Source organism: Nostoc sp., from assembly GCF_036917575.1.
Lineage (GTDB): Bacteria > Cyanobacteriota > Cyanobacteriia > Cyanobacteriales > Nostocaceae > Nostoc.
Map to the genome: position 1 here is coordinate 1 of NZ_JBALDC010000093.1, position 57,671 is coordinate 57,671.

A 57,671-nucleotide genomic window follows, 5' to 3' on the forward strand; every position below is an offset into this window, starting at 1 on the left:
GGCTTTTTGATTAACGGCATAGCAGCAAATGACTCTTCAGGCAGCTCAGTCAGCAATGCGGGGGACATCAACAACGATGGCATTGACGACCTGATTATTGGCGCACCAGGTGCCAAGCTCAACGGCATGTATCGTGCTGGGCAAAGCTATGTGGTGTTTGGGGGAAGGAATCTGGGCAGTGGCGGCACCCTCAACCTCTCTTCCCTAGATGGCACTAATGGCTTTTTGATTAACGGCATAGCAGCAAATGACTCTTCAGGCAGCTCAGTCAGCAATGCGGGGGACATCAACAACGATGGCATTGACGACCTGATCGTTGGGGCATTTAATCCCTACCCCTACGACAGAAATTATCCTTGGCAAAGCTATGTGGTGTTTGGGGAAAAGAATCTGGGCAGTGGCGGCACCCTCAACCTCTCTTCTCTGGATGGCACTAATGGCTTTTTGATTAACGGCATTGCTAGATTTGACGACTCGGAGGGCATCTCAATCAGGAATGCAGGGGACATCAACAACGATGGCATTGACGACCTGATTATTGGCGCACCGGGTGCCAAACCCAACGGCATCCGTAATGCTGGGCAAAGCTATGTGGTGTTTGGGGGAAGGAATCTGGGCAGTGGCGGCATCTTCAACCTCGCTTTCTTGAATGGCACTAATGGCTTTATAATTAACGGCATTGCAGCAAATGACTTGTCAGGCAAGTCAGTCAGCAATGCGGGGGACATCAACAACGATGGCATTGACGACCTGATTATTGGGGCAACTGGTGCCGACGCCAACGGCAAATTTGATGCTGGGCAAAGCTATGTGGTGTTTGGGGGGACAAATATTGCGACTAGCAACACCTCTCCCAACCTGACTGGAACTGCCGATGCAGATAACTTATTTGGCACACCTAGCAATAACATCATTAATGGGTTGACTGGTGACGACACTATAAAAGGCAATGGCGGTCAAGATAAATTTTTGTTTCGCCTTGGCGATGGCGATGATACTATCGCCGATTTTGGTGGCATTGGTAAAGGCACAACCCCAACATCGGCGGTGATTGCCAATGTTGACACCTTACAATTTAAAGGTTCGGGTTTAACTGCCCAAAATCTGCAACTAACTCAAAATGGTAACAATTTAGAAGTGACTTTTGAAAAAGTGGCTTTTACCAAAGTCACTTTGCAAAACTTTAAACTAGAAAACCTGGATAACCTCCCAGCAAGCGGTTCACGACCTGCACTTAGCAATATAGAGTTTGATGGGCAAACTAGCCCCTTCGACAGCTTTGATGTCTTCGATGCTAACTCCACTCAAACTTCGCTATTCAACAAGAACACGGTGACTTTCCTCAATGACCTCAACAATAACATCACAGGTTTTGACAACTCTGCTGATGTGATTAATGGTCAGGGAGGTGACGACATCATCAACGGCAAAAGTGGCAATGACTTGCTCAGAGGTGGTGCAGGCAATGATACCCTTATCGGTGGTGCAGGCAATGATACCCTTGTCGGTAGTGCAGGTGCTGACCCTTTCTTCAACCTCTCTGACTTGAATGGCACGAATGGCTTTATAATTAACGGCATTGCAGAAAGTGACACTTCAGGCTATTTAGTCAGCAATGCGGGGGACATCAACAACGATGGCATTGACGACCTGATTATTGGGGCATCTAATGACCACCCCTACGACAAAGATTCTACTTGGCAAAGCTATGTGGTGTTTGGGGGGACGAATCTGGGCAGTGGCGGCACCTTCAACCTCTCTGATTTGGATGGCACTAATGGCTTTTTAATTAACGGCATTGCAGAAGGTGACTCTTTAGGCAACTCAATCAGCAATGCGGGGGATATTAACAACGATGGCATCGACGACCTAATTATTTGGGGACCAAATGCCAACCCGTATAATAATAACTCTTATCTTGGGCAAAGCTATGTGGTATTTGGGCAAACGAATCTAGGTAGTGACGGCACTCTCAACCTCTCTTCTTTGAATGGTACTAATGGCTTTTTCATTAACGGCATTACAGGAATTGACTACTCAGACGAGTCAGTCAGCAATGCGGGGGACATTAACAACGATGGTATTGACGACCTGATTATTGGAGCAATTATTACCTCACCCAACGGCAAAGATGAAGCTGGGCAAAGCTATGTAGTGTTTGGGGGAACCGATGTGGGCAGTGGCGGTACCCTCAACGTCTCTTCCCTAGATGGCACTAACGGCTTCGCCATTAACGGCATTGTAGAAGATGGCCACTTAGGCTACTCAGTAAGCAATGCAGGGGACATTAACAACGATGGCATTGATGACCTGATTATTGGGGCACGAAAATTTTACCCCGAAAGTTATAATGATGATCCTGGCCAAAGCTATGTAGTGTTTGGGGGAACCGATGTGGGCAGTGGCGGCACCCTCGACCTCTCTGATTTGAATGGTAACAATGGCTTTATAATTAACGGCATTGCAGAAGATAGCAACTCAGGCTCCTTTGTCAGCGATGCAGGGGACATCAATAACGATGGCATTGACGACCTAATTATTTCGTCAAAATATGCTTTCCGCAACGGCAAAGATTTTGTTGGGCAAAGCTATATAGTATTTGGGGGAACGAATCTGGGTAGTGGCGGCACTCTCAACCTCTCTGATTTGAATGGCACTAACGGCTTTTTAATTAACATCATTGCAAAAGGTGACTCCTCAAGCTACTCAGTCAGCAAAGCGGGGGACATCAACAGTGATGGCATCGACGACCTGATTATTGGGGAATATAATGCCACAGCCAACGGCAAACAAACTGCTGGGCAAAGCTATGTAGTGTTTGGGGGAACGAATGTAGGCAGTAGCGGCACCCTTAACCTGTCTGACCTGAATGGCACTAATGGCTTTATAATCAACGGCATAGCAGCAAATGACTTATCAGGGAAGTCAGTCAGCAATGCGGGGGACATTAACGGTGATGGCATTGACGACGTGATTATTGGGGCATATCTTGCCGATCCCAACGGCAAAAATGCTGCCGGGCAAAGCTATGTGGTGTTTGGGAGGACGAATATAAACAGTGACGACACCCTTAACTCGACCGTAACTCCTGGTAATAATGCCCTGACGGGCAACAGCCGTCAAGATACATTTGTGTTTCGCCCTGGTGATGGCAATGACACCATCACCGATTTTAGTGGCATTGGTAAAGGCACAACCCCAACGTCGGCGGTGATTGCCTCCTTAGACACTTTACAATTTATCGGTTCGGGTTTAACTGCCGAAAATCTGCAATTAACTCAAAATGCTAATAATTTAGAAGTTACCTTTGAAAATGTGGCCTCTACCAAAGTCACTCTGGAAAACTTCAAATTAGAAAGCCTCGATAATCTGCCTGCTTCTGGAGCAACACCTGCGATTGGCAATATTCTATTTGATGGGCAAACCAACATCGCCGACAGCTTTGATGTCTTCGATGCCAACTCTACTCAAACTAGCCTGTTCAACAAAAACACAGTTACATTCCTCAATGACCTGAATAATAGCATCACAGGTTTTGAAAACTCCAACGATGTGATTAATGCTCAAGGGGGTAATGACATTATATATGGCTTGAGCGGCAACGATCTATTGCGAGGCGGCGATGGTAATGATACTCTCGTCGGCGGTACTGGCGATGATACTCTCGTCGGCGGTGCTGGCGCTGACTGTTTCGTTTACAACAACGATGCAGCCTTTGGCCTGACTGCTGTTGGTGTAGATGCGATTGCTGATTTCAAAAATTCCCAAGGTGATAAGATTGTCCTAGATAAAACTACCTTTAGTGGCATCGCTTCAACTGCTGGAATAGGTTTTAGTAACAAAAGTGATTTTCAAATCATTTCTAATGGGGAAACCAGCACAGCAAAAATTATTTACGACGCTGTGAACGGACAGTTATTTTACAACCCAGATGGCAGTGCAGCTGGTTTTGGTAGTGGCGGTCTATTTGCAACTCTGACTGGCGCGCCAACTCTGAGTGCATCAGATTTTGTTGTGCAAGTTTAAATGTTATTTTCAGGTAAACATAACGTGAGTTCGACAAGCCCTTTTTTCACCTCTCCCCCAACTCCTCTTTGTGTCGGAGAGGGGAGACAAGGGGGAATTATTGAATAAATCTCTTCTTAGTCTTCCCTCTCTTCCTTGTCTACCGTGTCTCTTTTCAATGCCTAATGCCCAATGTTTAAAATTCGCGTTGTGAAAAGATCAAAATAGCGATCGCTAACAACATAGTACTATAAACTAAGCCGTAACCAGCATTCATAATCAGTGCAGTGTTGTCAGGTAGTGCTTGCAAACCATAAACGGCATCATTTTTCAAATCTAATCGAGATAAATCTGGCAAGAAAAGAAACAAAGCTTGAGTTAGACGTTCCATACCAGGGTTACGGCTCAGACGACCAAGTTGTACTAAATCTTGAGTAATATTTCCGATTAAATATACTGCAAAGGTTAAAACAGTCGCTAGCAAAGAAGCAGTAAAAACACCAAAGGTAATAGCTACGGCAGTAATTAATGATAACTGTAAAAATAAGAAAATTGCAGCAATTAGAATGCTTACCGTAGAATGAGGAATATTACCAAATTGCAGAAATAGCAGATAAATTACTGTCATCATGGCGACAAGCACAGCTAAGACTGCGGATAAACCCAAGTATTTGCCGACGATAATTTCGCTGCGACTAACAGGTTTAGCAATTAATACTAAAATAGTGCGTTTTTCAATTTCTTTATTAATTAATCCTGTACCAATAAATATCGTAATAATTAACCCGATGGCATTCATTGCTGCCATCCCAAAGTCTAAAAACATTTTATCTTCAGTCGTAGCTGCAAATTCAGGAAGTACGCGGAAAGCAGTAGCAAGTACTAGCGCATAAAAACCAATAATATATAGGATGCGATCGCGTACCACTTCCTGAAACACATTCTTTGCCAATATAAAAATTCTGTTAATAGTCATTTGTCATTTATCATTTGTCATTTGTCATTCTGAAAGAGGAGGCAGAAGTTCTTGAATTTTGAATTTTGAATTGATTTCTCCCCCTGCTCCCTCCTCACTGCTGCGGAGGCGGTGAACCAGAAATTAATTTACTGGCGCGATCGCATTCAATTTCTGCAACTGTAATCTTATTCTCGGAATTATTGACTGCTGCAACTGGTTCAATGCGACAAGATTTTTTTAAGTAATAGCCTCGTGGGTTAGAACTTGGGCCGATCCAAATACTTAATAAATCTAATATATATCCAGACTTTGTATTAGCTACACGCGGTTCAACGCGCCATAGTGCCTTTTCTTCATATTTACTCAAGTTTTTTTGAATTATTTCCCTACCCATATTTCCTACCCGTTCTCTGGCATCTAGCAACCATTTTTCTACTTCTGACCAAGGTCTTTTGGCTATTTGTTCTACTACTATTGGTTGAAGTTTTTCCAGAATTACAACGCCGTTTTTAGGAACTTTTACTAATTCTTCTGTTCTCGGAACAAAGGTACTATGTTTAAAAGTATCTGCCTGTAAACTGGGATATTGTCGTAACCAATTATCCATTACAAAGTGAAACTGAATCCAGCAACTTAGCAGCATACTACTAGCGACTAAAATTATAATTCTTTGGCGGTCTTCTGGTTTAGGAATGCGAGCTTTTGCATCGGTATCATTTCCTTCAATAAACTCTGGTATTGCCGTAATTAGTGCTGATATTGTCGGCCAAAAAACGATTGTTCTGGGTGTAATTACATCTCGTTGATCTCCAAATGCAAAAACACTCACTAAAAATCCGGTGATTACTGCCCCGACTGGCATAAAAGTACCAGGAACCCTCAAAGGGTCTTCAGTTGTATACCAAGCTGTACCAGCAATTAAAAACAACCAACCGAAAAAGGCAATTATATCTTTAATATAACCTGTGGCACAATATGAAAGTACCCAAGAAAAAACACTCAAATAAATGAATGTCTGCCAAGAATAAGCTTTGGGTGGAACTAATATTTTTCTAATTCCTGCATAAAGCCCTTCAACAAATTTAAAACCCCCAAAGACATCTTTTAGTAGCGTATTCATATTCCTCCGTAAACCTAATTAATCAATAATTTTGCTTTCTAATCAACACGTAAACTCTTGTTATTTTGAACGAAATAATATAATAATGGTTATTGCAGTATAGCTCAGAGAATTTGCTATTAATATAGTAGTAACTAAATTAGTATTTTGGAAATTAAGGCTAGTAAAACGCCGTCGTTGCAACCGTTGAGATGTCTGAGGATCTTCTTCTTGTTTAGCAAATGATTCATTTAATGAAAATAGTAAAACCCTTAAGATGAAAAATTTCATCAAAAACGTCGTAAAAAAAATTATACAAGCAGCTAAAATAATTAAAGTTTGTGTATTTGCTAATTTAAAATTATTAAAAAGAATATAGTTAATTAATTCTGATTTCACCTGTATCGGCAATAGTGGTTCTGATGCAAAAAATATGGACCAACCAATTACACTCGAAAATAGATTGATAGAAATTGCATAAAAAATGCTGGTTTTTTTGTCAAATTTTAGTCGATAATGCAAAACATAAGCTTCGATGGGGATGGCAATCAGTACAAATAAAAAGTCAAACAAAAATCCACCAATGGGAAAAATCGTGGGAAGCATCCAATTGTCAGGCATAAATGGTTGAAGGTAAGGGTTAACTGTAGTGAGTATAACTGGCATAGTAAGGGTGATGGGGGAAATTATCCCATTGTTCTTGTCATTTACTATGTGGGTGTGCCACTATTCCTTTGTTGATATTGTTAATAGATCGAACTGATCCTTGTACAGAGGCGTTAAAGGGGCAGTTTTTCTACCTGAGAGTACAAGAGGTTAGGTAAGATTAAAGACTGCCATAGTTATAGCTTTTCAAGAGATGACAAGGAACGGTATTGGTATTCGGACAGTACAAGCGCGTCAAGAGCGGCTTATTGGTCAAATTCACGTCTACGATGGTCTGGGTAAAGGAAAATCTCAAGCGGCTTTGGGGGTGGTTTTGCGCTCCATAGGCTTGGGAATAAATACGTCTGGCAATTCTAATCGTGTTTTACTGCTGCGGTTTTTAAAAGGGCCAGAACGTAATTATGATGAAGATGGCGCGATCGCAGCTTTACAACGCGGGTTTCCCCATTTAATTGACCAGGTTCGCACCGGGAGAGCGGAATTTTTTGGGCATGAAGAAATTACCACCTTTGACCGAGATGAAGCAATGCGGGGTTGGGATGTCGCTAAAGGTGCGATCGCTAGTGGTTTATATTCAGTCGTCGTCTTGGATGAAATTAACCCCGTTCTGGATTTAGGTTTGCTACCAGTGGATCAAGTAGTAAAGACATTAAAATCCAAACCCCAAGAGTTGGAAATCATTGCTACCGGACGCGCCGCACCCCAAATGTTGCTCGATATTGCAGATTTACACTCAGAAATGAAACCTCATCACCACCCAACAGCCAAAGCCCTCTTCCTGGAAGGAATTGAAATTTATACCGGTGCTGGTAAAGGCAAGTCTACCAGTGCTTTGGGCAAAGCCTTACAGGCGATTGGTAGGGGGATTAATCATCCAGGATCTACTCGTGTGTTGATTATGCAATGGCTTAAAGGTGGTACTGGCTACACAGAAGATGCAGCAATCGCCGCTTTGCAACAGTCATATCCAGAAGTGGTGGATCATCAGCGTTGCGGTGGAGATGCGATCGTCTGGCGAAATTCCCGACAAGAATTAGACTACGTAGAAGCCGAACGAGGTTGGGAAATTGCAAAAGTTGCGATCGCCTCTGGATTGTATAAAACTATTATTCTCGATGAACTCAACCCCACTGTTGACTTAGAACTACTTGCCGTTGAACCCATTGTCCAAGCTTTACTCCGCAAACCCCGCGATACCGAAATCATTATCACTGGGCGTTGCCAAAATCCACCTGCGTACTTTGATTTGGCTAGCGTCCACTCTGAGGTTTATTGCCACAAACACTATGCTAATCAAGGTGTAGAACTTAAACGAGGTGTAGATTTTTAGGCGTTGCTGATTAGTTGATATGCTAGATTTTCTGGGAAAATAACAAATTTGTTTACCAAAATGGTAAACTTATATTAGTCTAGTAACGCATGGAAATCACCTTCGGTAACAGCAAACTGCAAAAGCTATGCGAACAACAAAACTTAGCGCAAAAAAAATTGGGTGTAAACTGTGCCAAGAAATTGACAGCCCGATTGGCTGACCTTGCAGCTGTTAGCTGTCTCAAGGAATTGTTTGCAGGTCATCCCCATCCCTTAAAAGGAGATTGTGCAGGTGAATTTGCAGTAAACCTAGAAGGTGGTAAACGACTTGTATTTAAACCAGACAACGATCCCATCCCCCTTACCGAGGATGGAAGCATTGAGCGGTCAAAAGTTACTGCTGTTTGTATTGTTTCCATTGAAGATTACCATGATTGAGACAACCCGTACTTTTACTCCAGATTGGGTATCTCCTCCCGGTGATACCATCGCTGATATATTAGAAGAGCGTGATTGGACACAAGTACAGTTAGCAGAGCGGTTAGGCTACACTACCAAACATATCAGCCTACTCATCAACGGCAAAGCACCTATAAACGAAGAAACAGCCCTGAAGCTAGAACGAGTTTTAGGGAGTACAACAGCATTTTGGCTCAATCGTGAAGCCCAATATCGTGCTGGTTTAGCACGGATAGAAGAAGAAAACCGCTTAAAGGGATGGACATCTTGGTTAGAGCAATTACCAGTCAAAGACTTGATGAACCAAGGTGTAATTCCTAAGTGCCGTTTAATTGCCAAGAATAAGCCTGGTTTGGTAAAAAAGTTACTGCAATTTTTCGGTGTTGCCTCGCCAGAAGATTGGCAGAATTATTATGCAGGCATGGAAGTTGCTTTTCGTCGTACACGCGAAGATCAAAGTGATATTGGTGCTATTTCCACTTGGTTAAGGTTGGGGGAAATAACAGCAGAACAATTAGACTGTCCCAAGTACAGTAAACCAAAATTTGAAAAGGCGGTGCGGCAAATTCGTACTTTGACGGTGTTACCGCCAGAAGAGTTTGAACCAAAGATGCAAAAGTTGTGTTGGGAAGCAGGAGTTGTACTTGTTTTAGTACCATCAATCAAGAGAGCGCACGTCAGTGGTATTGCACGGTGGTTAAACCCGCATAAAGCACTGATTCAACTTTCGCTTTACGGTAAAACTAATGATCGCTTCTGGTTTAATTTTTTCCATGAAGCGGCACATATTTTACTACATGAAAAGGAAAATATTTTTCTTGATGAATGGAATAGTCAGGAAAGTTTGAAATCTGAGCAAGAATGCGAAGCAGATCAATGGTCGCGAGAATTTTTGATCCCACCTGAGCATGAAGGGGAATTAGCCAAGCTTAAGTATGAAACTGATGTGATTGATTTTGCACAACGGATCGATATTCATCCTGCTATCGTTGTAGGTCGGCTGCAACACGATCGTCTAATCGATCAGTCTTGGATGAATGCTTTAAAACTGAATTTGCCTTTTCAAGGCATAGAATAAACAGACAAAAGTCGATATATTGAAAATAGGGTAGAAATATGTGAAGTTTGGTCTACTAGCGGGAATTTATACTTCCGGGTAGTAAAATATTTCGTACAAAGCGATCGCGTCCTGCTGCCTTTGCTTTATACAACGCTTGATCCGCAGCAGCAATCATTTCTTCTAAGTCAGAATCTGGCTGAGGAATTTCCGTCGTAAACCCAACACTAATAGTTACATGAGAACTAACTTGGGAATTTTGATGAGGAATTGCTAGTGTTCGGACAGCATGACAAATTATGTCGGCAACATGAGTCGTCCCCTTGGTGTCTGTGTTAGGTAAAATTACAGCAAATTCTTCCCCACCATAACGGGCAACTAAATCTCCGGGACGTTTAATAATATCTTTGAAAGCTTGAGCAATTTTCTGAAGACAGCGATCGCCTGCCCGATGACCATAGGTATCATTATATAATTTGAAGAAATCAACATCGCAAAGAATCAGAGAAAGCGGACGTTGCTCGCGTTTTAGGCGCTGCCACTCTTGGGAAAAATACTCTTCAAATCCTCGGCGATTAGCTACTTGAGTTAATACATCGATAGTAACTAATCGCTGCAATTCCAGATTCGCGGCTTCTAGTTTTTGCTGTAACTGAGATTGCTGAATCAAGCGTTTTACCCGTTGTCGCAAAACTGGCCAGTGAATCGGTTTGGTAACAAAATCTATTGCTCCCACCGCAAATGCACGGTCAACTGACTCTTGATCGTCAAGTCCTGTAATCATTAAAACTGGAGTGTGCTTGTTACAATCTAGAACTTCCAACTGAGTGCAACACTCGAATCCATCCATATCCGGCATCATGGCATCAAGGAGTACTATATCAGGGTGCAGTTGGTTAAAAACATTTATTGCCTCTATACCATTTTGAGCTTCCGCTATTTGATAGCCTTCCCGCTCTAAGAAATTCCGCAGTATCAGGCGAATAAAAGGTTCGTCATCAACAATTAAAACTAAAGATTGGCTTTCTTCAGCAGTGGCTTTCATAGTGCTTCCTTCGCAAGTTCTTTTTCTAAGGCAGTTTTAACTTGTTCATATTCCTCATACAGTAGTGAAAGTAATTCTAGATTGTTTTCTAATTTACTGCTGCGTGCCTGTGATTCTAACATCTTGCAAAGCTGCGCTAGGGCGATCGCTCCAATAGAAGCACTGCTGGACTTGAGTTTGTGCGCTGTATTCCATATAGTCTGGATATCCTGACTTGCGATCGCTGTGCTAATATGTTGCACTAATTTGGCTGTCTCTGCAAGATAACACTCAACTAGTTCCGCAAATGCCACACGATCTCCTTGGACCATATTTCGCAAGGATTGGAGGATTTTGGGATCTATTTTGCCGCTTTTTAATATTTGGTTTTGTTCTGAGTGTAAGATATTTGGCGAAGGTTGCAATTCTGGGCGCATCACTTCCTTTTGTTGTTCGATGGAAGTGAATTCAAAATTTCTTTGGGGTAGACATTTGCTGAGTGCCTGAGCTAACTCTTGCAACTGAATGGGTTTGCTAATGTAGTCATCCATACCAGCAGCAAGACAAACTTGGCGATCGCCCCGCATGGCATTGGCAGTTATGGCGATGATATGCGGACGAAAACCCACCTCCCATTCTTGACAGATTCTCCGAGTTGCTTCTAACCCATCCATTTTGGGCATGTGGACATCCATCAACACTACGTCAAATCGCTGTTTTTGCAGAGCTTCAATCGCTTCTAGGCCATTGGTTACGACATCTGCGCCATAACCTATTTTCTGTAGCATCAGTAGGGTAACTTTCTGATTAACAACCGTGTCCTCTGCCAGAAGAATCCGCAGTGGTAATCGATGACCCAAATGCCGATCGACCGAGGGAAAATGAGAAATATTGGCTAGGATCGGCTGATTTCCCAAAACACGAGTAATAACATCGTAGAGTTGAGAGTGTTTGATCGGTTTACTCAAACAAGCAGCAAACTGGACATCATTAAAGTCAGAAGAAGTTTCTACTTTCGCTAAAGAGGTCATAATCACTAAAGGCAGATTTTCACAACCAGATTGCTTGCAGATTTGACGAGCTAGGGTTGTGCCATTCATTTCTGGCATCTGCATATCTAAAATAGCAATATCAAACTGCGCTCCTTGAGCAAGTTTAACTAAAGCTTCTTTACCAGATTTGGCAGCATAAGTTTCCATCTTCCAAGACTCTGCTTGCAAGCTGAGAATTTGGCGATTGGTCAGATTGTCATCCACAATCAATAGTCGCTTGGACGCAAGCAGCGGCGAAGTGCTTAATTCAGCTTGTTCTGACTGAGCAGCCACTTTGGTAATAATGGTGAAGTAAAATGTTGAACCTGGTGAAGAGTCAGGAAATGATAATAATTTTTCCTTATTCCATCTAGGGCTAGGATTACCACCAATAAATCCCTGGCTTTCTACCCAAAGAGTGCCGCCCATCATCTTACTGAGCCGCTTACTAATCGCCAGTCCTAGCCCTGTGCCACCATATCGTCGAGTCATGGAGACATCAGCCTGAGTGAAGGGTTGAAATAATCGCTCTATTTTCTCTGGTTCAATGCCAATACCTGTATCTTTGATCGCAAATTGAATTTCGTAGAGAAGTTGCTCTTTTTCAGATTGGGGATTGGGGACTGGGGAGCAGGGGAGCAGGGGAGAAGTTGCAGTAAGTTTTTCCCCTCTGCCCCTCTGCCCCTCTGCCTCCTGCCCCCTGCCTCCTGCCCTCTGCCTCCTGCCTTCCCCAATTCCCAGTTCAATACAGAGTACTACTTCTCCGGTTTCGGTAAACTTAATGGCATTGTTGAGAAGATTCATCAAGACTTGGCGCAGACGAATCAAATCACCGACAATCTGAGTGGGAACTTGAGGCTGGATCAGATAAATTAGTTCGATATCCTTTTGGGCAGCTTTCGGAGCCAAAAAGGAAATAGCCTCTTCTACACAAGCTCTCAAATTAAAAGGCTGTTCTTCTAATTCCAGTTTGCCTGACTCAATTTTGGAGAAATCTAGAATATCGTTGATGATCGTGAGTAAAGTATCTCCGCTACTATGAACTGTTTGCACAAAGTCTTGCTGTTGAGGTGTGAGGTCAGTATCTAACAGTAGACTTGTCATAGCAATCACAGCATTCATTGGAGTCCGAATTTCATGGCTCATCATCGCCAAAAACTCACTTTTTGCCCGATTTGCGGCTTCTGCCTGACGTTTTGCCCGCTCCAAAGCAAAATTTTTCAAGGTAAGTTCTTCACGTTGGCGTGTTTCTTGTTCCAGTAAGTGAGCTTGTGCTAGAGCAATGCCTAGTTGAGCCGCCACAGCTTCTAGTAATTCGATTTCGTCTTGTGTCCACTGGCGAAAATAGCTGCACTGATGTAAGCCGATCGCACCATTGGGTTCTCCTTGATAGGAAGTGCGGATTGACAGCATAGACTTCAGCCCAATTTTTCGGCAGATAGGTTGAACCATTTGCAGTAAAGGCTCAACGTACACATCTGGAGAAGCGATCGCACTTTCTTGGGTCATCATCTGCTCGGCATGGGGATTGTTAGTTATGGGGACTTCCAATTTCAACATGGAGCAGTAACCAGGGATTGTACTATACTCTGCTACTAAGGGAATTCGGGGTGTGGGGTTACTAATGTAAGAGTGGATCAAACAGCGATCAACTGCAAATGTTTGTCCAATTTGGGTAGCAGCCGTCTCAAAAATTTTGCTGGTATCAAGACTTTGACGAATTTCCTGAGTAATTTGTTCAAGTAGTAAAGTGCGATGTAATTGCCTTTGCAGTGCCTCTTTAGCTCGTTTGTGTTCGGTAATGTCGTGATTGATGCCAACAGTCGCAACAGTTTCCCCCTGTTCATTTTGTAGAGCGACTATGGTTGTTTCGCAAATTCTTTCACTGCCATCTTTGCGAATAAAGTGTATTTCCCCTGACCAGCGTCCCTGCTGGTTGAGTGTTGATAAAATGTTGGCGTTTAATGTTGCGGCTACTTCCGGCTGAAGCAAAATACTGGAATGTTTAGCCAAAATCTCGGCTTTGGTATAGCCAAACATACTTTCAGCAGCAGGATTCCAGTCAATAATACTTCCGGTTAAATCTGTGATAATTACGCCATCATGCATGTTTTCAAAAGTGAGGGCTTGCCAACGCAGATTGGCTTCAGCTTGCTTGCGTAAACAAAGCTGATTATAGACATCGCTAATATCTCTCTGAATGCCAATAAAGTGGCTTAACTCACCATTCTCGTCATAAATAGGAGAAATACTCAATTCATTCCAAAACAAAGTTCCATCTTTGCGATAGTTGCAGAGAACAACTTTGCAACTTGTTTTAGTTTGCATAGATGAGCGTAATTTATTAAGTGCCAGTTGCTGGGTATCTATGCGTTGCAAAAATCGACAGTTTTGCCCAATTACATCAGTAGCACTGTAGCCTGTTATTTGCTCAAAGACAGAGTTGACGTAAATAACTCGATTGTAGGCGAGTTTGGCATCGGCAAGAATAATTCCACTACTGGTAGCGGCAAGTGCCCTCTCTCTCAGCCTCAAGGTTTCTTCAACAAGAAAGGCAGAGGGCAGGAGGCAGGAGGCAGAAAGAATACTGTCTCCTGTCCTCTGCTGCGACTGTAGGGAGCAAGGGTCTGAGTCCCCCACTGAAATCTCTGAAGAAGTGGTATTTATTTGGTGGGGGTCTGAATCCCTAACCATTTTCTTCCCTTCAGCTCTCTGCTCTCTGCCTCCTGCCTTCGGTTCAACCAGTTTCAAATCAGTAATGTCAAACATAAACCCCCTCAGCCCGATCGCAGTTCCAGCTTGCTCAACGACACTAAAAATGTCTCGCAGCCAAACAACTCGCCCATCAGCAGCTAACATCCGATATTCCAATTGGTAATTCTCGCATTTAGCAGTTGCTTCTTGATAAAAACGAATAGACTTTTCCTTGTCATCTGGATGCAGATGATTAACCCAAAAATTTTCCTTGTACCACTCTGCGATCGGATAATTTAGCAAGTCTACCGCTTGCGGTCCAACGTAAATAAATCGCCAAGTTTTCAAGTCCAATTCCCAAGGGATAACTTTGACAGTTTCTAGCAGCTGTCGCCAACGATTTTCACTGGCGCTCAGGGCAATTTCTACCTGTTTCTGTTCAAAAATCCTGTGAGTTAACTCCTGATTGATTGCTGTTATTTGTTCGTTTCTTGCATTCATTGCCAGGGCAAAATAGATTGATAATGTCAACGTGACAACAACTAATAACCCTGCAATCAATTCTACTGGTGTTGATAATCTTGGATTGTGGATTAAAAGTCTCTGCCAGAGTAGGAATACAGAGATTGAGAAGAAAATCCCCAGTAACAAAGCGAATAATTTTCGTTGACGGAAAAATATCACAGCTTTGAACCAGTCATATAGGTGCTGTTTTATCACTTATTAACTCTCTAGCACTTTCAGGGCTTATTACACTAACCTTTACTTTTAAGTAATCTAAAATATCAGTAGCAAGGGGGAAATTACGGAGTTTATTTTTAGCTAATATATCAAGATTTTTATATATTGTATTGCCAGAAAAACTTAATCATTTCTGATTGTCATTACGCTTCTTTTGATACCAATTCTGTATAAAGACGCATGCACATCTCTTTTGTAAGGTTGGGAGGTGTCAAAATAATATGCAAGTTCACAGAGAATTAGTATGAGAGCGGTATCTGTACTAGTACACTGTGGCGGAAGTTTGTTTACCTTTAACAAGTTACTTTGAGCAACTTATCTGGTTAATTAGGATGTTAAAAGTTACTACAAACCAAAAGATCCCCTACTTTCTTTAAAAAGTAGGGGATCTAAGCCTCTCGCTGGAGAGCAAATCAAATATAGCGCTTCTTGCACATTTTAAGTAGACTACGCCTGCGATCGCAACAAAAGGGTAATGGAGATTCAAAACCAATACAGTCCGAAATCAGCAACAAAAGCCAGATTGTAGAGATGCGATTTATCGCGTCTTGATTTATCTTGAAAGACCAATTATCTACAGCAATAACCCTTAACCCAAGCGTATTAAATTAAAAACAAGGGTTAATACCATTCGCTTGTACTTTAGATTACAGCTTCTTGACGTTGACAATCAAAAACAACGGTGTAAGAAGCATTTGGCACTTCCTGATGGAGGTGGCGCATATAGCCATCGGCATCAGAACGGCTGCGGAAGCGAGCAATAATCTCTCGTTGTGTATTAGGAAGTTGACGAGCGATCGCCCAAGAATTGAGGCGTTCTTTATACGCAATAGTTTGATTGTCTGATTGGGAAGTTCTGTTATCCGTATTTTCTGGCATAATTATGTTAACCGTATGAAGTTTAATGAAGGGCGTTAATTAGTTTCTAGGTAGGAATGCACCAACGCTTTTTTTAATGCTACTGCCACCTTGTTATTCGATTATTTATGATTTGTCAACACTGAGCGCTATATTTTAGACCAATTAAGTTGGAATTACAGGTGGCAATGAATCTCAAAGCCTTAATTTGCAATTGTTTCCAGGATACAACAATGTTCAAGCAAAAAGTTTGGTAATTATTAGGCTTGCGTGATTTGTATGTATATACATAAGTAAAATCAGCATCAGTGATTAAATAAGCATTATTGTCTGAAAAGATACTATTCAAGTCTAAAGAGAAAATGAATAATAACGTGCGTAAATTAATCAGCACATACTTTTTATAAGTATGATTAGTAAAGCTACATTGCGGGTATCTATATTTTTTATAGTTAGTTGAAAATAATTAACTTTTCACAGTTGTTTTAAATATTCAAAAATAAATTTTTCTTCAGCTTTTGACTAGAGCTTTAGGGACAACTCATAATCAAGTTTTAAAATTAAAACTTCATAATTAATTATCACAGAATAGTTCAAAGATTATCGACAAAATTATAATTATCGATAATGAAAACACCATTTTTAACATCAATAATTCAAAACCTAGCAGAGAAAAGGGGAGTAGTAGTTTTAATGGATTGCTCCCCTTTTGAATTCTTTTTCAATTCTATTTCTTCACTACTCCCGATTTAGTAAAGATTCAAATTCAGCTTTTAAGGTGGTTATATCCGCTAACCTTGTGACTAATAGATTGTCCTTACCAGCATCATTTAAACGCACTTTTCAATAACGAATACTGTCTGAGTTATTCAACCAAAACTTAATCACGGTATCTACTACTTGATCCAGATTCCAATCCCACTTTGCTGGAACTGATTCTACTGATTTTAAAAACGTATCTAGTGTACACCTATGCATTCCCAGGTATTCTACCCTTTGTTGGGGTGGTTTTTGTCTATTTTGCTGTTGATGATTAAAAAACTGCAAAAGTGGAGATACTCCGACAATATCAAAAGTGTATTTCATATCAGTACTCCCAATTTTATATTACTTATAGGAAATATTTAGTTGGATGTAAAATAATATCTGTAAGGGAACTAAAGTATCTACAAAAAGTTTATTTTTGGTCTATATCATAGGCGTTAAACCTCAACGATAAATTAGCACTTACAAGCATAGAGTGCTAAGATTTATTTTAGGTTTCAGGTATTAATATAAAGGATACACATATATTTAATAATTATTTAATTAGTTATGTAAAGACTTGTAAAAGCTTGATTCTCCTTAAAGGATGTTTTTGAAGACTGATGATTACCAACAAAGCGGCTATGTAATGAAATCAGTAAGTCAACACATATTTTAGACGGCAATGGAGTCTCTCAAGCAAACCGCCTTTCTGGAGCGATCGCACCCAAAATGCAGATGGAGTCAAGTCAAGGGAATATAAACCTAAATTAGATTGACAGTGCAATTTTAAAAGTGTCACTTACTAAACTCGCTTTTTGGTGAAAGCAGTGATACTATTTAGTTGTGTGAGGAGCAAGTTAAGAATAAAAAGCGCCTGGGGTGGAAACACGGCAACACTCCCAGGCGCTTTTTATTGGTACACAGAAAAAAGTTTTTGCATCGCCCCAACCAGATTGCAATACATCGGATGTAGCAATAGCGCAATCTAAAATTCCTTAAGCCGCACCATATTCAGCTTGTAAGTCTTCATCGTTATTATCAGCGATCGTTGCCACAATGGTAATTAGCCGAGACACTTCACCAGGAGATAACTCTGCTAAAGTACGTGTCGATATCACAACCACCCGGTTTTCAATAATACCGAAACGCGCTTCAAAAGTACTAGAGCAGTTTAGCTCCAAAAGATACCGCATCAACTTAGGTTCATCTTTGGCAGGTAAATTTAGCACCGCAGACCAAACTGTTATAGTGTCTTCATCGGTTGTCCCGTTGAGTTGGACAAATACTTCCACACTTCCATATTTAAACTTCCAGTGATAACCACCCTCTGGAGTCTGGCTAACCATCGCACTATCATCTTGTTCCAAAGAGTCGATGACATTTTCAATTACCTCAAGATGGTTAATGCTCGTCGTCTCGCCAATTAAAGCATTAACGGATTCGTTATTAGTTACGGTTTCTGGATAGCTTGTCATACAGATTTTTTCTCAACATACTCGCTCTACACATACTTTATAACTTGTAGACGTAGTTGTAGAGGCAATCCATGAATTGCCCCTACTAATTGCAAGATTGTTCTTGCTATCATCTGGTACTATTTATTTTGCAAAAATAAATAACGATTAGCTCAACCTACGTCATCATGGGCAAAGCGGTTAAAGAGAAAGTCTAAGGCATAGTTACGCAGTTGGTAGTATTGTGGATCTTCCATAATGCGGCTGCGATCGCGGGGACGACCAAAAGGAATTTCCATAACTTCACCAATTTTTGCATGGGGGCCATTGGTCATCATCACCAATTTATCTGCTAAAAATAGTGCCTCGTCGATATCGTGGGTAATCATCAGCACTGTACAACGGTTATCGCCCCAAATTTTCAGCAATTCTTCTTGTAATTCTTCTTTGGTGATCGCATCCAGCGCCCCAAAAGGTTCATCTAAAATTAAGACTTTCGGACGAATCGCCAAAGCACGGGCGATAGAAACTCTTTGTCTCATCCCACCAGACATTTGCATTGGTTTCTTTTCCATTGCATCAGCCAGTCCCACCATTGCTAAATGATCGCGGACTATCGCTCTTTTTTCGGCTTGTGGTTTGTTAGGATAAACGGCGTTAACAGCTAAATAAATGTTTTCAAAAGCAGTCCGCCACGGTAGCAAGGCATAGTTTTGGAAGACAACCATCCTGTCTGGGCCTGGTTTGGTAATGGGTTCTCCTTCCAGCAACACTTGCCCGGAAGTGGGAAAGTTAAAACCGGATACCATATTTAACAGCGTCGATTTGCCACAGCCAGAGTGGCCGATGACGCAAATAAACTCGCCCTGTTCGACGTTGAGGTTAACGCCGTCGAGTACGGTGAAGGGGCCTTTCTTTGTAGGATAAACTTTGGTAACGTCTTTAATTTCTAGGAAAGGTCTGCGGCTGGTGGTTGCAGGGGCTAGTGGTTTTCCTAATGTGTTTGTAGCTGGAAAGTTGGGGTTTGGCATGGTATTTGGGGATTAACAAAGTGCAATTTCATATTCAGCCCTCACTTTTTTGCTTATCTACGGTGTATACACAAGTCTGAAATTGCTTACTCACTTGGTTTTTCGCGTCAGTTTTACCCCACCCTAACCCTCCCCTTGGAAAGGGGAGGGAACAAGATTTTCCGGTTTCCCCCCTTTATAAGGGGGGATTAAGGGGGGTAATTTGACTTGTGTGTACACCGTAGCTTCGCTTGTAGGGAAGGGGTTAGGTCTTTTGTTGGTTTTTACAGATGATGTAAAAAGTCAAATCATTAACGGAGTTCAAAGCCTCATTAACAAAGTTCAAAGCCTCATTAATGGAGTTCAGAGGTTCATTAATGGAGTTCAAAGGTTCATTAACGGAGTTCAAAGCCTCATTAATGGAGTTCAAAGCCTCATTAATGGAGTTCAGAGGTTCATTAATGGAGTTCAAAGCCTCGCGCGTGATGTACTACTTCTTCCACTTCCTCTTTCTCTCACAACTTTTTTATGAAGCAAGTCTTCTTCTAGGTGCATCAAGAACAACTTCCGCGACTGAAAAATCACGTTTAATCTCCAAACTGTTGAGATAAGCGATCGGATCGTCGGCGTTAAAGGGAGTACCATCGAACAGTTTAATCGGTTGGCGAATATAGCTAATATCCAAACCTAATTCTCGTGCGGCGGTGCTGAAAACACGGACTTGACACACCCGTTCAACAACTTCTACCCAATTTCTGGGAAAGGGAGTGTCACCCCAACGTGCCAATTGACTCATAATCCAAATTTGTTCGGTGCGGCTGGGGCGGTTAATGGCAGAGTCAGAATAAAACTGGTGGTGGGCATAGTCTCGCAACGGATGGTCTAAGTCACAGGTAAGACTATCTGAATCTTCGAGTTGAATGTATTCTAAATCAGTGCTGACGTACTCTCGCCCTGCTAAAATTTGGCGAATCTCCTGGGAATTATCGGGATTTGCACAATACTGGCAAGCTTCTAACAAAGCTTTGGTTAAGGCGATATGCGTATTTGGATAATTTTCTGCCCAATCTTCTCGCACTCCCAGAACTTTCCCAGGGTGTCCCAGCCAAACTTCTAAGTCGGTAGCGATGGTAAAGCCGACACCTTCTACAGCCGCGCGGTAGTTCCAAGGTTCGCCGACGCAGTAACCATCAATGCTTCCAGCTTTTAAGTCGGCTACCATCTGCGCTGGGGGAATGGTTTTCATATCGACATCGCCATCGGGGTCAATTCCTCCAGCCGCTAGCCAGTAACGCAGGAGCAAGTTGTGCATAGATGCGGGATGTACTACCCCCATTGTATGCCTTTGTTCGTGGGTGAGAATCAGGTGATTTCTGAAATCTGATAAGGTTTGCACGCCTTGGTCGTAAAAGCGTTTTGCTAAGGTGATGGCGTTACCGTTGCGAGTCATGGTGAGGGCAGTGACAACGGGTAGAGGTTGGTTATTATGTCCTCCCAAAGAAAGCCACATCGGCATCCCGGAAGGCATTTGAGCCGCATCCAAATAACCGCCACTTATGCCATCTTCTATACCCCGCCAGCTACTTTCCCGCACTAGGTTAACTTCATCTAAACCATGCTTGACAAAAAAGCCTTTTTCTTTAGCAACTGCTAAGGGGGCGCAAGCTGTCAAAGGTAAAAAGCCAATTTCTAGGTTAACTTTTTCCAATCCATGACGGGCAATGTCGGCAGTTTTCCGCGCCCGAATTTTCTTAATTCGTTTTTGCTGATTGAGGAAGTAAATCATCTCACTCCGCAAACTGTAGTAGCTGGGATGTTCTACTACTTCCATCCGCTTGCGGGGTCTGGGAATATCCACTTCTAAAATGTCGCCGATTTTAGATTCGGGGCCGTTGGTTAACATCACGATTCTGTCAGATAACAGCACTGCTTCATCGACATCATGTGTCACCATCACGGCAGTAACTTGATTTTCTTCACAGATTTGCATCAGTTGTTCTTGCAAATTGCCGCGTGTGAGTGCATCCAATGCACCAAAGGGTTCATCTAGCAAGAGTAATTTGGGACGAATCGCTAAAGCGCGGGCGATCGCTACTCGCTGCTTTTGTCCGCCAGATAACATTCCCGGCTGTTTGTCAGCATGGGGACGCAAACCCACCATATCTATATGTTTTTCGACAATGGCTTGGCGTTCAGCTGCGGGTAAACCCTTCATTACTGAGTCTACGGCGAGGGCAATATTTTCTCTAACTGTCCGCCAAGGTAATAGCGAATAATTTTGAAAAACCACCATCCTATCTGGGCCTGGCTTGCTGATTCTTTGTCCTTCTAATGTCACAATACCTTCACTGGGCAAATCCAAACCTGCAATCATATTTAATAAGGTAGACTTGCCACAACCGGAGTGACCAATCAAAGAAACAAATTCTCCTTTTTTTATTTGCAGGTCGATTCCTTTGAGGGCAATATATTTGCCGCCACCAGTTAATTCAAAAACTTTATCAATTTGGTCAACAGCAACAAATGTAGACATAGTAACTTGGTATTGATAATTTGGTTACAAAATGCGGAGGAGGAAAAAGACGCGGGTACGCAAAGAAAAACAGATGACCAATTAATAATAACTGCCAGATTTCCGATGTTCGAGAGCTGTTAAACCATCGGTTGCTAAGACTTCACCTTTATCTATTCCGGCATAAATTAACCATCTGTCACCACATTTCATTTGATTTTGTACGGTACATTCTAAATAGGACAATGCTTCGGTGAGAATCAGACAACCATTCTCAGCAGTTTGACAGGAAAGATTAACAAAGGGATTATTTCCTAAAACACTATTACAGGAAAAATAGCGGCGAACATTTCTACCTTCTTTGAGAATATTTAATACAAATTTATCGCCAGGATGACACATTAAATCTGCATTTTGTTCGTCACCAACAGCAATCATAATTCCTGGCGGATTAAAAGTTGCTTGAGATACCCAAGAAGTTAAAACTCCTTTGTGGCTTTCTTCATCACGAGTTGTTAAAACACACAAGGAACCAATAATCCGCCCTACAGCTTGTTCGGTACGATCTACGTGAGTTTCGGTGACAACTTGCCGAGTAGTCCGCAATTTTTTAGCTTTTTTCAAGTTTTGGGCAAAGGCAGCACCCGCTTCTTGACACTGTTGGAGAATTTCATCTGTAGGAGTGAAGCGGACTCTAATTGTTTCAAATCCTAAACGATAATTGGCATCTTTAAACTTACTTTCCAGTAAATCAATTGCCTCTCCACTCCAGCCATAAGAACCAAATACTCCTGCTAATTTTGTTTTAGATGCTATGGCTAAAACTATTCCTAAAGCTGCTTGAATTTGGGTTGGTGCATGGCCACCTAAAGTGGGTGAGCCAATAATAAATCCATCGCAAGCTTCAACAATGCGGGTAATTTCTGCTGGTTCTGCAAGTTCGCAATTGATGGACTGTACATTAACGCCATTTTCAATTAAACCTTGAGCGATCGCATTAGCTACAATTGCTGTATTTCCATAAGCAGAGGCATAAAGTAAAGCAACACTCAATTCTTGTAATTTTTGTCCTTGACACCATTGACGATAATCAAAAGTAAATCGGCTGAGACTGTAACGAACAACAGGCCCATGAGCCGGAGCGTAAGATTTTGCTGGGAAAACCGAAAGCTTTTCTAAAGCAACTTCGACTTGTTTGGCTTGAGGGGCGTGAAGACAGTCAAAATAGTAATGACGTTCTGCATCTAAACTTTTCCAGTCTTCATCGAAGAGGGTATCTTCGCAAATATGAGCGCCAAAAAATTTGTCTGTGTAGAGAATTTTGGTAGCAGAATCATAAGTACACAATCCATCTGCCCAGCGAGGAGTCGGTACGCTCACAAATGTGAGATGATGTCCTTGTCCTAAATCCAGAGTATCCTCCGATCGCACAGCTTGAATGCGTGACTGCCATTCGGGAAAAGTAGTTTTGATGGCATTAGCAGCAGGACGAGAACAAATTAAAGTAGCTTGAGTAGCTTGAGAAAATAATACTTGTAAGGTGGCTCTGCGGTTGGGGTTGACATGACCGAGAACAATGTAATCTAGGGTAGCGAAATCTAGATATTGTGCCAGTTGTTGGAGATAAATTTCCGTAAAAGATTCGCCGGGAGGATCGATTAAAGCCTTTTTGTCAGCTCGAATCAGATAAGAATTTGCCGTAGTTCCTCGTTGGCGGGAATACTCAACCTCAAATTTTAGTCTCTCCCAAGTGCGCGATCGCAAAACCAGCGTATCTTTACCAATTTCAGCAACCTGCACATCTCTCGAACGGTTGGTAATTACAGTATTAGCAGACATAGTAATCTCTCTCTGGGTATGGGGCATGGGGAGATAAAACTTTTGTACAGACAAGGGTTAATTGCGTCTCTACTTCTAATTGCCATTGCTTTCAGCTAATTCTGATTTGACTCTATTTTTAAGGCGTTTAGCTATTGCTTGTTCGGGGTCGATGCCTTCAAAGGTTGGGGGTAGCCAAACTCGAACAACGAGTATTATTCCCAAAACTAATAAGAAGGCACAAGTTGCTAAAATTTGACTCCAATTAGTTTCTAAAACTCCTTTAACAATTACTTCTCGCAAGGCGGAAACAATGGAGACTTCTACAGCTACGCCAATAGATATTCGTTGTTCTTGCAGATAAATAATCAGCAATCGAAATAATTCAACTAAAATGAGCAAAAAGAGAATATCAGCAGTAACAGTATGAAAATCCAATGGGGGAAGCAGAGAGAAAAACATATCTCTCACCTGGATTACCATGAAGGTAAACAAACCCATGCACAGAGAAATCACAATCAAATCTTGAATCAATTCCAAGGTTTGTACGATGCGTTTTCGAGAAATTTCATACTTGGAAATTGGGCTATCTTCAACAGTTTTATACATGGCTTTTTAGAAGTGAGGAGTGGAGAGGGAAACAAAGGAAAAAATAACAAATGACCAATTTAGTAATGATTGCCAATTTTGCGGTGATGAACGGCAGTGAATCCGTTGATTTTGGCAACTCGCCCAGTTTGGATAGTGCTATAAATAACCCAATGGTCTCCACAATCCATACGGCTGGTAATTTCACATTCGAGATAAGCCAAAGCTTCAGCTAAAATTGGAGATTCGTTGGTAGCAGCAGGATATGTTTTGATGCCAGCAAAGCGGTCTGCACCGGGAGCAAAACGCTTGAGGAAATGTTTCATTAATCCTTGATATCTGCCTTCTTCTAAAATATTTAAAACAAAGCGATCGCCAACGTGCATCAATGATTCTATCGCTCGGTCTTTGGCGACGGCGATGGCTACACCCAAAGGATTCAAACTTGCTTGTGTTACCCAAGAAGCGAGCATTGCACTTTGAACTTCTGCTTTTTTGGCGGTGATAATATACAATCCGGTGCTAATTCGCCCCAAAGATTTCTCTAATTCGCTATTAATGGATTTGATTTGTTTGATGGTGCGATCGCGGGTCAACCATTGACCCATATCTGTCCCTGCTTCATCACACAGTTGTTCTAATACATTAGAGGTAGCTTCTTTTACTAAAATTGGGGTAAAAGCTTGAATTAATCCCAGTTCTTGAAACTTATTGCGTAAGGGAAAAACAGGTTCATCTTCTCCTCCTCCAGATTCTAATAAACCAATTGCTTGTTTATTGTGAGCAGCAGCTAAGATAATCTTTAAACCTGCTTGAGCAATATCTAATGATTGGGGAGGCATTCCAATAACTAAACCAGCAGCTTGGTCAACTATTTCTCGGACTTCTTGAGGCTCAGTATTATTCAGAGCTACTAATTCTACCGCCACACCTGTTCTTGCAATTCCATGTGCGATCGCCCTGACTAAATTCTCACTATATCCGTAATCTTCTACATAAAATAAAGCCACTAATGTCTCTTTTTTGGCTTGCTCTGAACTCCAATTTTGATAGCGTCCCAGCCATTCTGGAATATACTCTTTTAATAAAGGGCCGTGTCCTGTGGCAACTGTTTTTATTTCTAACTTTTCGATTTTCTTTAAAGCTGCCAATACAGACCGAGCATTAGGAGCCATCAAACACTCGTAGTAATATTTAAAATCTTCTTCGATGATGGTGATATTCTCATCATAAGTATGATCATCACAGTAGTGCATTCCAAACACATCACAGGTGTAAAGAGTGCCTGTTTTGTGGTCATAAGTCAAGATGGTATCAGGCCAATGTAAGTTAGGAGCCGAGACAAATTCTAATTGATGACCGTTGCCTAAATCTAATAACTCTCCACTTTTGATCACCTTTGATTTAAAAGGTTGATGAATCATATTCTGCAAAAATTGAATAGCTATCTTCGCACCAACAATAGTAATGTCAGGAGCTAGCTGCAAAATATTTTTTACTAAGCCACTATGGTCTGGTTCGGTATGACTAATAATCAAGTAATCTATCTTGGTTGGGTCGATTAACCCTGTTACTATCTCTGGATATAACTCCTCAAACTTGCCATGAGAAGTATCAATTAAAGCTACTTTTTCTCCTTGAATTAAAAAAGAATTATAGGTCGTACCATTTCGTAAACCAAACTCCACATCAAAACGTTCTCTATCCCAATCGAGGCAACGGATAGCAGTCGTTTGAGAAGCGATTTCAACAGTTTCAATTGTTAAACGTCCGGGATTAGAAATAATTTGAGTAGGCTGTGTGAGTGCGACCATTAGTTTTCTCCAATCAAGAGATTATCTAGAGCAAGTGTGGTTACTTCTTATATTTACTTGAAATGTTTAATTAGTAAAATGCCAATTTCTAAAGTTAACTATTAAAAAAAATTATTGTTCGTCTACCTAGATTTATCATTGAAATAAACCAATGATTATCATCAGTAATAAAAATAAAATTTATTAAAGAAAAATACGCTTGGGTTAGTGATATTTAGCCTGAGAAAATTTCTCTAACTTCCTTTAAAAATGGGACTTAATTGCCTGCTTTTTCCAGAAATTTAGCGAAAATCAAGCTTTTACCCAAGCGTATTAATTAAGGAGGAGCGACAAACTTGCAGCAGATTGCAGTTTCTTGGAACACCGACTTCAGTCTGCTATCCTGGTGTCAAGACTGCTTTACTTGCCAATTCAAAATTCTCAATTCTGAATTCTACTGCATTATTACTTTTGTTCTGCTGGTAAAATCTTGTTTTGCAGCCAAACCATCGCTTTATCTAGCAGCAAACCAACGACACCGATATAAACTAGAGCTAAAATAACTTCGCTGACGTTGTTATTTTGATAGGCATCCCAGATAAAGAAGCCAATTCCCACTATACCGGACATGACGATTTCAGCAGCGATAATCGCTAACCATGCTAAACCGATCGCAATTCTCAAGCCAGTAAAGATGTAAGGTAATGCCGCCGGAATCAAAATATTAGTGAAATATTCTTTGCGGCTAAGTTGCAGAACTTTGGCGACGTTATTGTAGTCTTGGGGAATTTGAGTAACGCCGACAGCAGTATTAATTAAGATGGGCCAAATGGCGGTGATGAAAATTACGAATAATGCTGCCGGTTCGTTTTGTCGTAAAGCTGCTAAAGAAATGGGAACCCAAGCTAGAGGTGGTACTGTCCGCAGTAATTGAAAAATCGGGTCTAAGGCTTTGGACATGGTTTTATTAACCCCAATCAAAATGCCTAAAGCAATACCAGCGATCGCAGCTAAGGTATAACTGATCGCAACTCGTTGCAAACTAGCGAGAATCTGCCAAAATAGACCTTTGTCAATACCACCTCGGTCATAAAATGGCCATAAAATCAAAACCCAAGTGTCTTGGATAACCTGTATTGGGCCTGGTAATGTGGCTCCTGGAGTCCAAGCGAAGAGTTGCCAGATAACCAGGAAGATGGCGATCGCGATCGCTGGTGGTATCAGGTCAGGAAATTGCTTTTGGAGACTGGATATAAGGCTATTACTAAATCTAGGGCTTACAGGGCGTTTTTGGGCTATTGTCATGATGCTGTATTTTCCTCAAACTTTATTTTTTATTTGTCCGTTGCCATTTGCAAATAACTAATGACCAATGAATGATTAAACACTGACTTTTTTGATTTTCAAACTCTTCAAATATTCTTCTGGCTTTTCAGGGTCAAATTTGATGCCATCAAAAAACTCTTCTACACCACGTGATGTATTTGTGGGAATATCAGCAGCAGCAATTCCAGCTTCTTTTGCAGCTTCTTTCCAAATATCTTCGCGATTGACTTTGTTGATAAGTTCTTTGGCTTTAGTGGCATTATTGGCAATGTAATCTTTTGGCAAGAATCCCCAACGAACATTTTCAACTATGAACCATAAATCATGACTCTTGTATGGATAAGAAACATTACCTTTTTCATCTTTCCAGTAGTAAGCAGCCATCGATTTATCATCAATTTTGCGACCATCACCCATGTCATATTTGCCTTGGTATGGATCGGCCAGAATTTCTGGTGACGAAAGATTGAAATAATTTCGTCCAGCCAAAATTTCAGCCGCTTCTTTGCGATTGTCAAAATTATCTAACCACTGTTGGGCTTCCATAATTCCTTTTAAAATTGCTTTGGTAGCCTTGGGATTTTTATCAACCCAATCGCCTCTGATGGCAAGATATTCTTCAGGATGATTTTTCCAAATTTCTGCGGTTAATGCTGCTATGTAGCCAATTTTGTCTTGAACCAGACGATAAGGCCAGGGGTCGCCTGTACTAAAGGCATCCATTGTTCCTGTTTTCATGTTGGCTACAGTTTGCGCCGCAGGTACTGTGAGCAATTTGACATCTACATCTGGATCTAAGCCGCCTGCTGCTAACCAGTAGCGAATCCACAAATCTTGATTGACGTGGGGAAAGGTAAATGCAGCTGTGAAAGGTGTTGAAGATTTTAATTCCGTGAATAGGGATTTAGCGCTGGCGAGTTGTAAAGTAATACCTTTGCCTTGGTGCTTGCTGGCGATCGCAATTCCATTTCCATGCGTAATTAATTGACATAATACATACATGGGGATTTTTTGATTGCCCTTGGTAATTAAACCTTCTGTAATTAAATGTGGCATTGGCATCTGCCATTGACCGCCATCTATTCCACCACCGGCAGAACCAATTTCTACGTTGTCTCTAGCTGCACCCCAAGAAGCTTGTTTGGAAAGGTCAACATTAGTCATACCATACTTTCCAAAAAAGCCTTTTTCTTTAGCAATAATTAAAGGAGCCGCTTCTACAATAGGAATATATCCTAACTTGACTGTAGTAGTTTCTGGTGTTTGTTCGGGACTAATATTAACTACTGATTGGGCAGTTGGTTGTGCTTGAGTGCTTCCACCAGTCAGGTTTTCAGGAGGATTACCCAAACAGCCTTTGAGCAATACAGCACTTGCAGATACTCCGGCTGCGAAGATAAATTTGCGGCGAGGAATTTGATTAAAAAATTTTGTCATAAATATCTCCTGAAAATGTAAACTTTATTTTTTATAGCTACGACAATTTAGGCAAAAAACGTTATGTTTGTTGCATTATTAATGATTAATCAAGCTATATCTGACCAAGCGATCGCAGCCATTTCATTAATGAAATAGATAGCTATATAAAAACTCGGTTAAATTATTGGCTCTGCTTTTCTAGTGTGATGCAGAGGTATCATTCACCTTGTTGAAATCAGTTTACAGCCTTTGATGCCGAAATTGTTAACTTGGAGTCGGTATTATTAAACAAATATTAAATTGGATGTATAAAGAAAAATTTATCTATTTTACTTAACTACATGAATAATTTTTAATATATAAACTCTTCTTTATGAATACTATTATGTTTATCTTATGATGGACTCTCTTTACTTCTTTTGTAAATTAAGTATATTAGTAATTTGTCATATATAAGTTTTTATCTATAACAACTATTATATTATTTCTATAATTTAGGATTGCTATATGATGAGAGTGAGATGGTAAGGTTAGGGAAGTTGAAGGCCTAAGCAAACACCCAAATAGATGTATTTTTTATCTAGCGATCGCAACTATCTATTGTTTCCAACACCAGGAAGAAACCCTGTCTCTTTAAGCAGCAGCCGTGGTTCTGCGTGACGAAGTTTCATGTCCTTGTTGTTCTTTGCCCACATATCAGAAAAGAAGTCTTGCATCAGCGCAATGATGCTGCGGTATTTGACAATGCTGGCAACATACAACTCGTCTGACTTTATGACTCCATCAGCAAGTATTGACTTTGGTATTGTGGCGCAAGAAGCTGGAGTATCAAGGACGTGGCTATACAATCAAATAGAAATTCGAGATAGGATTGAGGAATTAAGAAACAATTAGTTAAAAAAACAAAGATTCATAAAGTCACTTTAGACAATAAAATAGTACCCAGTCTCTTTTAAATAAATGTAGTCACTGAACTACAAGAATGAATCAAGAAATTAGAAACTGAAAATTTGGTACTCTGAAAAAAAGATACCTTCTTTTTCTAAACTTCTCTTGCTTTTCCAACTGGGATAGTAAGCGGATTGATTTGGTTGTGGGTCAATTCGTTATTACCCCTCCATTCATCTCACACTCTTGCTTTCCTTGGGAACGTTAACACGAACGCGGTGAGATGTGAGACTTGTGTCGGTTATAGCTCAATCAATCATCTGATAAAACTGCATTGTCTGTAGCAATCCTTATAAAAGTTCTGCAAGATTGCTTAGGCGTTCATAAACAGAGATGAGACGATCTCCTTCAAGTTCAACAGAAGTATTTGGATAATTCTGAATGGCTCCAAGTAGTGTAACTTCACCATTTTGTTTAATAGATGCACTTAAAGCGCTTCGCAGTGCCTGCTGGTCTAGTTGTCCTGCCGGCGGGTGAACTACCTCACCAATTTGGTTAACTAAAATTGGCCCTGCCCAACTGGACAGTAAGCTATTTAAAAAGGCAGCATCAGCTTTTATTGGAGCTTTTAGTGCCTTACGAGCTACTGCGGGGTCTTGTTGAGCCGCCTGTAAATAAGCTGTTAATGTTGGGGTAGTCTTGCCCGTTTCTGTAAATTGACTTAATTCTTCAACAGATATTTGCCCCTGAAAAGTACCATATTTTAAAACAACTTGCTCGGCAGCATTAGCATTAGTAGTTGAGAATAGAACAATAGCGCCTACGCCTAAAGCTACTGTCTGAGTAAGTAACTTAGGAAATTTTTTATTGTTTAATCGACTGAAAAGTTGATAAATCTGCATTTTGTTAAACCTGATAATTGTATGGAGTAGACATAGGCAAAAATGCTTATGTTTTAATAATATTAAACCTTGCCATTAGGCAAAACTGCATGAGGTAGTATGGATTTGTCTTCATCTAAAGTTGGTGCAGGTACGCCCAAACGCTTTCTTGTAGTTTCTTCAGCAAGCTTTCGGTCTTGTTCGTTCTCGAATTGACTCTCATCTAAGCAAATGAAGATTTTTTGCTGCTTCATCTCGGCTTGGTCGATAACCATTTTTCCATTTATACTTCGAGTCCATAATTTTAAAGGCAGATATACTGCAATTTGATTTCCTAATTGTTTATAGTAGACGCTTAATGCAACATTATACTCCTGCTATAGGTTGAAGAGGCTCATTCAGAAGGTATAAATTTTACATAATCTTCAAGTAGCAATACTCAATCACCCTAATTTTAAGGCAATCAGGAATTGCGATCGCAACTCCTGATTACTATTGCTATCATCTGCGATCGCTGTTCCAATGTCTTAATAAACTTTCACTATTAAAGCTTTGCTGCTTCTACCTTGTGCAGGATAAGTGTATTAGCTTTCAGAAGCAGAATTTACTTTATTTTATATTTTTATTTAAAAACCGATATGATAAATATTATTTTAGATATTGCAAAAGCACAAAACAAAACAATTATGCTGAAAGAACAGATTACACAAGAGCTAGAAAAACTACCTGAACCTCTGTTACAAGAAATTTTAGATTTTGTTCAGTTCTTACAAGCCAAGTACCAAAAAGAAAAAACCTTAGAAATTACCATTATGAGCGAATCATCACTGCAAAAAGATTGGTTAAGACCAGAGGAAGATATAGCATGGCAGGATTTGTAAAAGGAGATGTTGTTATTGTTCCATTTCCATTTTCAGACTTAACTGATACAAAACGCAGACCTGCTTTAGTTATTGCTACTCTTCAGGGAGATGATCTGATTCTTTGCCAAATTACTAGCCAAGCTGTTAGCGATATCTATGCCATTCAACTAAATAATAGTGATTTTAACTACGGTCGATTAAATCAGCCAAGTAATATTAGACCAAATCGAATTTTTACTGCCGATAAACAAATTGTTTTATATCAAGCAGGTCAAATAAAACTTGAAAAATTAACAGAGATTATTAATAAAATTATTGAAATTATACAGTACTCAAACCCGTAGTTGTATCCAGTATATGATTAAGTTGGACTGGTGTCAGATGGTTCGGTAACTGGCGGTTGCGTCACAGTTTTACATGGATTTGTTGCGTCTGATTGTAAAACAATGCCAAAACGGTTGACTTGCAAGGAGTTTGCTACAAATTTCTGTGCTACCTCTATTGCTGCTTCTAATTATTGCCGACTGCTGGCTTTGACTTTCAGTTTCTTGCCATTAGCCTCGATTTCTAGTTCAATGGTTTTGTTACCAGGGCGATCGCTCCATTTGTTTTCACGAAAAAAGTACATTTTTAGAGATATGAGTGAAAATAAATGTAGAGACATAGTACTGCTATGTTTCTACAAAGATTCTGGATAACGCATATTTAATTTTACTCCTATCTGTTTGTATGTAAAATCGTAGTGTTTTTAAACGCTGAGGCATACAAAGTAAGCTTATAGTGTTTTGGAAGCAATGTTGTATTTAGGAAGTATCAGATGTTGCACAAACAATTGATTTATTGCTGGCAAAAATGGTTACTTACCATTTTGATGCCTGCTACTGTGCAAATAGTAGTTATAACATTAGGGGTATTAAGCATCTTGGGAAGCACTGCTCCTATGAGTCATGCTCAAACTGTTTTCCCCACTTCTATTGCAGGTAAACTTCAACTGTTAAGTACCACTAGCCACATCCAGGAGCAACAAACACCATCAAAATCAACAATATTAAATGCCACTGTGTATCGCAGTCCCGATTGTACCTGTTGTGGTGGGTGGATTGCTCACTTAAAGGCACAGGGTTTTAAAATCACAGATTTTTCTACGCCTGACATTGAAACAGTCAAACAAAAATACAACGTGCCGGATAACTTGTCATCTTGCCACACAGCAATTGTTAATGGATATGTGATTGAAGGACACGTCCCAGCAGACGACATCAAACGTCTGGTTCAAGAAAAGCCAAATGTTGTTGGTTTATCTGTTCCTCAAATGCCTGTAGGCACGCCTGGGATGGAGATGGGGAATCGAAAAGACCCGTTTTCTGTATTTTCCTTTGATCGCAATCACTCAGTTGCAGTATTCAATAAGTATGGTGGTGAGTCCTGAGTGAATTAAAAAAGTCTTTTAACTCAAAACTCAGCACTCTTTATTTAGAACTAGTTTTGATCGACTGCGACAAATGACTTAACCATCTCCTCAACCAGAAAGCAGATGCTGCGCTGGCAACATTTTGAGAAAGAAATTCAATGGCATGGTTACAATCTTGCAGGCTGGCATCAAGTCCTATTGCATGATAAATTTCACGAGCATTGCAAAAGGCATTCATCGCTTCTGATTCTCGATTGATTTTTTCTAACACCAAACCCAAATTAAACCAGGTGTTTGCTTCCCCATTTCGGTCATTAAGATCCCTTGCGATCTCTAAGGAATGCTGATAAAACTCCAACGCCCTTTGGTACTGTCCCAAAGCCTTATAAGCACTGCCCAAGCCACTTAAGGCCATACTTTGACCATTGCGATCGCTGATGAATTTTGCTAGCCCCAACCATTGTTGGTAAAACTCAATTGCTAGTTGGTAAGATCCCAATGATTCATAAGCATTACCCAAACTTCCCAGGCAAAGACCTTCACTAGTCCAATCGCCTGTTTTCTTGGTTATACTCAACCATTGTTGGTAAAACTCTATCGCTTGCTCGTACTTACCCAGGTATTCATAAGTATTGCCCAAACTTCCCAAGCTTATGCCTTCCCCGGTGCGATCGCCTATTTTCCTGGTTATACTTAACCACTGGTGATAATATTCAATCGCTCGTTGGTATTTGCCCAGTGATTGGTAAGCGTTACCCAATCCAGATAAAGATTTAGCTTCTTCTAAGCGATCGCCTATTTCTGTTGCTATATCTAACCACTGTTGATAAAACTCAATTGCTAGGTGGTACTCGCCGAGTGACTGGTAAGCATTGCCCAAACTTGCCAAAGAAATAACTTCCCCGTTGCGATCGCCTGTTTCTCTGGCTTTTTCTAAGCACTGCTCTTCAAACTCAATGGACTCAATATTATTTAGTCCCCCGGATCTTATTACTTCTGTCATTCTCTATAGAAAATTTTGAGCGATAAGCTGTCGATTATACAGTTTTCTGGGGCCTAAGTACACGATAAGTACAACTTATGTCAAAAACGAGAAATTCTTCTTCGATATCAAACTTGATTATATATGCAGGATTACAGTGTATAAAAAAAATTTATTTATCCTTGTTAACAAGCATACGAATTATACCCTGTTGAAAAACTTAGCTTTTTAAAAGATATAAGACAAACCAAATTAATCAGCAGCAGCATAATCTGGCAATACGTTGAGTTCTAAATTCACAGCACTTAGATAATTTTGATCGTTTAAAACTTGTAATGGTAACTTATCTGCATTCACAGCAGCTTTAACCAAATCTTTGGCAAGAATATTTTTATTCTGAGTTTTATGTATTAGCGCTTCTCCGCTAGGAATACCATGTTGTTGCAAACCTCCTTGATAAGCAAAGGCGACTAGATTTGAAGGCTGGAGGTAATTTACAGAAGTCGAGTTAGTGGATAAATTGTTAGAGTTCACAGCTATTATTTCACTGTTGTTGGTAGTAGCTGTTTGAGCGCCAGCAATTCCAGGTACAAGAGTAATAGAAGCAAAAATAAGTGCAGAATTTATTAAGGTAGAAAGTTTCATAAGTCCTGTTTAGGTAAAATGCGATCGGTGTTCCTTAGTAATAGAGTCCTCTTTATTATTAATCTCAACTTCCTTCAATCAGGTCATCTGATCGGTTGATATATGACTCACCCAAAAGGGTGAGCTAATTGAATGACACAAAGAGCAAAAATGACTCGTTAAGCCTAAACACAGAAAAAAATGGTTGAAATTTTCAACTACTTAACTGAGGCGAATTGCACATTTATGCAATTTTCAATTCGCCTCTTAAGTTCCCCTAACAAAGCAGAGATTGCTCCGACAGTTTACTTAAGCTGAATCATAAGTATTTCACCGGATGTCAGAGAAAAACACTTTGTGCTGCTTTGCTAAGGCGTCTCTACGCACCTAAAATTCTCGCTTGGGAGAAAAAACTTGACGGCAAAGTACTTTTGTCGTACGTTTGTACTATAAAGGCGTTTAAATGTTGCATAAAACTTTACCACTCCCGACTACGCCAATAGGAGAGTACAAAATAAATGAAGCTATCTAAGGTAGACTTGAGCAGTTTAGTAGCGATCGCTCACTCTGATGGATATTTGCAGTTATTGCTCGACCGAGGCAATGAACTAGAGTTTTTGGAAATTCCGGCACCGATACAGGCTTATGAAGGATTGCAAGAACTGAACGAGGCAATTGCCGAAACGCCTGCATTACCCTTTGAAGAAGAACCAATTGTCATGCTACCAGTTGTCTCATCAATGGCTATGGCTGTAGGCTATGATCACAACGAACAGATTTTGCAAGTTGAGTTTCAAAGTGGAGCGGTTTATCAGTACTTAGGCGTAGATGAGGATACTTGGGAAGATTTACATTCCTCTGACTCAATTGGCAGCTTTTTCAATCAAGAGATTAAAGGTAGATATAACTGCGATCGTCTAGATAGTGCAGATTAACGACTTAACTAAAACCACTAAATATAAATTAGTAACGCTTTTTTCAGAGACAATAGAAAAAGCCTAATAATATCAATGCAGTTATGACAACCACACTTACCTCTGCTGTTAAACCGAGAGCCGAAGATAGTTTTGCCATTACCTTTGCGCCATTATCCCTAGAAGAAATCTACGCCAAATCTGACGATCCAGCCAATGGTGCTGTGGTTGTGATGAGTGGTATGGTTCGCAATCAAACCGATGGTAAACCTGTGATTGCTCTAGAGTATCAAGCTTATGAACCGATGGCGTTGCGGATATTTTATCAAATTGCTGCTGATATTCGCTTATCTATGTCTGATGTGAATCGAGTCGCGATTTATCACCGCGTTGGACGTTTGCAAGTTGGAGAAATCAGCGTTTTAGTAGCTGTGGGTTCTCCTCATCGGCGTGAGGCGTTTGAAGCTTGCCAATATGCTATTGATACGCTCAAACATAATGCCCCTATATGGAAGAAAGAGCATTGGGAAGATGGTTCTAGCACCTGGGTAAGTATTGGTGCGTGTGAAACATCAGGAGAAAATTGTTAAGATTCCAAATTTACCAACGTTCTCGCCCACAATTATAGCAAAGTGCAGAGTGCTAAGTGCTGAGTAGAAACTCAGTATTATCAAAGGTTTCAGTAACCAACATAGTTCTAACCTATGCTTCGACTGCTATATTAAGGATTTTGACAAAACATTGACAGCAAGAGTCATTGCTTGGTCGAGTGATTCAAGTATGGGACTTCCAATTAAAAAAATAATCAATCATTGTGTAGGCAGGGGGGCAGGGGACTCTTAGCTGGGGGAGAAAGAAAACTATCATCTAAATAAATTGGTTAATTTATTCTCTGCAAGTCCCTATGTGTGCCTCACAGCTACAGAAAAATTGCTTCATTACTCCCGACTCCCCGTCTCATCTGTGGCCTTAATACTTAAAAAATGCTTTAAGACACCGTTGCTGAATGTCTTTCTAATAACTTAAGTTGCTAGTTATCAAAACTGCCTTTACTCAAGTACAACATTTTATTTGTTGGTATTTAGCAGTATTTAAAATCTGGTTGTATCATGATTGATACAGTTTATACACATTAATTAGCAACTTACGTTAATAGCAAATTTTCTGTTTGTTGCTCTGTAAAAGTACTCTTAACGAACTCTGCAATCTCTATACGATTCCCACCGGGATCTCGGAAGAAAAACCGCGCGCATCCTGGAAGTGGTCGTTGATCGGGAATAATTTCTATCCCATGCTCTTTTAGATGTACTTCAAAGGCGTTCAAGTTATCAACTTGTAAACAAAAATGCCGTCTAGATGCTTGGTTATCAGCGTTTTTCTCTCTACTAACGTGCAGTTCAATGTCTCCCAACTTGTACCATGCTCCTGAATCGTTTTTCATGAGATCAGGTCTGGCAATTTCAGTCAGTCCCAAAACTTTGCTGTAGAAAAACAGTATTGCTTCCTCCACTTCAAAAGGATAGGTTACTTGAATATGATGAACTGCATTAAGCTTCATAATTTTTATCTTAATTTGGGTTAAATTTGGTAAAGCTACAATCACCTTTTGCCATAATACTGGCGTGTTTCTAAAGTTTTTCTGTTCCAACTCACCAAACATTTATGCGACAAGCTTTCCCATACTGATGCGTTCTTCTACGAGATAGCCAAGTTTTCTATAAAACTCAACTACTTCTGCGTTGGAGACACGAACTTCGAGATTGATTTTGAGGCATCCCATCGCTATCAATTTCTTCTCTGCGTGCTGCACTAGCTTGCTACCAATACCCTGCCGTTGATACTGAGGACTGACCACAACTGTGTATAACCAACCGCGATGCCCGTCATATCCTGCCATTATAGTGCCTACAATTACAGAGTTAATCTCAGTAATGAAAAACAACTCAGGCTGTACAGCAAGCTTCTGATTGATTACCAATTTTGGGCTGCTGTGCGACGGGTTATTAGGAAACACCTCATCCCACAGAGCACTGACTGATTCAGCATCAGATTCTTGGTACGGTCTTATATTCATCTACATCTCTAAATCAAAGGACTTGCCTTTGGCCATTGTTTGTGAAATACTACTCTTCAAACTACGTTAAATTGGTATGTTTTACGTAGTATATTAAAAAACTTATCATAAAACATCGTGTCCTCAAAGCAATTACAGACTAATTGCAATGTGTGATGGGCAAGCAGGAAGACACTCAAGAATTAGAAGCGATCGCTGTTGTGAATGCCCCGTTTGACAAATCTATACATAGCAAACTTTTTGCCTTTTTCAACTTGTCGAACTCAGGTTAATTACACTAGTACAACATGGCATAAATAAACATACCATTCAAAATGACGCGAAAGCCCGGAATACAATACTTTTGAATTTTGCGCAGTTGCCCTCATTCCCTAACCCCTTCTCCCAATATGGAAGAAGATGAACTGGATGCTACAGAGAATCTATGAACTGCTGTACTTTTTCTAAAAGTGGCTGATATTCAATTTGCTTTGCTAACTCTTGGGCATTTTGGTAGCACGATCGCGCCATTTTTTGCGTTTGGTGGTGGCGAAAACGCTTCCCATATTTAGCATCCCAAATTTTAACCTCAATATTCTATCTTTAGATATAAGACGTAAACAGATAAGTATGATATGTTCTCATACTTACAAGAATATTTATGAAGCAATTAATACAAATACTATAAAAGCGGATCACAATACGCCCTGAGATGCCCGATTTATTTCAAAGCTGGGAATCTTATTGCTACTTTGAATCACCCGCACTGAAGCAGGGTTTTCTGGATGTGCGTAGGCGTAGCCCGTAGTCTTGCAGTTTCTATCTCAGGCATGGTATCAGAGTAGAAAGATAAACGCTACTTTAAACAAGCGTGTTTTTTTCCAAACATTAATATAATGCTCTTACTATGAGCATCTACCAATCTCTCAAAAAATCTTATACACCAGATCGTCGGCCTGAAAATGACTGGCGGTTATTTTTGCGTTTGGTGCCTTATGCCCGTCGTCACGGACGGCTACTGGCGCTGTCGATGTGCCTACTCATACCGATCGCACTAGCTAATGCCTTACAACCTTTCTTGATTGGCCAAGTAATCTCTCTGATTCGTAACGAACCAAGCACTTACGAATTTTTTAGGAATCGTCCTTTCTCGCAAGGGCTAAATATCCTAGAGGAATTACTGGTAATTGCGATCGCCATCCAATTGATATTGACAGGTTTGCAAGGTTATATAGTCCAAAAGCTAGGGCAACAAATCACCGCAGCAATTCGCCAAGACTTATTTCAGCACGTAACATCTCTGGCAGTGCGCTTTTTTGACAGCACACCCGTAGGTAAATTAATTACCAGAATCACCAGCGATGTGGAAGTATTAGGCGATGTCTTTTCTACTGGGGCAATTGGCATTATATCCGATTTGTTTTTAATGCTAGTGACTTTGGGTTTAATGTTTTCCATCCAGTGGGAACTTTCTTGCTTGCTGATATTGATGCTGTTACCAACTAGCTGGGTAATTGTTTACATTCAAAAACAGTACCGCAATGCCAATTACAAAGGGCGAGAAGAACTTTCGATCTTGAATTCACAGCTACAAGAAAATGTGCTTGGTATTAACGTCGTGCAGTTGTTCCGTAGAGAAAGATTTAATGCCGAATTGTTTCGTTCTACGAACAACACCTACATTCAACAAATGGATAAAACCATTTTTTATGATTCATTTGTTTCAGCAACCTTAGAATGGATTGGATTGATTGCGATCGCAGGTGTTTTGTGCGTGGGTGGTTGGTTGCTGTTGGAAAAAAACTTGACTTTTGGGACTTTATCTACATTTATATTGTATGCCCAGCGATTATTTGACCCTTTAAGGGCTTTTGCGGAAAAATTTACGGTAATTCAAGCTGGTTTCACAGCTATTGAACGCGTAAGTGATGTATTAGACGAACCGATAGAAATTCGCGATCGCGCCAATGTCCGCTTCTCAATATTTGATGCGAAATTTGGCTACATAGACGAAATCGTGGCAAATTTAGAATCCCCAGATATCACTTCCTCCCCAGAACTGGGAGAAATTCGTTTTGAGCACGTCTGGTTTGCTTACAAAAATGATGATTACGTAATTAAAGACTTAGATTTTACCATTCATCCTGGTGAAAAAGTGGCATTAGTTGGCCCCACTGGTGCGGGTAAAACTTCGATTATCCGTCTTTTGTGCCGCCTCTACGAACCCACCCAAGGACGCATTCTTATAGATGGCGTAGACATTCGGGAAGTACCACAGGCAGAACTGCGGCGCTACATGGCAGTAATTTTACAAGAAGGCTTTTTGTTTGCTGGCGATGTTAAAAGCAACATTTCTTTAGGAGATGGCTATACTACTGAACAGATTCAACAGGCAGCAGAGCAAACAAACATTGCCCAGTTTATAGAAGAACTACCCCAAGGTTATGATACTCAACTTCGAGAACGGGGCACAAATATTTCTAGTGGTCAAAAGCAACTTTTAGCCTTTGCGCGGGCTGCCATTCGCAATCCGCAAATTTTGGTACTAGATGAGGCTACCGCTAGTTTGGATGTTGGCACAGAAGCTTTAGTTCAAGAGGCATTAAACCAGCTTTTGCTCAGACGCACCGCGATTATTATCGCTCACCGCTTGTCTACGATTCGCAATGTAGACCGGATTTTTGTTCTTAAGCGTGGCGAATTAATCGAACAGGGAAGCCACGAACAACTACTGCAACAAGGAGGGCTTTATGCGACTTTACATAACTTACAAATGTTGGGAAGTTAGACGATAGATAGTCAAAAACTCACATTTACTACAAAAATGACTTAATTTTGCGGAATATGTAACAGAGTTTGTGTTGACAATAAAGAAAAGCCTTGTTGTGACGTAGCTAATGAAACTGGATTTACAAAAGTTTTATCAGGCTTGCAACCCAAGCAAGACCTTGGCTGTCGAAAATGCTGAGGATCGAAAGTACTATATTGATTTTTCCTCAGTGCGCGGTGGCAGGATTATGAGGAGTTATAGCAGGAGGTAGGAGGCAGGAGGCAGAAGGCAGAAGGCAGAAGGCAGAAGGCAGAAGGCAGGAAGTAAAAACCTTACTATTCCTGAGATTCACGCTTTTCATTATGTCCTAATCTATCTGGCAACTGCTATAAAGGAAAATATTACGAAAAACAGAGAGTAGGGAGTAGGGAGTAGAGATGTGCAATAAATACTAAAGTTTAGGGTCTAAAGCCCCCTAACAATCAAATAATTATGTCGAGATACGTAGCACGAGACATAAAACGTCATTATTCCAATCCCATGTCTTTAGGCATGGGTTCCCTACTCCCTACTCCCTTATCTCTACTCCCTCTTGAAAGGACACATCGGTTGCAGCAAATCTACAGAATTGCTCAGTGACAACTTACGAGCGCTTTGGTAGCAGTGATATCAGTTTTAGCCCAGATGGTAAGAGTATTGCATCTGATGATTCTGATGGTGTTTTGGTTTGGGATTTTGACTTAAATCAACTTCTCAAGCGCGGTTGTGATAAGGCGCATGATTATCTAAAGAATAACCCAAAACCAGAGAGCGATCGCTATCTCTATGACGACATCTACAAACAAAAGTGAAAGCTTAAAGTATCTTATTTTGAGTCAAATAAAACACCTTTAAACTAATTTAAAATTGATTGATATCATGTCCGGTTAATTAGTTATAATTCCGGTAATCTATGCAGAAACCAGAAAACACTCTTTCCCCCTGCCCCCAGCAAGAACTGCGGTCTTAATGATAAGTCTTTAATCGCACACGATATGACCTACCACTTTTGGCGCATCAACCCGCAAACTCATCTGCTCACAGCGCACAGTTAACCAAGGTTGACCCCAGCCTATTCCAGAAAAAGGACTTTCGGCGGGGATTTCTAACTTAGAACCAATCAAACCCAATAAAGACTCAAATTCAGCAGGGAATCTCAGCAAATCAGCACCCTTAGCGCTGAAACTAGAAGCACTTAATCGCTGTCTCCATGCCAAGCTTTGTTGATTGTACTTAAGACTACACAATTTTCGGTTTTCCTGATGCACAGTAACATACTTTCCTTGTTCCCAGGTAAACTTAGCTAATTCCTTTGGTAGTCCCCAAATTTCTCGACCACCAGCCACCGAATCAGCATTATCTACATAAATGTGAGAAATCCAAGCGCCGATTTTCCTCTGGTAATTAATCAAAGCTGGGACAACAATTAACTCACTATACTCCAGTACTGAGCCTGACCCGTAATTAGAAAGATACACGCTAGCGAGGGTTTTACCAGGCCATACAGAAATAATTTCTAACTCTAAGGGAATCAAAGGGCGCACTTGGTCAATATTTACTAAATGCAGAGTTTGGATAGCATAACCTTGAAGTGTCCAAGGTGCTTGTGGATATGGCATAAGAGATTAACTGGACTTTATATAACTCTTAATTCCTAACCTCTAACTTTTAAAAAAAAATCCCCACTCAGGCATTTGTCTGAGTGGGTAATTATAAGGTGGGACAAGATAATCTTCCCAAAAGAAGTAAGGGAATTATTTGCTCTCTGTAAAATCAGCGTCAATCACATCGTCGCCGTTACTAGAACTAGAGGAACTGCTACTATCTTGAGGTTCACCACCAGATGTAGCACCCGCACCGGCACCAGCACTAGCACTAGCACCAGCTTGTTGATAGATGTTGCTACCAACAGCGAATAGTGCTTGTTGTAATTCTGGGGTGAGCTTCTTGATTTGCTCATCGTCTTCTTTAGCAACTGCTTCCCGCAGTTCTTTTACTAAACCTTCGACTTTAGTCTTGTCAGCATCGGGAACTTTATCGCCCAATTCTTGTAACTGCTTTTCAGCTTGGTATGCCAAAGAATCGGCTTGGTTCTTGCGTTCAATCTTTTCACGTCGCTCTTTGTCAGATGAAGCGTTCTGTTCAGCTTCTCTAACCATCCGGTCAACGTCATTTTTATCTAGGGTAGAAGCACCAGTTATGCTGATGGACTGTTCTTTACCAGTGCCTTTGTCCTTAGCGGTGACATTCAGGATGCCGTTAGCGTCAATGTCGAACACTACTTCAATTTGAGGGACGCCACGTGGTGCAGGAGGAATACCATCGAGGCGGAAGGTTCCCAAGCTCTTGTTATCGTTAGAAAACTCGCGTTCACCTTGGAGGACGTGAATTTCTACATTTGTTTGTCCATCCACAGCCGTGGAGAAAACTTCGGATTTTTTGGTGGGAATTGTGGTGTTGCGGGGGATAATTTTGGTCATCACGCCGCCCAATGTTTCCACACCCAAAGATAGAGGCGTCACGTCTAACAGCAAGATGCCAGTTACATCACCAGCCAGTACGCCTGCTTGAATAGCTGCACCAACTGCTACGACTTCATCAGGGTTAACGCTTTGGTTGGGGTCTTTACCTAATACCTGCTTCACAATCTGTTGGACTGCGGGAATGCGGGTAGAACCACCAACTAACACCACTTCATCAATATCGCCTTTGTTTAACTTGGCATCCCGAAGGGCGTTTTCTACAGGAATACGGCAACGGTCGATTAAGTCAGAGCAAAGTTCTTCAAACTGGGCGCGAGTCAGAGTTGTATCCAGGTGCTTGGGCCCATCCTGGGTTGCAGTGATAAATGGTAGGTTGATTTCTGCTTGGGTAACGCTAGAAAGCTCAATTTTGGCTTTTTCTCCAGCTTCCGTCAGACGTTGTAAGGCTTGTTTATCTTTCCGCAGCTCAATACCTTCGGCTTTCTTGAACTTCTCAGCTAAGAAGTCAACTATTTTTTTATCGAAGTCATCACCACCAAGGTGGGTATCACCAGATGTAGATAGTACTTCAAAAACTCCGTCTCCTACTTCTAGCACGGATACGTCGAAAGTACCACCACCAAGGTCAAATACTAAGATGGTTTCGTTACTCTTCTTGTCAAATCCATAAGCCAGAGAAGCGGCGGTAGGCTCGTTAATAATCCGCAGAACTTCAATCCCGGCAATTTTGCCAGCATCTTTTGTCGCTTGCCGTTGCGAGTCGTTGAAGTATGCTGGAACGGTAATTACAGCTTGGGTTACAGTTTCACCCAGATATTTGCTGGCATCTTCAACTAGTTTGCGAAGAACTTTTGCAGAAATTTCTTCAGGAGCAAACGGTTTACCAGCTATCGGACAATCTAATTTGACATTGCCATTGCTGCTGAGAACTTTGTAAGAAACTTCCGTAGCTTCGTTACTCACTTCATCGTAGCGGCGACCGATAAAGCGTTTGACTGAGTAAAACGTATTTTCGGGGTTCATCACCGCTTGGCGTTTGGCGATTTGGCCAACCAAGTTGTCGCCATTTTTCGCAAATGCGACTACTGATGGCGTTGTCCGAAAACCTTCAGCATTAGCAATTACTGTGGGTTTACCACCTTCCATCACTGCCACGCAGGAGTTCGTTGTTCCTAAGTCAATTCCAACTACTTTTGCCATTTTAGGTGCTGGCTCCGTATAACTACAAATGAATGAATGAGAATATAAAGCACTAAATTTTGAACCAACAGGGTCAATAAATCAACCAGTTCAGCATGAATACCTTTGATTTGGCTTTCCTGGGGTTAGAACTCCAGATTATGCTGATATATATACTGAAGCTTAGTGGTAGCCAGTCCATGAAGGGTGGTTTCCCGAACCTTACTTGGGACGGTTAAACTAACTAAATTTTGTTTTTAGTTGGTTCATGGATTAATTTGTCTTCACTCTGTCTAATGTAGGAGAATTAATACTTTCAGTAATTAGGGTGAACCGTAATATCTGAGTGGTGTTTGCCGTCTTTTAAGGCAATAAACTACAGAAAAGTACTGGGGATTGGGGAAGGTGGGGCCCCCTCTGGGGATAAGGGGTAATGGGGAGAGAATAAGAACTCAGCACTCAGCACGCGCTAAAGGCTCTGCTACCGCTAACAGCACTCAACACTTAGAAGTTACTCAATTCCAGAAAAAAGAGTTTCCCAGTCAATTACAGGTGGTCTTTGTCCTTGGTTTACTATTTCAAAAATTTTCCTGGAGCTACTTGGCTGAAAAAGGCATTCTACACAAGCGTTTGCGACATCAATCCGACTGGCATCTCCCGAAAGTGTATCCCCAGTGCCTATGACCACACCGTATTTACCCCCAGTTTTTGCCTTCAGGAGGGTGTTGAGGTCGTATGAGGTATAGGGCCCGTCAATGAGGCGTCCTGGGCGGATAATGGTGTAGGGTAATCCTGAGTTAATAATGGACTCTTCGCCTTTTTGTTTGGCATCCAACACGCCAAAACCATTAAGAATACTAAAAGGAAACTGATTTTTACGGAGAATTCCACAAGAAGAGACGAAAACGAATCGCTTCAAATTCTGGGGTGCTGCTGTTACTAAATTGCTCACACCTTGAGCATCAATTTTTGCCGGACTATTCTTTGCTTTTGCTTCACTAGATTTGGGATTAAGGAAAATAATTCCCCATTCAATCAAGTTTGGAGATTGGTCAAACTCCCATCGCGCAGAGGGAAAGGCAGTGGTTCCGGTGCAATTTATGATGTGGGTGACACCTGGCATTGCAGCTGGCAGTGTAGCTGACTGACGGATGTCACCAACAGCAATTTCCACTCTTTGGTTAAACATCTCTTCAGCTTTTGCGGCATTGCGTGTCAACACACGAACTTTCAAGTTCTTCTCCAGCAGCTTGCCTACTACTAGTTGTCCCACTCCACCAGTAGCGCCAGCAACTAGTACCAAATCTTCAACTGAATCAAAAGAAGTCATAAAGTGCTTTTCAGATAGTCTATTGCTAATCTACCTAAAAAAATGCGATCGCCTGTGCCAGTTGCGTAAGTCCTGATTAATTTGCGATCGCCACGCCTATCTAAAAGTCTGTGCCAATGTTTTTTAGTCCCTAAGTGCGATTGCTATTAGAGGGGAAATTGCCCCTGAATTGTTCGGTTCTACCACTGTCACCAGTATACAAATAGCTATAACCTCTTAGATAGTAGTGAAATGTCTAACCTGACGCTGTTAGTCGCTCTTGAATTAAGGGGTGAAAGCCTGTGTACCAATGGATATTGCCAAGTCTGAGCGAAATCTTGGCTGAAAATCAATCAAGTGTGGCAGAATGTTCACCTGCTAAAGCAGAGCAGCAGTGGCGTGTCAGCCTCGCAGCGACAGAACATTTGCTATTAAATACTTTAGCAGACCCTTCAGTTGACACAACCCAAGGATTAGTCTTAGCTGCACCAGCACCTTTGTTTAGTCAACCAAAATTGACTCAAAGTCTACAAACAGTAACTTTTACAGCAAAACCATTTAACCCTTTGGCACTGATGCCATTTCAGATGCCAGATGCGATAGTGGCAGACTACGCCAACGCATCTATAAATGAAGACATTGCTCCCCATGATTCGGTACTTGCTTTACTACCTGCCGATCCTTTAGGTGCAGAACAGTTTTGCTTAGTTTTTACAGATAAATTTAGATTAGTCCTGGTTTTAGCAAGCCACAAAAACGGTAAAAAAACCTTTTCATTTTCTTTTGAGCCAGAGGTAGTGCAGCAAGCTTGGCGATCGCTAGGGGCACGGGTAATGTTGGCTAATCCAGAAATTTTTGCCCGTTTGGACGCATTAGTAGAACAGTATTCTCCGGTAGCTCCTGACTACCAAATGATGATGCAGTTTAGCCAGTTGTTGCTTCAGGAATTAACAGAACCAGAAGAGACTAAAGACTCTTTAGTAGAAACTGGGGAAGAAGCAAAAGAGCAGGGGGGCACAAAAGCAGGGGAGCAAGGGAGAAGAGCTTTCCCCAATGGTCAATCTGCAATACCTAATACTTATCCACGAGACGCTACGCGAACGCTCAGTACAAGTCCCCAATCCTCAAATCCTGATGTAGAATTGCTCCAAGCCTTCGCTCACGAAGTCCGCACACCTTTAACAACTATTCGCACCATGACTCGTCTGCTGTTAAAGCGGCGAGACTTAGATGCTAGCGTGATCAATCGCTTAAAAATTATCGATCACGAGTGTACTGAGCAAATTGACCGCATGGAATTGCTGTTTAAGGCCGCAGAATTGGAAACTACTGCCTCAGCAAAATCGTCAAAAACCCAACTAACGCCGATGTCTTTAGATCAAGTGTTGCAACAGAGCATTCCCCGTTGGGAACAAGCAGCGCATCGGCGGAACTTAACTTTAAATGTTGTTTTACCCCAGCAACTACCGACTGTGGTGAGCAATCCCACCATGCTGGATCAGGTTCTTACTGGTTTGATGGAAAATTTTACTCGCAGCTTACCTGCTGGCAGTCATATTCAAGTACAAGTTATCCCAGCTGGAGATCAACTGAAGTTACAATTATCGCCGCAATTAAGATGCAAAGATTCAAATAAAGCCGCAATACCAGCAACGCCACCAATTCGCAAGGCTCTAGGTCAACTTCTGATGTTCCAACCAGAAACAGGTACGATTAGTTTGAATATTGCTGCAACCAAGCATTTGTTTCAGGCGATCGGTGGCAAACTAATTGTCCGCCAGCGTCCACATTATGGGGAAGTAATGACGATTTTTCTGCCTTTAGAAGTTAGCAATAAACAGAAACCAGCAGTCATAAATTAGAGATATGAGTGAAAAAGTAATGTAGAGACGTAGCACTGCTAGTCTCTACAAGTTTTTAGGTAACGCATAATTGATTTCACTAAATATTTATTTATAACAACATCGGGGTAAAACAGACGCAGAGTAAAAATTAAGAGCGTATTACACTGGTGAAACGATATCGCGAAAAAAGTTATTTTTTGGCTTTAGAAGAATTAAACGACATCCACTCAAAAAAGGGACTAAGAAAGAGCTACCAGCGCTCAATGTAGCAAATTCTTTCAAAAAATCATCAACCCTCACTCTCTTTAATAAACCTACCCCAAACTCATGATCAGAAAAGGTTTTGAGGTTTTGGGTAGGTTTAAAAACCCTATTAAATCTTGTCGTGGGGAATAATTACCCTATTATTTAAGTTGAAGCAAAGTACTTTTCCACGCATCTAACAAATATTTCCACACCCATTGCCAAAGCGGTTTCGTCAAAATCAAACCGGGGATGATGATGGGGATATGCTAAGTCTTTCGTGGGGTTAGCAGAACCTAGAAAGAAATAACAACCAGGAACCTCTTCTAAGAAAAATGACATATCTTCAGCAGCCATAGTTTGGCATTCTGGCACAATCCCCACAGGAGTTTCTACAACTTCTTCTGCAACAGATCGCACTAGTTCTGCTATTTTTACATCATTAATTACTGGTGGATAAAGTGACCAATATTCTAAATCATAATTTGCACCATGACTCTGACAAATTCCAGCAATAATTTGCTCGACACGCTGGTTAAAAAAGTCTTTCAAATTAGGATTAAAATATCTGACAGTAGCACTCATTCTCGCTGTATCAGCAATTACATTACGCTTGGTTCCAGCGTGAAGTTCTCCCACTGTCACTACTGCTGAATCAATGGGATTAACATTCCGAGCGACAATGGTTTGCAAAGCATTAACGATTTGGGCAGCAACAACAACGGAATCAATAGTTTGATGGGGTAGTGCGCCGTGTCCACCTTTGCCCAAAATTGTGCAGTTAAAGCATTCCACAGCTGCCATTAATGCCCCAGCACGTACACCCACTGTTCCTAAAGGCAAATTATTCCACAAGTGCAAACCAATAATCGCGTCAACATCTGGATTTTTCAGAACTCCAGCTTCAATCATCGGCTTTGCGCCTCCTGGTGATTCTTCTGCTGGTTGAAAGATAATTTTTACGATACCGGAGAAGTCTTGACGATGCTGCTGGAGATAATAAGCTGTACCTAAAGCGATCGCTGTATGTCCATCATGTCCACAAGCGTGCATCACTCCATCATGCTGCGATTTGTACGGCACTTCGTTGAGTTCTTGGATTGGCAAAGCATCCATATCCGCGCGAATCGCTAAAACTTGGGGAGTCGTGAGTTTGTTGCCTTTGATGGTAGCAACAATGCCAGTTTGGGCAATGCCAGTTTGATGCTCAATTCCCCATTCTTGCAGCTTTTGTGATACAAATTCAGCAGTCAGTTTTTCTTGAAAACCCAACTCTGGTTGTTGATGCAATCGCCGCCGCCACTCTACTAATTGCGGTTGCAATGAGCGGATCGAAAGTCGAACGCGAGATAGATCGACAGAAGAGGGATTGGGAAAGGTGGAAACCATTATGAAGACAAACTAGTTTAAGTACAATTAATACCAATTTGAAAAAAGAATGCAACAAATATAGATAAGGCCTCTTTCCAACCTTTCCCAAGGCATCGGAAAAGGTGCGCCTCAGCTTATCATGTCACAAACATTTTTTGAATTGGTATAACTTAGATTGTTTTTCTAGTTTAACGTGACTTGAATGAGTCTTCAGTAACGAGGTACTTAGCACTGAGTACGCTCAAAGAGCCTCTAGTTAATAGTTGTTAATTTTCTCTCTAGGTCAAATAAAAATCCGTGGATATACTCTTCAGTCCATTCTCCACCATAGAAGCGTTTAAACATCCCTCGCGCTGGGTCTTTTTCAGCCCGATATCGTAAGTATCGCAGTTGGGCTTGCTGAATGGCTGCTAAATTCTGGGAATCTGTTATTGGTTCTGCCTGCTCTACAAAATCTAGATAAGCTTTCAAATAGTCTTTGAAAGCGGCAAACACCTGAGTTTCTACGACAGCCGTTTCTTGGGGACGAGTCCACAGAAAAGCGGGAGAGAAAAATGGCTGTGCTTCTGCTGGAAAATCTCCTCCCCAAGACAGATGTTGTTGGTGGGCGTGGAAAATGGGCAAAATTGGTTCAGTATATTTTGCCTGATATGCTGGATCATCCCGAAATAGGGGCTGCATATCCAAAGCAATTAGATGTCCTCCTGGCAATGTCACCAAATCTGCCCCAAAAAAGGGTAAATCGTAGTTGAGGCGAGGGAAAATCACAAAATTCAGTACTTGCAGCGAATTGCCACCCTGTACGTGAGCTGCCCGAATTTGCCGTAATTTTGCAGTTTGAAAGGCATAACTGGTAGTGACAACCTCTTCCTGGTTCTTTCCCTTGCCCACAACAGCACTCTTCTCCTCAAACCCAGTGGGGATAGGATAGGGCTGTAAATCCAAGCGCGATCGCATATAGGCGATCGCATAATCGAGAAATGGTTGATAGAGTGTCACGTCGCTTTGCTCCGAATTCACGCATTCAAAATTCAAAATTCAAAATTAATAATCCCTAATGCCCAATCGGTCATCTTTTGCTAGCACCGACTGCTAGGGGAACAGCATCTTCAAATAAGAATTCATGGAGAAAGCGCTCTGCCCATTCATGACCAAAGTAACTGCTAAACAAACCAGATGCTGGATCGCGGTCTGCACTATATTGGTCATAGTCTTTTTGGGCTTTGACAATCCGCTGGATATCTTCAGGGTCTTGGAGCGGTTCGGCATCTGCTAACATTTGCCAATACAAGTTTAAATAATCTTGAAAAGCTTCAAAGACTCGTGTTGCCACTGTTTGGGGATCTGTTTTGGCAAACAATAGGTATTTAGAAAAATACTGGTTGGCATCGTAAAACTTCATTTCTAAGTTTTGCGCCAAATCTGGGTATTTATTGTGGAGAGATTTTAGCGGAACTATATATTTTTTTTGGTAATCTTCATCTTGAAATAAAGGCTGGAAATCAAGCACAATAAGGTTTTTGACTTTCCCAAAAGATAAAAAATCAATCCCTAACAGAGGTAAATCGTAGTGATGACCGGGATAAATCACACTGTTAAAAATTTGAGCGCTTTCCCCAGCATCAATGTAGGTATAACGAATTTTCCGCAACTCTTGACATTGGTGAGACCAACTGCGAATAGTTGCTGGGTTTCTGCCGCGATCGCTAACTTTGAATTCCAAACCAGGAGGAATGAACCTACTTTGTAAATCAAACCGCTGAAATAGCTCTTTTTCTAAAAATTCCAGGAAAGGCTTATACATGGAGCATGATTTGTTAACCCTTGCATGAAAATAAGTGATGGCAATCATGCACGTCTCATTTATGAGAAACAAAGCAACATTCCTTAATGGGGATTGGGGATTGGGGATTGGGAATTGGGGATTGGGCATGAGGAAGAGGACAAGGGGACTCTTGAGAATTGGAGACAAGGAGAAAAACTTGTTGCAAGTTCTCACCTCTTGTCACCTTGTCACCAACTCCCCTGCTTCCCATTTCCCGTTAACGTCTAGCATGATTGCGACTGATCATTTGCTCCAAGACTTCTTGGGAAACACAGCGACGCTCGGAACAATAAGTCATTAAGTTGATTCCATTCATCATTCGCACGGTACTGACCCTAACACGAAAATCATCTGTAACAAACCAACAACGTTCCTGACCTTGATTATTATCATAGTCAGTATTAATCGTCAGCACTCCATCATCGGCAAACTGATATCGGCTGACAACCGGAATGCTCTCAACATAGCCTTGGTTGCGAATCAGTTTTCCAGAACGCCTTGTTTCGTTGGGAACATCAACTAAAATTGCAGCATTATCGGTATTCGGTAGCCTGGTATCTAAGTTAGCCTGCCATGCAAAGCTAGCACCGCTTGTTGCTTTACTAGGATCTATGCCTTGGGCTTTACAAACTTCTTGGACTCTCGGATCGTCCTTTTCCATAACTTTTATAATCAAATTTGACTCCCCCGACTCATCCGCCGCCGAGTCAAAATGATGAACGGAGCGTTCTGTAAACCATGTACCTTCACTTTTACGGAAGAAGTCGATCATTGTCAAAGGCGGTATTATATGCATCTGTTTTGAAACCTCGTTTGATTAAATTTTGGCTTTATTAATACTGAGTGATGAGATGAAGTCCCGATTTAGCTAAAGTGTAGAATAACTCCAAAAGTGATATTTTAATCAGCTGATGACAAATAGTGAAATTCAACTTATTACTAGCGATCGCCCCAGTCCAACTCCAGAAATCTTAACAGCCCTCAAAGCCGGAACCCCTGTGGATTCGATAGATTTGTACCAATTCAATCTAAAGGAAGTCGATTTACGACAAGCTAACTTGAGTAAAGCCAAGCTATTAGGAGCCGACCTCAGTGAGGTGGTATTAAGTAATGTTGATTTGAGTGGAGCAGATTTGCGAGGCGCTAATCTGCGAGGAGCGGATTTGAGTGGGGCTAATTTACAGGGAGCATATTTAAACCGTGCTGACCTCCAACAAGCAAATCTAAGTGGCGCAAATTTGCAAGAAGCCAAACTCCAAGTAGCGCGTTATGATTCACAAACGAAATGGCCCGAAGAATATAATTACAAAACTACTGGAGCAGTAGGTCCAGGTGCTAATCTCAATGGTGCTTTTCTCAATACAGCTTCTTTACAAAATGCAGATTTACAAGGTGCTAATCTGCGTGGAGCTTACCTAAGCGGTGCTGACTTAACAGGAGCCAATTTGCAAGGTGCTTCTTTGAGCGGTGCTGATTTGACAAAAGCTTATTTGACAGGGGCTTGCTTGCGAAATGCTCGATTGACTGGAGCCGATTTGCGGGATACAGACCTGCGAGCAACTGACTTGAGTAATGCAGAGATGGAGCATCTTCAAAGTATCGCTGGGGCAGATTTTACTCTTGCTCAAGGACTCACAGAAACAGCTAAAGCTATGCTTCGCAGCCGTCCACATTCAGAACTCGACGCTTGGAACGCTTATACCCGCACAACAACTCGTGAAAGTTTGAGTTCTTGACCGTACCGATTTGAGATTTGAGATTTGAGATGCAAGCCGTACTTCTTGTGAGCAAAATAAATCCAAAATCCAATTTGTGCTGACAACGCACTAAAGATGCGACCCAAAATCAAGAATTGTTTAATTATACCAATTTGAAAAAAGAATGCGACAAATACATACGGACATACCTTTGTTCTGTCTGGCTTTCTTAATTTTGAACTTTGTTAGCGCAGCGTTAGCGAGTCCGCGTTCGCTTTTAGCGTCTCGTAGAGAGCGTCATTTTGAATTTTGAATTGGTATTAGTTGTTCTGTAGTGAGTTTACAACGGCTGCCAGTTCTTTTTCAGGAGCGCTAAAAATGTCGCGTATCCTTCAGAAAAACCGGGCGGATCGGGTAGAAAATATTGTGGAAATTCTTTATACGATCGCCAAGGTTCCGAAGCATTATGCCGCAAATGTAACGCACATTCTGAGGAACCTGGTAGTCGCCAAGTCATTTGACCAGTTTGGATATCAGTCACAAATGCCTCCTCATCTAGAAAAAGTTGATTTTTTCTTCCAGATTTTGGCAGATTAACCGGATATTTTAGTCAAAATTTAAGGTAAAATAAAATATTTACTATTTATCCAATAAGTTTTCTCACAATAATTGCATTGCGGACAAACCCAAGCCGCTATTGTGGCAACAGGTCTTCTAAAGCAGCTCCAACAACTCGGTGATTCTCATCCTGTCTGAGTTGGTTGAGGGCTGCTTTGGCTTCTGGCTGATCAAATCGTTTGAGAGCATAGCTAACTCGCACACGCATCCGCCAAGATTCATCATTCACCAACATTAGTATTTGGGATAATGCCGCAGTATGTTGGCTAGAATTAGCCAGTAAGCCAAGTCCATCAACAGAAGATTCCCGAACTGTGAAATCCTCATCTTTTAAACCCTGAACGCATATATCAAATAGTTCTTCAGGGCAATCCATTTCAGCGATCGCAGCCAAAATACTCCGCCTAACTAGCCAGTGGTCATCCTGATAATATGCCAAAACTAGATGAGAAACTGCGACTCTGCCAAATAGCGATAAAGAATTTGCCGCCTCAGCCCGCACGTTGGGAGTCTCATCAAATTTCATAATTTGCATCAAAGCCGCAAAAGATTCCGCTGATTGTTGATTACCCAAACCCCTAGCCACAAAAGAACGCACTAAAAATTCTGAGTCATGAAGTTTACTCGTAAGCAGAGGAACTGCAACTTCTGATTCATAATCTTTGAGGGCAGCGATCGCCTTCAAACGATAGTGAAAATCTGGGTTCTTCAGTTCAGCTTGGATTTTATGGATTTCCATAAGTGCATTTGGTACAGCTATTCTTTATTTTAGGGCATTGGAAAAGAAGAGGCAGGAGGCAGAAGTTTTTGAATTTTGAATTGATTTTTCCCCCTTGTCCCCAGTACAATGCCCCATGCCTCATGCCCTATCCCCTATCCCCTATCCCCTAAATCGATGACTCAATTAAGCGAAACCGTAAAAGAATTAATCGCCAAAGCTAGAATTGTCAGCTTTGCTGAGTGGGAACAGTCCCATCCAAAAGCAGCGATCGCTATATTTCAAGCTGCGGATGATGCTTTTCGCTATTTAAGCGATGAAGATTTATTGCAGATTATAACCTTGTCACCGGATAATTCAGCCTTGATTCCTGTTGCTGTCTTATTACGCGATCGCGCAGCCGAAATCGTTGATGAATCTAGGGAACAAGTTTTGGCAACTTATCCCGAAATTATCCAGCCTGGAGGTGGTCTTTATCCACCTGAACGTGCCCAAGCTTGCTGGCGAGATTTTTGGCATTTTCTTCGCTGTATTACCTATGGCATCGCAGGTGGCCACGCTGAATATACAAATCCCCCAGGATTGCACTATATGAATTTGCTTTATCAGGAATTACAAGTTCCATTAGATGCAATGGTTTTAGGTTTAAAAAGCATCAAGGCTGCTAGTTTGAAACGCTGCCAAGGCGATCGCCAGCAAATTCTTGCTCCCTATTTTGACCATTTAATCAGCCAACTAGCTACTTTCCAAACTCGATAATAAGTTAAGTGGGCATGAATAATTAAAGGTTTGTAGTCAGAGTTCAGCCTTGACTAATAAACAATCTTAATTAATTTCACATTGGATAATGTAGTTGAATTTATTCTTGCCCACTTACCCTGATCAGCTTGTGTAACTCCGTACAATTAATACTCTGGCGCAAGGGAATGGAGTAGTACCATAATTTACATCCGAATCGCAAATCATACTTTAAAAAAAAGCTGATTTTTTTTTAAAGTATGATTTAACTTAATAAATTTTAATAAATATGGTTTCGGCATTGTATCACAATATCTAGAAGCAAACGATGCAAGAAATTGAAATCATCACGACTAATAAGGATTTAAAGTCTCTATGTCCCCTACTTTGTCACCATGATGTAAAGTTTTTTAACGTCTGCTGAATATTCTTCTCATAAAATTTAGTTGTTAAGTGGGAGATAGTTTGAATGGCTTTTGGACCAGCATCACGATTAGGGGTCGCTCTGTTTGAAGACACCGATCCGATTGATCTGTGGCCAAATCGCTCCAATGAGGATGTTGAAACCGTAATTAGAGCGGTCTACAAGCAAGTTCTAGGCAATGCTTATGTAATGGAAAGTGAGCGGCTTTCTGTTGCTGAATCCCAACTAAAACGGGGTGAAATTAGCGTTCGCGGGTTTGTGCGTCAAGTCGGGAAGTCGGAACTTTATCGTTCGCGGTTTTTTGATAGTACTCCTCGCTATCGGGCGATTGAATTAAATTTTAGACATTTCCTTGGTCGTGCGCCATTGGATTTAGAAGAAACGCGTACACACAGCACTATTCTGGATACAAAGGGCTTTGAAGGTGAAATTGATTCTTATCTAGACAGCGACGAATACCAAGAAACTTTTGGGGAAAACATTGTGCCTTATATTCGAGGCTACAAAACCGAAGCTATCGAGAGTTTGGTTCAGTTTACCCACTTCTTCCAACTGGTACGTGGTTCCTCTAGCAGCAGCCTGAAAGGTGACTTAGCTGGCAAACAACCAAAATTAAACAGTTTGCTAATTCAAAGTACGCCTACTCCTGTGGTTTCACCAGCCAGCAAAGGCGCTACATTCCGCAACCCAACATCTACTCCTCGCACTCGTCAGGGTGTGGGATCTGGTGATGATGGTAAGGTCTACCGGATTGAAGTTACTGGCTACAAGGCAAATGTGGTTAATAACATTTCCAAATATCGCCGCAGTAACCAAGTCTTTTTCGTACCATACAATAAGCTTTCACAAGAGTATCAGCGGATTCACCAACAGGGCGGTACGATCGCCAGTATTACCCCTGTAAACTAAAGAATAGAAATTGGGGATTAGAGATTAGGGATTGAAAAATAATTTCCCCTGTACTCACGCCATGTGCAACTTAATTTTGTTAAACCTTGATTCCATTGTGGGGTAGGCATCTTGCCATACCATAAAGGACGGACAAGATGTCCATCCCACAAGAATAAAAAAAGTCGCACATCGCGTTGTACTCAGTTTTTAGAATTTAATCCCAAGTGTCGCTCGTTCTGGGATTTACGCAAAACTACAGACGCTCAAAGGCAATATCTTGCGGCAAGCCGCTTCTGTGTAAGACGCTTTGCGTAGCTAGCCTCGATCTAGGATTATAACCCTAGAGCAACTTCCCTTAGCTGAAAATCATTCTTTTCGGTTATTTTTCACGTAAATCCCGATCGATCAAAATTTAGCTAAAGCGATCGCTAATCTAGGGTTTGATCAATTTTGTTGTCAGTTGCGATCTACGAAGACATGTAACACACTTTTACAAACTAAAGTTTTACAAAAGTTAGTCAGTAGCAAAAATAACTGACAAGCGATGGGAGATTCTACCTCTACAAGGGGTAGGATGCTCGGAAATTTAATTTAATTAGCGTTTTTCAGGAGATACTTCAATGTCACTTTGGGCTATTGATTCACCTATTGTTGAGCTGCGTCCGAACATTAGTGAAAGTGAATTACAAACACTGATTCGGGCAGTTTACAAACAGGTTTTGGGTAATGCTTACTTGTTGTCAAGTGAGCGATTAGCCACTGCTGAATCACAATTGCGCGATCGCATAATCAGCGTCCGCGAATTCGTCAACGCCGTTGCCAAATCAGAACTCTATCAATCCCTGTTTTTCAACTCTTCTTCTCAGTATCGGTTCATTGAACTGAACTTCAAACATTTACTAGGGCGTCCTCCTGCCGATCAAGCAGAGATTTCAGAACACGTCTGCATCTACAACGAACAGGGCTATGATGCTGAGATCGAATCCTATATCGATAGCAACGAATATCAGCAGAATTTTGGCGAAAATATTGTTCCTTATGTTCGTAGCACAAGCTCCCAAATCGGAATTAAGAATGTTACCTTTAACCGCACCTTTAGCTTAGTGAGAGGATTTGCTAGCAGTGATAGCGATCGCAAAGCCAAACTGATCGGTGATATCGGCTCCAATTTACCTACATCCATCAAAGCTCCCGTCGCTGGTTCTAGTGTCAGCAGCACCGACAAACGCTTTTTGATTAAGGTTGTCAAAGGTGCAGGTAATCGCCGTACTCATCTGGGCAACCTGGAATATGTAGTTAACTACAACCAATTGTCTGGACAAGTGCAAAATATTCATCGCACAGGCGGCAAAATTATCAGTATTACTGAAGTTGCTTAGATTTGTCTAAGTAGGAGACTGGGGATTGGGGACTGGGGAGAGAATAATAACTCTAAACTCCTAACTCCTAACTTTTGTACAGACGCGATTAATCGCGTCTCAGCACTCAGCACTCAGCACTCAGCACTCCTAAATGCAGTTGTATTGAAGGAGGCTAACATATAGACTAGGAGAATAACCTTTTTTTTAGCCAAGATATCTCTTGGATTTTAAGTTACTTTTTTAAAATCATTTTTCTAATGGAAATTACTGAATTTTTTGAACTTTCAATTGGACGATGGCGATCGCAGCGTAGCGCTCATCATTTAGCATTCGCTCACTTTGAAGAAGTATTATCTAATATTGACATTGAGTCTCTATCCAGCAACGATCCAGCAGTGCTAGCAATCTGTCAATTGTATGACACTGAACCCGCCAGTATAACTCATCCCTTTCGGATGACTTGGGAAGGTGAGTCAGACTGGGACGATAAAGCAATCTCTGGCAGTACTGTGCTAGTACCAATTCCCGATGCCGAAAATCCTTTTAGAGGCAAACTCCTGCGGGATAAAGGCTACGCTGAAACAATCCCAGCAGTGGCGAAATATCATCTGAGTGACGATGGTATTTTTACCCTGCTAACAGAGTATGAACTCGCTGCTGCTGAGGAGCGAATTTGGTTTGCTAACCCAAATCTGCGATTTCGGGTAGCGATGATTAAAACCAGTGATGGTAAAGGTGTGACAACAGCTTCCTTTTCTTCAGAGATTCGCTCTTTGTCAAGTTCAACTTAGCAATATCAAGTTAAAACATAAAAGGGTACAAGCTCCTAAATCTATTTATGGAGATTGTAATGTCTGAATTTTAAATTTGGAGCGAAGCGACGTGACGATAGCGCCCAGCGAATCTAGCACCAATGCTAGCGATTTGCTCACCTTAGCCTGTTGGATGGCAGGAGATTTTAGCAACTACAAGCAA

At 41.2% G+C, this 57,671-nt stretch carries 49 protein-coding genes and 2 pseudogenes (1 of these 51 running past the window's edge); 20 read left to right on the top strand and 31 right to left on the bottom strand.

The genetic code is table 11. The features are described 5' to 3' along the window. Window positions 1-4,026, top strand: a 4,026-nt coding sequence (locus V7K79_RS26920) for a beta strand repeat-containing protein (protein ID WP_335052140.1), incomplete at its 5' end; no start/stop codon positions are given. 175 nt (window positions 4,027-4,201) lie between these two features. Here V7K79_RS26920 and V7K79_RS26925 read toward each other — a convergent pair. From V7K79_RS26925 to fraC, 3 genes are all read right to left on the bottom strand, one after another. After that, window positions 4,202-4,981 carry an ABC transporter permease gene (locus tag V7K79_RS26925; RefSeq protein WP_335052142.1) on the bottom strand — a complete coding sequence of 260 codons (780 nt, stop codon included), beginning with the start codon at window positions 4,979-4,981 and terminating at the stop codon, window positions 4,202-4,204. 94 nt (window positions 4,982-5,075) lie between these two features. Then, on the bottom strand, window positions 5,076-6,083 hold the full coding sequence (gene fraD, locus V7K79_RS26930; RefSeq protein WP_335052144.1) for a septal junction protein FraD: 1,008 nt from the start codon (window positions 6,081-6,083) through the stop codon (window positions 5,076-5,078). A 60-nt stretch (window positions 6,084-6,143) separates the two neighbouring features. Beyond that, window positions 6,144-6,683: a filament integrity protein FraC gene (gene fraC / locus V7K79_RS26935; protein WP_335052146.1), complete on the bottom strand. Its 540-nt coding sequence runs from the start codon at window positions 6,681-6,683 to the stop codon at window positions 6,144-6,146. A gap of 238 nt (window positions 6,684-6,921) precedes the next feature. Between fraC and V7K79_RS26940 the strand changes: the two genes are divergently transcribed. The 3 genes from V7K79_RS26940 to V7K79_RS26950 all read left to right on the top strand — a co-directional run bounded on the left by V7K79_RS26940 (window position 6,922) and on the right by V7K79_RS26950 (window position 9,576). Next, window positions 6,922-8,058: a cob(I)yrinic acid a,c-diamide adenosyltransferase gene (locus V7K79_RS26940; RefSeq protein ID WP_335052148.1), complete on the top strand. Its 1,137-nt coding sequence runs from the start codon at window positions 6,922-6,924 to the stop codon at window positions 8,056-8,058. 89 nt (window positions 8,059-8,147) lie between these two features. Continuing rightward, entirely contained in the window at window positions 8,148-8,477 is a 330-nt protein-coding gene (locus V7K79_RS26945) for a type II toxin-antitoxin system RelE/ParE family toxin (RefSeq protein WP_335052150.1), read from the top strand. Next, window positions 8,470-9,576 carry a helix-turn-helix domain-containing protein gene (locus V7K79_RS26950; protein WP_335052151.1) on the top strand — a complete coding sequence of 369 codons (1,107 nt, stop codon included), beginning with the start codon at window positions 8,470-8,472 and terminating at the stop codon, window positions 9,574-9,576. The genes V7K79_RS26945 and V7K79_RS26950 overlap by 8 nt, the downstream gene beginning before the upstream one ends. Before the next feature lie 55 nt (window positions 9,577-9,631). Here the strand turns inward: V7K79_RS26950 and V7K79_RS26955 are convergent, their stop codons facing one another. The 13 genes and pseudogenes from V7K79_RS26955 to V7K79_RS27015 all read right to left on the bottom strand — a co-directional run bounded on the left by V7K79_RS26955 (window position 9,632) and on the right by V7K79_RS27015 (window position 28,588). Beyond that, window positions 9,632-10,600, bottom strand: coding sequence for a PleD family two-component system response regulator (locus V7K79_RS26955; RefSeq protein ID WP_335052152.1), 969 nt, complete (start codon window positions 10,598-10,600; stop codon window positions 9,632-9,634). After that, a complete protein-coding gene (locus V7K79_RS26960) occupies window positions 10,597-15,024 on the bottom strand; it encodes a PAS domain-containing hybrid sensor histidine kinase/response regulator (RefSeq protein ID WP_335052154.1) in 4,428 nt (1,475 codons plus the stop codon). The genes V7K79_RS26955 and V7K79_RS26960 overlap by 4 nt, the downstream gene beginning before the upstream one ends. A 663-nt stretch (window positions 15,025-15,687) precedes the next feature. Next, window positions 15,688-15,924 carry a hypothetical protein gene (locus tag V7K79_RS26965; RefSeq protein WP_335052156.1) on the bottom strand — a complete coding sequence of 79 codons (237 nt, stop codon included), beginning with the start codon at window positions 15,922-15,924 and terminating at the stop codon, window positions 15,688-15,690. 717 nt (window positions 15,925-16,641) lie between these two features. Then, a pseudogene (locus V7K79_RS26970) lies at window positions 16,642-16,989 on the bottom strand (hypothetical protein). A 313-nt stretch (window positions 16,990-17,302) separates the two neighbouring features. Continuing rightward, on the bottom strand, window positions 17,303-17,449 hold the full coding sequence (locus tag V7K79_RS26975; protein ID WP_335052158.1) for a hypothetical protein: 147 nt from the start codon (window positions 17,447-17,449) through the stop codon (window positions 17,303-17,305). A 196-nt stretch (window positions 17,450-17,645) separates the two neighbouring features. Beyond that, window positions 17,646-18,125 carry a YbjN domain-containing protein gene (locus V7K79_RS26980; RefSeq protein WP_335052160.1) on the bottom strand — a complete coding sequence of 160 codons (480 nt, stop codon included), beginning with the start codon at window positions 18,123-18,125 and terminating at the stop codon, window positions 17,646-17,648. Between the two features lie 152 nt (window positions 18,126-18,277). Then, window positions 18,278-19,135 (bottom strand): nitrate ABC transporter ATP-binding protein, encoded by an 858-nt coding sequence (locus tag V7K79_RS26985; RefSeq protein ID WP_335052162.1) that lies wholly within the window; start codon window positions 19,133-19,135, stop codon window positions 18,278-18,280. Between the two features lie 505 nt (window positions 19,136-19,640). Continuing rightward, the gene (locus tag V7K79_RS26990; RefSeq protein ID WP_335052164.1) at window positions 19,641-21,647 is read right to left on the bottom strand and encodes an ABC transporter ATP-binding/substrate-binding protein; all 2,007 of its coding nucleotides are present in this window, start codon (window positions 21,645-21,647) and stop codon (window positions 19,641-19,643) included. A gap of 81 nt (window positions 21,648-21,728) precedes the next feature. After that, entirely contained in the window at window positions 21,729-23,465 is a 1,737-nt protein-coding gene (locus V7K79_RS26995) for a diflavin flavoprotein (RefSeq protein WP_335052166.1), read from the bottom strand. A 75-nt stretch (window positions 23,466-23,540) separates the two neighbouring features. Then, window positions 23,541-24,053 (bottom strand): phosphate-starvation-inducible PsiE family protein, encoded by a 513-nt coding sequence (locus V7K79_RS27000; RefSeq protein WP_335052168.1) that lies wholly within the window; start codon window positions 24,051-24,053, stop codon window positions 23,541-23,543. 59 nt (window positions 24,054-24,112) lie between these two features. Beyond that, window positions 24,113-25,846, bottom strand: a complete 1,734-nt coding sequence (locus V7K79_RS27005) for a diflavin flavoprotein (RefSeq protein ID WP_335052169.1) — start codon at window positions 25,844-25,846, stop codon at window positions 24,113-24,115. A gap of 444 nt (window positions 25,847-26,290) precedes the next feature. Next, window positions 26,291-27,130 (bottom strand): nitrate ABC transporter permease, encoded by an 840-nt coding sequence (ntrB, locus tag V7K79_RS27010; RefSeq protein WP_335052171.1) that lies wholly within the window; start codon window positions 27,128-27,130, stop codon window positions 26,291-26,293. A gap of 75 nt (window positions 27,131-27,205) precedes the next feature. Further along, on the bottom strand, window positions 27,206-28,588 hold the full coding sequence (locus V7K79_RS27015; RefSeq protein WP_335052173.1) for a CmpA/NrtA family ABC transporter substrate-binding protein: 1,383 nt from the start codon (window positions 28,586-28,588) through the stop codon (window positions 27,206-27,208). Between the two features lie 726 nt (window positions 28,589-29,314). Here V7K79_RS27015 and V7K79_RS27020 point away from each other — a divergent pair. Then, on the top strand, window positions 29,315-29,464 hold the full coding sequence (locus V7K79_RS27020; protein WP_335052175.1) for a hypothetical protein: 150 nt from the start codon (window positions 29,315-29,317) through the stop codon (window positions 29,462-29,464). Between the two features lie 344 nt (window positions 29,465-29,808). On the opposite strand, the gene V7K79_RS27025 is transcribed toward V7K79_RS27020, so the two are convergent. Both V7K79_RS27025 and V7K79_RS27030 read right to left on the bottom strand, forming a co-directional pair. After that, complete coding sequence (locus V7K79_RS27025) at window positions 29,809-30,360, bottom strand: alpha/beta hydrolase (RefSeq protein WP_335052177.1); 552 nt, start codon at window positions 30,358-30,360, stop codon at window positions 29,809-29,811. Between the two features lie 62 nt (window positions 30,361-30,422). Further along, window positions 30,423-30,614 carry a hypothetical protein gene (locus tag V7K79_RS27030; protein ID WP_335052179.1) on the bottom strand — a complete coding sequence of 64 codons (192 nt, stop codon included), beginning with the start codon at window positions 30,612-30,614 and terminating at the stop codon, window positions 30,423-30,425. Between the two features lie 363 nt (window positions 30,615-30,977). Between V7K79_RS27030 and V7K79_RS27035 the strand changes: the two genes are divergently transcribed. The 3 genes from V7K79_RS27035 (at window position 30,978) to V7K79_RS27045 (ending at window position 32,631) form a co-directional block, all read left to right on the top strand. Further along, window positions 30,978-31,220, top strand: a complete 243-nt coding sequence (locus tag V7K79_RS27035) for a DUF2281 domain-containing protein (RefSeq protein ID WP_335052182.1) — start codon at window positions 30,978-30,980, stop codon at window positions 31,218-31,220. Next, the gene (locus tag V7K79_RS27040) at window positions 31,205-31,546 is read left to right on the top strand and encodes a type II toxin-antitoxin system PemK/MazF family toxin (protein ID WP_335052184.1); all 342 of its coding nucleotides are present in this window, start codon (window positions 31,205-31,207) and stop codon (window positions 31,544-31,546) included. The genes V7K79_RS27035 and V7K79_RS27040 overlap by 16 nt, the downstream gene beginning before the upstream one ends. Window positions 31,547-32,019: 473 nt before the next feature. Beyond that, window positions 32,020-32,631: a DUF411 domain-containing protein gene (locus V7K79_RS27045; RefSeq protein ID WP_335052186.1), complete on the top strand. Its 612-nt coding sequence runs from the start codon at window positions 32,020-32,022 to the stop codon at window positions 32,629-32,631. Between the two features lie 40 nt (window positions 32,632-32,671). Here V7K79_RS27045 and V7K79_RS27050 read toward each other — a convergent pair whose 3' ends face one another. After that, window positions 32,672-33,616, bottom strand: coding sequence for a tetratricopeptide repeat protein (locus tag V7K79_RS27050; protein ID WP_335052188.1), 945 nt, complete (start codon window positions 33,614-33,616; stop codon window positions 32,672-32,674). A gap of 231 nt (window positions 33,617-33,847) precedes the next feature. After that, the gene (locus V7K79_RS27055; protein ID WP_335052190.1) at window positions 33,848-34,240 is read right to left on the bottom strand and encodes a hypothetical protein; all 393 of its coding nucleotides are present in this window, start codon (window positions 34,238-34,240) and stop codon (window positions 33,848-33,850) included. Window positions 34,241-34,737: 497 nt separating this feature from the next. On the opposite strand from V7K79_RS27055, the gene V7K79_RS27060 reads away from it, so the two are divergent. Further along, window positions 34,738-35,154, top strand: coding sequence for a KTSC domain-containing protein (locus tag V7K79_RS27060; protein WP_335052192.1), 417 nt, complete (start codon window positions 34,738-34,740; stop codon window positions 35,152-35,154). Window positions 35,155-35,237: 83 nt separating this feature from the next. Then, the gene (locus V7K79_RS27065; protein WP_335052194.1) at window positions 35,238-35,723 is read left to right on the top strand and encodes a molybdenum cofactor biosynthesis protein MoaE; all 486 of its coding nucleotides are present in this window, start codon (window positions 35,238-35,240) and stop codon (window positions 35,721-35,723) included. A gap of 554 nt (window positions 35,724-36,277) precedes the next feature. Here the strand turns inward: V7K79_RS27065 and V7K79_RS27070 are convergent. Then, on the bottom strand, window positions 36,278-36,691 hold the full coding sequence (locus V7K79_RS27070; protein ID WP_335052196.1) for a VOC family protein: 414 nt from the start codon (window positions 36,689-36,691) through the stop codon (window positions 36,278-36,280). A gap of 102 nt (window positions 36,692-36,793) precedes the next feature. Continuing rightward, window positions 36,794-37,207, bottom strand: a complete 414-nt coding sequence (locus V7K79_RS27075) for a GNAT family acetyltransferase (protein WP_335052198.1) — start codon at window positions 37,205-37,207, stop codon at window positions 36,794-36,796. Window positions 37,208-38,093: 886 nt separating this feature from the next. On the opposite strand from V7K79_RS27075, the gene V7K79_RS27080 reads away from it, so the two are divergent. The 3 genes and pseudogenes from V7K79_RS27080 to V7K79_RS27085 all read left to right on the top strand — a co-directional run bounded on the left by V7K79_RS27080 (window position 38,094) and on the right by V7K79_RS27085 (window position 40,807). Beyond that, window positions 38,094-39,974 carry an ABC transporter ATP-binding protein gene (locus tag V7K79_RS27080; protein ID WP_335052200.1) on the top strand — a complete coding sequence of 627 codons (1,881 nt, stop codon included), beginning with the start codon at window positions 38,094-38,096 and terminating at the stop codon, window positions 39,972-39,974. 109 nt (window positions 39,975-40,083) lie between these two features. Beyond that, window positions 40,084-40,221 (top strand): annotated as a pseudogene (locus V7K79_RS30085) (ATP-binding protein); the annotation flags it as partial. A gap of 370 nt (window positions 40,222-40,591) precedes the next feature. Next, the gene (locus tag V7K79_RS27085) at window positions 40,592-40,807 is read left to right on the top strand and encodes a hypothetical protein (protein WP_335052202.1); all 216 of its coding nucleotides are present in this window, start codon (window positions 40,592-40,594) and stop codon (window positions 40,805-40,807) included. Window positions 40,808-40,975: 168 nt separating this feature from the next. On the opposite strand, the gene V7K79_RS27090 is transcribed toward V7K79_RS27085, so the two are convergent. The 3 genes from V7K79_RS27090 to V7K79_RS27100 all read right to left on the bottom strand — a co-directional run bounded on the left by V7K79_RS27090 (window position 40,976) and on the right by V7K79_RS27100 (window position 44,987). Then, window positions 40,976-41,614, bottom strand: coding sequence for an acetoacetate decarboxylase family protein (locus V7K79_RS27090; RefSeq protein WP_335052204.1), 639 nt, complete (start codon window positions 41,612-41,614; stop codon window positions 40,976-40,978). Between the two features lie 135 nt (window positions 41,615-41,749). Then, on the bottom strand, window positions 41,750-43,678 hold the full coding sequence (gene dnaK / locus V7K79_RS27095) for a molecular chaperone DnaK (RefSeq protein ID WP_335052206.1): 1,929 nt from the start codon (window positions 43,676-43,678) through the stop codon (window positions 41,750-41,752). Between the two features lie 490 nt (window positions 43,679-44,168). Beyond that, window positions 44,169-44,987, bottom strand: a complete 819-nt coding sequence (locus V7K79_RS27100; RefSeq protein ID WP_335052209.1) for an SDR family oxidoreductase — start codon at window positions 44,985-44,987, stop codon at window positions 44,169-44,171. A gap of 281 nt (window positions 44,988-45,268) precedes the next feature. On the opposite strand from V7K79_RS27100, the gene V7K79_RS27105 reads away from it, so the two are divergent. Beyond that, window positions 45,269-46,828 carry a sensor histidine kinase gene (locus V7K79_RS27105; protein ID WP_335052210.1) on the top strand — a complete coding sequence of 520 codons (1,560 nt, stop codon included), beginning with the start codon at window positions 45,269-45,271 and terminating at the stop codon, window positions 46,826-46,828. Between the two features lie 390 nt (window positions 46,829-47,218). Here the strand turns inward: V7K79_RS27105 and V7K79_RS27110 are convergent, their stop codons facing one another. The 4 genes from V7K79_RS27110 to V7K79_RS27125 all read right to left on the bottom strand — a co-directional run bounded on the left by V7K79_RS27110 (window position 47,219) and on the right by V7K79_RS27125 (window position 51,045). Then, window positions 47,219-48,442: a M20 family metallopeptidase gene (locus tag V7K79_RS27110; RefSeq protein ID WP_335052212.1), complete on the bottom strand. Its 1,224-nt coding sequence runs from the start codon at window positions 48,440-48,442 to the stop codon at window positions 47,219-47,221. 234 nt (window positions 48,443-48,676) lie between these two features. Further along, window positions 48,677-49,423, bottom strand: a complete 747-nt coding sequence (locus V7K79_RS27115) for a phycoerythrobilin:ferredoxin oxidoreductase (protein WP_335052213.1) — start codon at window positions 49,421-49,423, stop codon at window positions 48,677-48,679. A 70-nt stretch (window positions 49,424-49,493) separates the two neighbouring features. After that, window positions 49,494-50,228, bottom strand: coding sequence for a 15,16-dihydrobiliverdin:ferredoxin oxidoreductase (locus V7K79_RS27120; protein WP_335052215.1), 735 nt, complete (start codon window positions 50,226-50,228; stop codon window positions 49,494-49,496). Window positions 50,229-50,466: 238 nt separating this feature from the next. Then, complete coding sequence (locus tag V7K79_RS27125; RefSeq protein WP_335052217.1) at window positions 50,467-51,045, bottom strand: phycobiliprotein lyase; 579 nt, start codon at window positions 51,043-51,045, stop codon at window positions 50,467-50,469. 115 nt (window positions 51,046-51,160) lie between these two features. On the opposite strand from V7K79_RS27125, the gene V7K79_RS27130 reads away from it, so the two are divergent. Further along, the gene (locus V7K79_RS27130; RefSeq protein ID WP_335052219.1) at window positions 51,161-51,985 is read left to right on the top strand and encodes a pentapeptide repeat-containing protein; all 825 of its coding nucleotides are present in this window, start codon (window positions 51,161-51,163) and stop codon (window positions 51,983-51,985) included. A 301-nt stretch (window positions 51,986-52,286) separates the two neighbouring features. Here V7K79_RS27130 and V7K79_RS27135 read toward each other — a convergent pair whose 3' ends face one another. Together V7K79_RS27135 and V7K79_RS27140 are read right to left on the bottom strand one after the other, a co-directional pair. Then, window positions 52,287-52,487 carry a hypothetical protein gene (locus tag V7K79_RS27135; RefSeq protein ID WP_181932960.1) on the bottom strand — a complete coding sequence of 67 codons (201 nt, stop codon included), beginning with the start codon at window positions 52,485-52,487 and terminating at the stop codon, window positions 52,287-52,289. A 153-nt stretch (window positions 52,488-52,640) separates the two neighbouring features. Then, a complete protein-coding gene (locus V7K79_RS27140; RefSeq protein ID WP_335052222.1) occupies window positions 52,641-53,303 on the bottom strand; it encodes a HEAT repeat domain-containing protein in 663 nt (220 codons plus the stop codon). Window positions 53,304-53,459: 156 nt separating this feature from the next. Here V7K79_RS27140 and V7K79_RS27145 point away from each other — a divergent pair, with 156 nt between their 5' ends. The 5 genes from V7K79_RS27145 to V7K79_RS27165 form a co-directional block, all read left to right on the top strand. Beyond that, window positions 53,460-54,041, top strand: coding sequence for a phycobilisome protein (locus V7K79_RS27145; RefSeq protein WP_335052224.1), 582 nt, complete (start codon window positions 53,460-53,462; stop codon window positions 54,039-54,041). A gap of 448 nt (window positions 54,042-54,489) precedes the next feature. Beyond that, on the top strand, window positions 54,490-55,353 hold the full coding sequence (locus V7K79_RS27150) for a phycobilisome linker polypeptide (protein WP_335052226.1): 864 nt from the start codon (window positions 54,490-54,492) through the stop codon (window positions 55,351-55,353). A gap of 602 nt (window positions 55,354-55,955) precedes the next feature. Further along, on the top strand, window positions 55,956-56,714 hold the full coding sequence (locus tag V7K79_RS27155) for a phycobilisome rod-core linker polypeptide (protein WP_335052228.1): 759 nt from the start codon (window positions 55,956-55,958) through the stop codon (window positions 56,712-56,714). Between the two features lie 239 nt (window positions 56,715-56,953). Next, complete coding sequence (locus V7K79_RS27160) at window positions 56,954-57,487, top strand: phycobiliprotein lyase (RefSeq protein ID WP_335052230.1); 534 nt, start codon at window positions 56,954-56,956, stop codon at window positions 57,485-57,487. Window positions 57,488-57,578: 91 nt separating this feature from the next. Further along, window positions 57,579-57,671 carry the start of a chromophore lyase CpcT/CpeT gene (locus V7K79_RS27165; protein ID WP_335052232.1) on the top strand. 549 nt of this gene lie beyond the right edge of the window, so the window shows 93 of its 642 coding nt (coding positions 1-93); it begins with the start codon at window positions 57,579-57,581; its stop codon lies off the right edge, out of view.

Excerpts from the sequence above, each read along its gene's own strand:
- V7K79_RS26965 (WP_335052156.1), bottom strand. The coding sequence starts at position 15,924 with ATGCCAGAAAATACGGATAACAGAACTTCCCAATCAGACAATCAAACT.
- V7K79_RS27005 (WP_335052169.1), bottom strand. The coding sequence starts at position 25,846 with ATGGTCGCACTCACACAGCCTACTCAAATTATTTCTAATCCCGGACGT.
- V7K79_RS26925 (WP_335052142.1), bottom strand. The coding sequence starts at position 4,981 with ATGACTATTAACAGAATTTTTATATTGGCAAAGAATGTGTTTCAGGAA.
- V7K79_RS26955 (WP_335052152.1), bottom strand. The coding sequence starts at position 10,600 with ATGAAAGCCACTGCTGAAGAAAGCCAATCTTTAGTTTTAATTGTTGAT.
- V7K79_RS27055 (WP_335052190.1), bottom strand. The coding sequence starts at position 34,240 with ATGAAACTTTCTACCTTAATAAATTCTGCACTTATTTTTGCTTCTATT.
- V7K79_RS27025 (WP_335052177.1), bottom strand. The coding sequence starts at position 30,360 with ATGCAGATTTATCAACTTTTCAGTCGATTAAACAATAAAAAATTTCCT.
- V7K79_RS27120 (WP_335052215.1), bottom strand. The coding sequence starts at position 50,228 with ATGTATAAGCCTTTCCTGGAATTTTTAGAAAAAGAGCTATTTCAGCGG.
- dnaK (WP_335052206.1), bottom strand. The coding sequence starts at position 43,678 with ATGGCAAAAGTAGTTGGAATTGACTTAGGAACAACGAACTCCTGCGTG.
- V7K79_RS26940 (WP_335052148.1), top strand. The coding sequence starts at position 6,922 with ATGACAAGGAACGGTATTGGTATTCGGACAGTACAAGCGCGTCAAGAG.
- V7K79_RS27020 (WP_335052175.1), top strand. The coding sequence starts at position 29,315 with ATGCTGGCAACATACAACTCGTCTGACTTTATGACTCCATCAGCAAGT.
- V7K79_RS26985 (WP_335052162.1), bottom strand. The coding sequence starts at position 19,135 with ATGCCAAACCCCAACTTTCCAGCTACAAACACATTAGGAAAACCACTA.
- V7K79_RS26945 (WP_335052150.1), top strand. The coding sequence starts at position 8,148 with ATGGAAATCACCTTCGGTAACAGCAAACTGCAAAAGCTATGCGAACAA.
- V7K79_RS26995 (WP_335052166.1), bottom strand. The coding sequence starts at position 23,465 with ATGTCTGCTAATACTGTAATTACCAACCGTTCGAGAGATGTGCAGGTT.
- ntrB (WP_335052171.1), bottom strand. The coding sequence starts at position 27,130 with ATGACAATAGCCCAAAAACGCCCTGTAAGCCCTAGATTTAGTAATAGC.
- V7K79_RS27040 (WP_335052184.1), top strand. The coding sequence starts at position 31,205 with ATGGCAGGATTTGTAAAAGGAGATGTTGTTATTGTTCCATTTCCATTT.
- V7K79_RS27155 (WP_335052228.1), top strand. The coding sequence starts at position 55,956 with ATGTCACTTTGGGCTATTGATTCACCTATTGTTGAGCTGCGTCCGAAC.
- V7K79_RS27000 (WP_335052168.1), bottom strand. The coding sequence starts at position 24,053 with ATGTATAAAACTGTTGAAGATAGCCCAATTTCCAAGTATGAAATTTCT.
- V7K79_RS27060 (WP_335052192.1), top strand. The coding sequence starts at position 34,738 with ATGAAGCTATCTAAGGTAGACTTGAGCAGTTTAGTAGCGATCGCTCAC.
- V7K79_RS27045 (WP_335052186.1), top strand. The coding sequence starts at position 32,020 with ATGTTGCACAAACAATTGATTTATTGCTGGCAAAAATGGTTACTTACC.
- V7K79_RS27160 (WP_335052230.1), top strand. The coding sequence starts at position 56,954 with ATGGAAATTACTGAATTTTTTGAACTTTCAATTGGACGATGGCGATCG.
- V7K79_RS27070 (WP_335052196.1), bottom strand. The coding sequence starts at position 36,691 with ATGAAGCTTAATGCAGTTCATCATATTCAAGTAACCTATCCTTTTGAA.
- V7K79_RS27065 (WP_335052194.1), top strand. The coding sequence starts at position 35,238 with ATGACAACCACACTTACCTCTGCTGTTAAACCGAGAGCCGAAGATAGT.
- fraC (WP_335052146.1), bottom strand. The coding sequence starts at position 6,683 with ATGCCTGACAATTGGATGCTTCCCACGATTTTTCCCATTGGTGGATTT.
- V7K79_RS26990 (WP_335052164.1), bottom strand. The coding sequence starts at position 21,647 with ATGTCTACATTTGTTGCTGTTGACCAAATTGATAAAGTTTTTGAATTA.
- V7K79_RS26980 (WP_335052160.1), bottom strand. The coding sequence starts at position 18,125 with ATGACAAGCTATCCAGAAACCGTAACTAATAACGAATCCGTTAATGCT.
- V7K79_RS27090 (WP_335052204.1), bottom strand. The coding sequence starts at position 41,614 with ATGCCATATCCACAAGCACCTTGGACACTTCAAGGTTATGCTATCCAA.
- fraD (WP_335052144.1), bottom strand. The coding sequence starts at position 6,083 with ATGAATACGCTACTAAAAGATGTCTTTGGGGGTTTTAAATTTGTTGAA.
- V7K79_RS27075 (WP_335052198.1), bottom strand. The coding sequence starts at position 37,207 with ATGAATATAAGACCGTACCAAGAATCTGATGCTGAATCAGTCAGTGCT.
- V7K79_RS27030 (WP_335052179.1), bottom strand. The coding sequence starts at position 30,614 with ATGGTTATCGACCAAGCCGAGATGAAGCAGCAAAAAATCTTCATTTGC.
- V7K79_RS27145 (WP_335052224.1), top strand. The coding sequence starts at position 53,460 with ATGACTCAATTAAGCGAAACCGTAAAAGAATTAATCGCCAAAGCTAGA.
- V7K79_RS27130 (WP_335052219.1), top strand. The coding sequence starts at position 51,161 with ATGACAAATAGTGAAATTCAACTTATTACTAGCGATCGCCCCAGTCCA.
- V7K79_RS27110 (WP_335052212.1), bottom strand. The coding sequence starts at position 48,442 with ATGGTTTCCACCTTTCCCAATCCCTCTTCTGTCGATCTATCTCGCGTT.
- V7K79_RS27080 (WP_335052200.1), top strand. The coding sequence starts at position 38,094 with ATGAGCATCTACCAATCTCTCAAAAAATCTTATACACCAGATCGTCGG.
- V7K79_RS27125 (WP_335052217.1), bottom strand. The coding sequence starts at position 51,045 with ATGCATATAATACCGCCTTTGACAATGATCGACTTCTTCCGTAAAAGT.
- V7K79_RS27150 (WP_335052226.1), top strand. The coding sequence starts at position 54,490 with ATGGCTTTTGGACCAGCATCACGATTAGGGGTCGCTCTGTTTGAAGAC.
- V7K79_RS27050 (WP_335052188.1), bottom strand. The coding sequence starts at position 33,616 with ATGACAGAAGTAATAAGATCCGGGGGACTAAATAATATTGAGTCCATT.
- V7K79_RS26950 (WP_335052151.1), top strand. The coding sequence starts at position 8,470 with ATGATTGAGACAACCCGTACTTTTACTCCAGATTGGGTATCTCCTCCC.
- V7K79_RS27140 (WP_335052222.1), bottom strand. The coding sequence starts at position 53,303 with ATGGAAATCCATAAAATCCAAGCTGAACTGAAGAACCCAGATTTTCAC.
- V7K79_RS27035 (WP_335052182.1), top strand. The coding sequence starts at position 30,978 with ATGATAAATATTATTTTAGATATTGCAAAAGCACAAAACAAAACAATT.
- V7K79_RS27015 (WP_335052173.1), bottom strand. The coding sequence starts at position 28,588 with ATGACAAAATTTTTTAATCAAATTCCTCGCCGCAAATTTATCTTCGCA.
- V7K79_RS27100 (WP_335052209.1), bottom strand. The coding sequence starts at position 44,987 with ATGACTTCTTTTGATTCAGTTGAAGATTTGGTACTAGTTGCTGGCGCT.